Below are 57,671 nucleotides of genomic sequence, written 5' to 3' on the forward strand. Positions count from 1 at the left end.
TAGATAGATCAGTGTTCGGTTTTGAAGGTACAAGAGATATGAAAGACCATGCAGAAGCATGGTATTTTGTATATAAGGTATCTTATAATCCTCCTTAGCTCAGTCGGTAGAGCATTCGGCTGTTAACCGAAGTGTCGTTGGTTCGAGTCCGACAGGGGGAGCGATAGTACTTAGCGAGGTCTTATCGAGCTTAGTACGTAGCCTGGATGATCACTTGGTGAGGTATTTCCGAACCTAGTGAGGCAGCCGGAGTTAGAGTCTGCACCGCTACTAAGTTAGTAGAGTGGGCAGAGCGAAAAGCACAAAGCACCGTAGCACGGTTGCAAAGCATATGGCTCCGTGGTCAAGCGGTCAAGACATCGCCCTTTCACGGCGGTAACACGAGTTCGATTCTCGTCGGAGTCATTTAGGAGATTTAGCTCAGTTGGTTAGAGCAACCGGCTCATAACCGGTCGGTCCCGGGTTCAAGTCCCTGAATCTCCATTAGTTCATTAGAACTTAACCCAGTATATGGGGTCTTAGCTCAGCTGGGAGAGCATCTGCCTTACAAGCAGAGGGTCACAGGTTCGAGCCCTGTAGGCCCCATTCGCGATATGTTGTATATAGCATATCGCGTATTTTTTACCAGAACTTAATATGGTAAATGCCGGCGTGGCGGAATAGGCAGACGCCCGGGACTTAAAATCCCGTGGGTAGTGATACCCGTACCGGTTCGACCCCGGTCGCCGGCAGTAATTGTATGTGGCTTCAAACTTAGATTTTATCTGGGTTTGAAGCTTTTTTCTTTGCTTTACTAAAGTGGTCCATTTCGGTCCAAATGTGGTCCATCCATTGATATATCTACGTTTCAACGGAATGATAAGTATTATAAAATGCAGATTTTTATCCGATACTTAATGCACTGGTAGAGATTAGTGAAAAGAGGCTATAAGTTCATGCTCAAAGAGGGATATGCACATTTGATGCATATCCATAACAATAATAATGAAATGTGTTATAGGTTATAATAAGTGGCTCATAAAATGTGTAAAAATGGATTGAAGTGCCTATTATTTTGTGATAGCATTGCTTTGGAGGTGGACAAAATGTATTACAGAAGAAAGATAGATGACTATCTAAATAATTGGAAAGCAGATCCTGAGCATAAGCCTCTGATAGTAAAAGGCGCAAGACAGATTGGAAAAACCGAATCAATCTTGCATTTTGCCGAGGAAAATTATGAAAATGTTGTATATATAAACTTTGCTTTAGAGAAAAAATTTATGCAAATCCTTGCAGATGGATATGATGTGGAAAGTGTAATAAAGAATATATCATTAGCTGATCCATCTTTAAAGTTTGTGCCTGGCAAAACCATTATTATTTTTGATGAGATACAGGAAAACCCTGATGTTGCAACAACGCTCAAGTCATTTAGGATAGACGGTAAATATGATGTTATCTGTAGTGGCTCCATGTTGGGAATAAATTATAAAAAGATTCATAGTAACAGTGTTGGCTCAAAAACGGACTATGAGATGTATTCTATGGATTTTGAAGAGTTTCTTTGGGCAAAAGGTTATAGCCAGGAACAGATTGATTCCATATTATCGCATATGCTTGAGATTAAGCCATTTAATGACAATGAGCTTACTGTCTTTAAGAGTTTATTCCTGGATTACAGTGTGCTTGGAGGAATGCCGGAGGTCGTAAAGTTATATATTGAGTCTGGAACATTCTCAGGAACACTTGATGTACAGGAGCAGATCAGGCTTGATTATGAAGAGGACGTAAGAAAGTACGCGGAAGGTCTTGATCAGACAAAGATAATAAGTGTTTATAGAAGTATTCCTGCTCAGTTGGCCAAAGAAAACAAGAAGTTCCAATTTAATAAGCTTGGGAAAAATGCGAGATCAAGAGAATATACAGGATGTATAGAATGGCTTATTGATGCAGGTGTTATAACAGAGTGTAATTGCTTGCAGTATCCTGAACTGCCATTAAAGGGAAATATTGAGGAGAGTAAATATAAGCTATACTATCCGGATACCGGATTATTGGTATCCGCGCTGGATGAGGAAGCTCAGGAAGATCTTAGAGTTAATAAAAACCTTGGAGTGTATAAAGGTGCTTTATATGAAAATTTTGTGGCAGAGGCCTTTATTAAGCAGGGATTGGGACTTTTTTATTACAAAAAGGAAAATTCTACGTTGGAAGAAGATTTTTTTGTAAGAACTCAGAATGATCTTATACCTGTTGAGGTTAAGTCCAATAGCGACCAGTCAAAGTCTTTGCCTACACTCATTAAGAATGAGAATTACAGTGATATTACATATGGAATAAAACTAGGAGATTTTAATGTGGGACATGCAAATGATATATATACGTTCCCATATTTCTGTGCATTCAAGATGAAGGAATATCTGAAGAAAATAGTTAAATAATCTAAAAAGCCATTTAGCAGAATAAATTACTGTTGAATGGCTCTTTCAGAAGATTCTGAATTGCGAGCATAAAAATGTGCAATGAAGGTTGATTGGTTCCATACGATCAAAGCTATTCTAATGATTAAGAGAGTGTGAAAAATGGTTATACATCCGATAAAACCTGTTTATGATAAAAATTCAAAAATTCTTATTCTTGGGAGTTTTCCGTCTGTGAAATCCAGAGAAGAAGGGTTCTTCTACGGACATAAGCAGAATAGATTCTGGAAGGTGGTTTCGGGAATATTTGAAGAGGAAGAGCCGGAGTCAATAGAGGAAAAGGAATCTCTTTTGATAAGAAATAAGATAGCGTTGTGGGATGTGATACAATCCTGTGATATTGTTGGATCCTCGGATTCCAGTATCAGTAATGTGGTGCCAAATGATTTAAGCATTATTTTAAGTACAGCAGATATTAAGGCAATATATGTTAACGGCAAAACAGCACATAAATATTATAAAAAGTACACAGAGCCTGTAATTATGAGGTCTGCAATATGTCTTCCATCGACAAGTCCCGCTAATGCAGCCTGGAGTATGGAAAAGCTTCTGAGTGCTTGGAAAATTATAAAAAAGAATTGACCTTGCCCTTGGGGCAGCCCTTACCATTAAGTAAGCACAGGATGAAATACGTACAAATCAGGTGTATTACTTAGTTCACAAAATTGTATTTACCCAAAAGGAGGGCAGTATGAAAGAAAAAATGACATCCGGAGAAATTGCAAAGCAGGCAGGAGTATCAACAAAAGCACTTCGCGTTTATGATGAGAAGGGGCTTCTTAAGCCTGTTGGGCTTTCTGAGGGAAATTACAAACTTTATGATAAGAGTTCGCTAATTATTCTAGAAAAGATCATAGCTCTTAAGCACATTGGCTTTAGTCTGGAAGAGATTAAGAATAGTCTTGAAAATGATGATCAGAGTTCTATAAGAGAAATCCTTGAAAAACAGCTTGAAATGATGAATCAGAAAATATATGAACTTCAAAAGTCTGCAAAGTGCATAAAGTCAGCGCTTGCAAGGTTTGATGAGAATCCTGATTGGGATGACATTGCTGACATCATCAAAAAGATGGAAATGAGTCAGGGTGCTGATGAGCGCAGATGGTATGCGGAGGAGCATGCTGCAGACGGAATTGAGTGGTACGAAAAGATTTTTAATTCTTTATCCTTTAAGGAAACTGATACTGTTCTTGACCTGGGGTGTAGTTATGGCCTTCTGTGGAGAAAGAACTGGGAGCGCATTCCCAAGAATTTTATCGTAGAAGGTGTAGACATCCACGGAAACTGGGCTGATGATTTCTATAATTATCTTGAAGAGAACCGCGAGACGCTTCCTAAAGGCTCTGATATACAGGTCATTTTTAGTAACCTTGAAAAAGATGATACCTGGGAAAAGATAAGAGAGAAGAGGTATTCAAAGATTATTGCTCATTATCTTTTATCTTATCTGCATGATGATGCTTATTTTATCCAAAATGTGGCGCAGGTACTGGCAGCAGGTGGCATGTTTTCTGTAAATCACTATGGCGAAGCAGCAAAGGAATATGATTTCTGGGAGAATTGCTTAACCGAAGCCGGGTTAGATATTTCTTTTGCCCTTAAAAAGAGACAGGAAAGAAGGCAGATGGACGTAGAGTTTGAGGCGCTTTTATCAGATAATTTCGATAGAGTAGAAAAGATAGCACTTCCGGGACCGTTAGTGTTTGATAGCGCGGAAGCTCTTTTCGAAAGAGTGCTGAAAAAGTATCCAGAAGGCGGAAAATACCTTGAGGATAACAGAGAGAAAATTGAGAAATATTTTGATAGTGCCTTGCTTGGTGACGGACCTGTTACTGTGGATATGGACAGTGTGTTCTATCATTGTTTTAAGTGATATGTGAGCTAAACATGAAAGTGGGTCAGAAATTGGATAAAAAAAGTTGGAAGGTGGTTTCCGGAGTGTTCGAAGAGGATGAGCCAGGGACAATTCAGGAGGTTAAGTAAGTATGTCGGGTCAGATAACACATATGGTGATTGCGCACAGATTAATTGGAAAGCTGGGTATAGATGAGGGAAAAGAAGAATTTATATTAGGGTCTGTTGCTCCGGATTCGGTGCATTTTTCAGAAGATTATTTGCCGAAGAAGATACATTCTCATCTTTTTGAAAACTGTGGGCCATGGGGAGATACTCAGGATTATGACAATTGGATAGCGAATATAAAAGCATTTTACAATAAGTATGTTGTGAATGAAGCGAATCTAACTAAAAGATGTTTTTTGTTGGGGATAGTCATTCATTGTTTAACTGATTATTGGAATGATCTGCTTATTTGGCGTTCACTGCAGAGAAAAATGATACCGCCAATGAGCTATGAAGAGTTTAAAGAAGCATATTATCCGGAATCCTTTAGAATTGATAGATGGCTATACCAGAATATTCAGAATGCCAGTGAAATAATGAAGCTTTTGAATGATTCAAAGGAATCTGATTTTGAAGATTATTTAAGAAAAACAGAGATTTCCAAAATGAAGGATCATCTTATTAATGAGCAGTACAATCTGCCGAATCCTATTGATATTTCCGGTCATAAATACTATCCGGCTGAGATGATGCTGCATTTTGTAGAAGAAGTTCCTGATAGGATATATGGGCAGTTAAAAGAGTTCAGTGGACGTAGAATGGTACGATGATGCCTGAATGAGGGAGAGTGATCTTGGAATGATAAAAATGAAAACTGTTAATCATTGCAATAGAGGAAGGAATTGATAAATGAAGAAAAAGAAAGATTTATTGTCCTACATATTTATCATTATTGGCGCTGTAATGGGAAGTTTCAGTACTGTATCTACCATAGATGAAATATTGAGATAAATGGACCACAAACCCCGTCCCCTAGGGCCACCCGAAGGGGGTTAAGTTTAAATTGATCCATGCCGATATATTTGTTGATAAGGAAAAATAGGAAGAATTATGTCGGCTTTTTTACAAGGAGGTAGATCAGTATGGCAGGGATTAATGGTGTTTCCACTTATCAGCAGAGTAGTCAGGGTGTCTATAATGAGAGATCAGTAGCATCGAAGACTTCTAATACAGGTAAGACAGATCAGGCTGGTTCAGCCAATGCTTCTCAGGCGACAAAAACAAATACAAAATCGTGGAGTCCGATTGATACAAAGAGCTCACTGGTGCCAAAGATGACAGAATATGGCGCTACTATTGGTGATGTGCAGCTTTCGGATAAGGCAAAAGATTACCTTGGAAAGCTTCAGTCAAAGTTCCACAATATGGAGTTCATAACTGTCAGCAAGGATATGAAGGCGCAGGTTCAGCAGAATGCTGCGGCCTATGGTAATGCCAACAAGATGGTGGTCCTTATTGACGAAGAAAAACTTGAGCGGATGGCCACAGACGAGAACTTCCGCAAGAAATACGAAGGAATAATTGCTTCATCCCAGGCTAAGATGTTACAGGCCAAGATGGGGCTTACAAGCAGCGGCGCCAATGTAAAGAACTTTGGAATGAGCGTAGATTCTGACGGTAAGGAGAATTTCTTTGCCACGGTGACTAAATCCGCAGATCTTCAGAAGAAACGCATTGAAAAGAAAGCTGCTGAAAAGAAAGCACAAAAGCAGCATGATAAGAAGAAAGCAGAAAAGAAGGCCCAGGAAGAGCGAATCCAGAAAGCAAGAGATAAAAAGGCGGATAAGGCAGATCCGGACAAAGAGAATGCTGAGATTCAAAATGATGAGGAGTATGTAACATTTGAAGCAGAATCTATGGATGAACTTCTTTCTAATGTACAGGCCTACTCCTACAATAATGCGTCCGGTAAGGTCATGACAGAGTCAGAAAAAATGGTTGGAACAAAGATAGATTTCAGAGGCTGATGGAAGTAAGTGAGGTGCGGTATGAATATATCTTTTAATACCAATAACCAATATTATTCACCGTACATGAAAAATGCCCAGGGGAGTCTCTATGCTCAAAATCAGGTAGGAAAGCAGGGCGGAGCTACAAAAAACACCATTATGGGAAAAAGCCCTGTAAACCCCATGGCCTCAAGTTTTGATAAGATCACAGACAGAGCAGCGGAAGATAGAAACGGCTTATCACAGCAGATGCGGCAGATGATCCGTACACTGAAGCAGGATTCCTTGCAGAATCAGAATAATAAAAAGGTAAATGATTTTCTGGAGACGTCAGGTGCTCCTGATGCAGCAGAAACAGAGATGGAAAGTACTGAGAAGTACAACTATAAAGAAGTTGCATCAAAGATACGCAGCGCCAAGACATCAAACAGCGCAGGCCAGGCTGTGCTTGCGGCCAAAAGAGCTGTCACGCAGATAAAGAGAAAGATTTCCTCCGGGGATGGAGACCCTGAGGAACTGCAGCTGGCATTAACCCATGCAAAGCGCATGGAAATGGTAGCAAAGAAAAAGAAACATCACTTGGAGCTTGAAGAAATGGTGACTCGCACTCAGAAGAGGGATGAGCGCTTAGACCAGCAAAAGGATGCTGTTCAGGGTATTCAAAGTGCCATAACACAGGCTGAGGAAGAAAAGATCACTGAAAAAGAAGATGAGGTTTTTGATGAACGTGAAGAAATGCTGGAAGAAGCACTTGCGCAGATAGAAGAAAGCGGAGAAGCTGTTTCGGATGAGATGATGGTGGAGCTTAATAAGATGATCTCAGAATTTGGAGAGGAAGAGTTAAAAGAGCTTCAGGAAGCCATGGAAATGCTTGAAACTATGGAAGTTGTAGACCCTCACATGAGTAGAGAAGACTTAGAAGACCTTAAGAGAAAGCACAGGTCTTCAGAGGAAAAAGCCATCACAAAGGCTAATATGGAATATCTTAAAGATATGGTAAAACATGAACTTGAAAAATCAGAACATATACCCACTATGGGATGCCAAAATGCATCTCCCATAGTGAGTGGAAATGTGTCTTTTTATTCGCCTGAAGCTATGGGCTCTAATTCTTTATCATTCAGTTCTTTTTCATGTAATGCCTGAATGTCGTCAATTGCAGAGAGCATAGGCTTTACGTTCTGATGGAGGATGACTCTCTGAACGTAGTTGTGGGTAATCTGCATAACTGTGCCGCTTAGTGAAAGGACACCGATAAGGTTAGGTATTGCCATCATTCCGTTGAATGTATCTGAAAGATCCCAGGCAAGTGTAAGATCCATAGTTGCGCCAACTACGATGAATACTACGAAAATGATGTGGTAGAACTTTATATTTTTTCTTCCGAAAAGATATTCAAATGCTTTGCTTCCGTACTGGCTCCAGCCAAGAGTAGTAGAGAAGGCAAAGAGCAAAATGGCGATTGCGATAAAGGCATATCCGAACTTACCAAATACAGTTGAAAAAGCTTCAGCAACAAGAGCGGTTGATACCTGACTTGAAGTTACAACGCCGGTCTCAAGGTCCACAAGACCACTTGAAAGAACTGCAAAAGCTGTGATGGAGCATACGATTATAGTATCTGCAAATACCTCGAAAATTCCCCACATTCCCTGAACTACAGGCTCACGAACGTTTGAGCTTGAGTGAACGATTACTGATGAGCCAAGTCCGGCTTCGTTAGAGAAAACTCCTCTTTTCATTCCCCACTGAACAGCCATTGCTACGCCGCTACCTACAATACCGCCGCCTACAGCGCGAAGGCCAAAGGCACTTTTGATGATTGATGTAAATACTGCGCCAAGCTGGTCGATGTGCATGATGCAGACTATGATGGCGCCGACCATATATATGATAGCCATGAAAGGAACAAGTTTTTCTGTGACAGAGGCGATTCTCTTAAGACCACCCACGATAACAAGACTTGCAAGGATCATAAGTAAGATTCCGGTAACAATGCTTGGGATACCAAAGGCAGTGTTCATGTTGACTGCAATTGAGTTGATCTGGCCCATGTTGCCGATGCCAAATGAAGCCAGGATACAGAAGATACTAAAAAGAACTGCCAGGACAGAGCCTGCAACTTTGCAACCGGGTTTGGAACCTAGGCCATCACGAAGATAATACATAGCACCGCCGCACCACTCATTTCTTTCGTTTCTTCTGCGGTAGTAAATACCAAGTACATTTTCTGAGAAGTTAGTCATCATTCCGAAAAATGCCACGATCCACATCCAAAAAATAGCACCCGGGCCACCGGAAGCGATGGCAGCAGCAACACCGGCGATATTACCTGTTCCAATTGTAGCTGCCAGTGCTGTACACAGGCTCTGGAACTGCGATATCTGAGTGTCATTCTTTTTCGTATGCGCAGTGACATGCGAGTCTTTAAATATTCCACCGATCGTGTTCGAAACCCAATGTTTAAAATGGGATATTTGGAAAAATTTAGTGAGACATGTCATAAGAATTCCTGTTCCTACTAAAAGAACAAGCATTGGAAGTCCCCAAACAAATCCGTTTACAGCATTATTGACGTTTTCAACAGTTGATAAAAATTTCTCCATACGGCTCTCCATCCTATTAGAAAAGTTTTTTTTACTTTATCACATTAAAATCAGAAAGGGAAGCAAAATGTATAATTGTATACAAAAATATCTCATCATTACATGCTACCGATAAAAAAAAAACGTGTTTATAATAAATGTAGCAAAAAAGCATATTACTATGAGTGGGGGATTATGGACAATGGAGGAAGGCATCTTTAGGGGAAAAAAGATACAGTTTTCGCAGGAATATCTAAATCTGAGGCAGAGTAAGCAGATCCAGGCGCTTGCGTGCATCGGAATCATGATACATCACGTCACACAGCAGATAACGTCATATGGAAATAATCCTAAAGGACCCATCACTGTATTTAGTTACATAGGATTTATGTTCACAGCACTGTTCTTTTTCTTTTCTGGATATGGGCTTATCTATAGCTATCTAAGTAAAGAGGACTATCTTGGAGGTTTTCTTAAAAAACGCCTTCCGGCGGTGCTTATCCCTTTCTGGATCACCAATATCCTCATTGTCATAGCACAAAAGTTTTTGGGGACAGATAATAATGACTTTTTGTCGACAGTAAAAGACATAGTGGGTGTGACGCTTGTAAATAGTAACGGATGGTTTGTGATAGAGATTGTTATACTGTATCTGCTGTTTTATGTGATTTTTTCAGTTGTTAAGAACAAAGATGTGGCAACAGCTCTTTTGTGTATTATGACAGTGCTTCTTATGGTATACAGCCTTTTTCAGGGCCATGATCCCTACACCAATAAGGTACACTGGTTCAGAGGAGAGTGGTGGTACAACTCGACAATCTGTTTTTGCTTCGGAATTTTGTATGCAAATTATAAAGAAAAGATAGAAAGATCATTCAGGTCTTTTTATTACATATGGACTTTAATTACAGGCCTTTTAACGCTCCTTATGATATGTGCAAGTATCTATACGCTAGATCACTATGGCTATTATCGTGAACTTGTACATGATGGGATAAGATGCGCTGCAATCACACTTTCTGTGCAATCTGTTTCGTGCATCGTCTTTACTACTTTTGTGCTTCTTCTCAATATGAAGTTACCTTTAAAAAGCAGAGTTTTGGAGTACTTGGGAAGCATATTACTTACACTCTTTCTTGCTCATGGCTTTGTGGTGAATACACTTTTGCATGATATAAGGGTGAGTGACCTGTTAAGATATGTGATCATAATTGGCGTAAGTATAGCCCTTGCGGCTGTCATCGCGCCGGTTACAAATTTTGCTGTCAAGGCTGTAAAAGAACTTTTGAATAATTCTTTTGGAACAACGAAGACCCCAAAAGCAAATTTAAAAAAGGTAGCGATCATTTTAGCTGTTATGTGCGGCTTGGCAGTAATAGCAATTCCTGTAATCCATTCAGTTGTTATTTCAAAAGAATTCAGTGAAGAATGCGCTATTTTCAAGGATGCGCAGGTGGGCGACGTAGTAAAGTTTGGGCATTATAATACCAAGATTAACAATCCCGGGAAAGAGAGGCTGACCTGGGAAGTTGTAAAAAGGCAGGACGACAGGCTGTGCCTTATGTGCGAGTATGGAATCGCAGGAAGCTACTACAATCAGCATCATCAGGAGATAACCTGGGAAGACTCAGATATTAGAAAGCTTATAAATTCAAAAGAGTTCACGGGGAGCTTTAGTGGTAAGGAAGCGGATATTATCCTTCAAAATGATGGGGATATGCTGACTTTGTTAACTCCGGAGGAAGCAGAAGAGTTTTTTGAAAATGATGAGGCAAGGCAAATTGCAATAACAGATGTTGCGGCCAGAAACGGAGTGAACATAAACACTCCCAGCAAGGTCAACAACTGGGATATGAAGGGATACAGATCCTCCTGGTGGTGGCTTAGAGGTGAAAATACAACTCCATGTATAACTGCGCCTATCGTAACGGTTGACGGAACAATTGTTATGGATGAAAAAGTAGTAAATAAGCCAGGTGGAGCAATAAGACCTGTTGTTTGGATTTTATTGCGTTAAACCGGTAGCGTATTTTGAGGCGTTAGTGTATAATCTTTTTTATGCTTTTTTTAAAGAAGTTTTTATAGATTGGAGAGTAGTATTTTGAAACAGGAACACAGAGGATCTTTTTCCGGAAAAATTGGTTTTGTATTGTCTGCGGCAGGCGCGTCAGTAGGCTTGGGAAATATTTGGAGATTCCCTTATCTTTGCGCTAAATATGGCGGAGGAATCTTTCTTATCGTCTATATTCTTTTGGCGCTTACATTTGGATATACCATGATAATTGCTGAGACTGCTATTGGAAGATATACCAAGAAAAGCCCGGTTGGAGCATTTAACAGTATCAGCAACAATAAATGGATGGGACTTGGCGGATGGATCAATGCTATTATCCCGATTTTGATCGTTCCCTATTATTCAGTAATTGGCGGTTGGGTATGCAGATATCTTTTTGAATACATCACAAATGATGTTAACGTGATAGCAAGCGATACCTTTTTTACCGATTTTATAACTGATGGTATTGCGTCAGAGATTTGGTTTATAGTTTTCGCAGCTCTTGTCATGATAGTAATATTCATGGGAGTTGAGGGCGGAATAGAGCGTGTATCAAAAATGGTTATGCCTGTTCTTGTGGTACTTGCAGTTATTATCTGTGTATACTCAGTAACAAGACCGGGTGCTTTGGAGGGTGTAAAATACCTCTTTGTCCCTAATTTCCAGCACTTTTCCATCATGACTATAGTTACAGCTATGGGTCAGATGTTTTATTCCTTATCAATAGCGATGGGAATCCTTATTACTTTCGGTTCATATGTAAAAAAGGAAGTCAGCATTGAAGGTTCAACCAAGCAGGTTGAGTTCTTTGATACCATAATAGCTATTCTTGCCAGCCTTATGATAATTCCTGCAGTGTTCTCTTTTTATCACGGAGATGAGAGCATGCTCAAGGCAGGACCATCACTTATGTTCATAACTATGCCACAAATCTTTGCGAGCATGGGCTTTGGTAAGATCATCGGAATCCTTTTCTTTGCACTTGTCCTGTTTGCGGCAGTTACAAGTGCCATTGCACTTACGGAAAGCGCAGTTTCCACTTTTGCCGATGAGTTTAAATGGAGCAGGAAAAAGGGAAGCACAATAATGATCGTCATCATGCTTGTGCTTGGAAGCCTTTCATCCCTTGGAAATGGGCCTCTTAGCTCTGTGACAATAATTGGAATGCAGTTTCTTGATTTCTTTGATTTCCTTACAAACTCAGTTATGATGCCTATTGCAGCTGTTGCTACATGTATCCTTATAACAAGGTTTATGGGAATTGAGAAGCTAGAAGCGGAAGTTGAGCAGGATGGACATCCATTCAAAAGAAAAGGAATCTTCTCTTTTATGATCAGATTCCTTTGTCCTTTATTTGTTCTTATTATCCTTGTAAGTGCGATACTTAATGTTTTTGGTATTATCAGTATGTGATAAAGGATCAGTTGGTTTTTTTATCATACATACTAATGATAAACTTGCATATACTGACGGTGAATGCATTGGGGTGTCTTATGCAGGTATATAGTAATCTGTTTGATCTGGAAGTGATGTCTACCTTTGTGGACATCACTTTTTTTCTTATATCAGGTCTTAAAAATATTTCACGGACCACTTTGATCGTGCCCATGTCTGGACTTCGAAGTACATTCTTTAGCACAATAAGCAGCATGATGACATATTCCCTGTCCATTTGACTGTCATAATCAGGAATGTTTTTGGCAGCGAATATTTCCCTAAAGGTTTTATCTGTCAGCTCAAGATTAGTAAGTAGTTTTGGACTATAGGAATGTGCGATGGATGAGCCTACAAGCCTGTAGTGATAAAAATATCCTTCTTTTACTATTACAAGTCGTTTGCAGTCTAAAAGGCATGGAAGAATAATGTTCACATCCTCGCTCATAGAAATGTCAGTATTACAGTATTTAAGGTTCTCTATAAGGAGCTTCCTTGAAATAAGTTTCATACATCTGGACATGGTGACCGGGCGTACTTCGTCACCGAGAATATGCGAATGCAGTTTTTTTAGGTCTTCTCCCATGTATATTCCGGGGGCTAGTGACTGAGTTTCTTTTCGGCGTTCGCCTGCCTTCTCAACAATGTAGTTGCTGGAAATGATCTCTGAATCCGTAAAAGATGAGTCGGTAAATGCCATTAGTTCTTTTGCCAGGTCGATGTCAATCCAATCATCACTGTCTACATAAGATAAGTAATCGGATGTGGCAGCTTTTGAGCCTTCAATCCATGCGGACATAAGACCACCATTTGCCTTGTGTATTACTTTGACACGAGTATCTTTGTCTGCATACTTATCACAAAGAGCCGGACTTATACCGTCTGTCGAACCATCATCAACAAGGATGATCTCTATATCTGAAAATGTCTGCCCTAAAACAGAATCCATGCACTGATCAAGATATTTGGCTGTGTTGTAAACTGGTATGATAAAGCTTATTTTTGCCATGAAAATTCTCCTGAAATATTTCTTAGATTATAATAGCATACAGCATTTTTTAAACAAAGACTAATGATGATTGAGATGGCGTTTACATGAATTTTAGGTTAAAATTATAGGTATAAAAATCTCTCTTTGGAGGTATTAAGTATGGGCAAGGTTTTTCATGTTGATAAGCAGATAGCAAACAAAAATGTTGAAGATTCCATCACTGAATGGACTAAGGTGGTTAAGTACGATGATATTAACGCCGAGGACAGACTTTTTGGCGGAAAACTTATGAGTTGGATCGATGAGGTTGCAGGAACTGTGGCTGTCAGACATTCAGGAAATCCTATAGCTACAGCAGCGATTGACAATATGCAGTTCAAGCAGGGAGCAGTTCTGGGTGATGTTCTTGTGATGATAGGCAAGATCACATATGTTGGCAAAACTTCAATGGAAGTAAGGGTAGATACCTATGTTGAGGATGTTAAGACGGGAATGCGCCATGTGCTCAACAGAGCATATCTTACTGAGGTGTGCATCGATGACGACGGGACACCATGCCTTGTTCCTTACGGACTTAATATAAAGACTGAAAATGAAAAGGCTGAGTGGGAGGGTGCCATCAAGAGGCGTGAATTCCGCAAACAGCGCAGGATGGAAGGCTTCTAAATTCTAATAAAAAATTCATAAAGACGTTGAAATTAACAATAGGGAGTGTTAAACTTTTGTCATATGGCGAAGTTTAACACTTTCTTTACTTTATAGACAAATGGAGGTTTATTAAAATGAGTAAGAGCTTTGACGACATTCTTGCTAAACTTAAGACAGCAAGCACCAAGAAAATGTCTGTTGCAGTTGCACAGGACACACACGTTCTTGAGGCTGTCAAGATTGCAAAAGAGAGAGGAATCGTAGATTCTATCCTTGTTGGTGATAAGGAGCTGATCGAGGAGAAGGCAAAAGAGGTTGGAATGGACCTTGCTGACTTTGAGATCATCGATGTTAAGGATACTATTGAGGCAGCTCGTACAGCAGTTTCACTTGTATCATCAGGCAAGGCTGATATTTATATGAAGGGTGCTCTTGAGTCAAAAGACTTCCTTAAGAGCGTTCTTGATAAAGAAGTTGGTCTTCGTACAGGCCGTCCACTTTCTCACGTTTGCGTATTTGAAATCCCAGGCATTGACCGTCTTTTATTCCTTACAGACGTTGCTTTCATGCCATACCCAACACTTGAAGATAAGAAAGTTATTATTGAATATACAGTAGATGTTGCAAGAGCTTGCGGCGTTGAGTGCCCTAAGGTTGCTCCACTTGCAGCAGTAGAAGTTGTTAATCCTAAGATGCCTGTTACTGTTGAGGCAGCAGAGCTCACAAGACTTAACGAAGAGGGCGAGATCAAGAACTGTATCGTTGACGGACCTCTTTCAATGGACCTTGCTATTGACCCTGAGGCAGCTCAGCACAAGGCTGGAGCCCTTGACAGAAAGATCGTCGGCGACGCTGATATCCTTCTTTTCCCTGATATCCACGCAGGAAACCTTACATACAAGACTATCGTAAGACTTGCTAAGGTTAAGAACGGTAACATTCTTACAGGAACAAAGGCTCCTGTAATCCTTACATCAAGATCAGATTCTGTTGAAGTTAAGGTTAACTCAATCGCACTTGCTGCAGTAGTAGCAAATAAGTAAGCTGAGAGAACTTGACGAGGTTTTGTCGAGGCTAGTTCGAACGTGTTACGGCGAGCGGTAGCGAGGCGTAACTACAATAAAAAATAGGAGAATAATCATGATAAAAAGTTTGATCATAAATCCCGGTTCTACTTCTACAAAAGTTGGTATTTTTGAAGATGAGACTCTTGTAAAAGAGGAAACATTAAGACACAGCACAGAGGAGATCAATCAGTTCGCAAGCATAATCGATCAGAAGGATTTCCGTAAGAACATCATTCTTGATTTCCTCAAAAAAGAGAGTATTGATATTAAGTCTTTTAACGTAATAGTTGGAAGAGGCGGTCTCTTAAGACCTATCCCAGGCGGCACATATGAGTGCACAGATGCTCTTTTAGAGGATCTTAGAAAGGGCGTTCAGGGCCAGCATGCTTCTAACCTTGGCGGTATCCTTGCAAGAGAGATTGGTGATGAGATCGGTGTTCCTTCATACATCGTTGACCCTGTTGTAGTTGACGAGATGGAACCTGTAGCACGTATCTCAGGTGTTCCTGAAATTGAGCGTGTATCTATCGATCATCCTCTTAATCAGAAGGCTGTTGCCAGAAGATATGCTAAAGAGATCGGCAAAAAATATGATGAGATCAGCGTAATTGTTGTACACATGGGTGGTGGTACATCAACAGGTGTTCACAAAAACGGTAAGATGGTAGATGTTTATGCAGCACTTAACGGTGACGGCGCATTTTCACCAGAGAGAGCAAACGGCATTCCTGCAAAGGCTCTTGTAGATATGTGCTTCTCAGGCAAGTACACATACGACGAGATGAAAAAGAAGATCGTCGGTGGCGGCGGACTTAACGCATACCTTGGAACTAACGATATGAGAGAAGTTAACAAGATGTGTGAAGAGGGCAACGAGAAGGCAATTCTTGTCCGCGATGCATTTATTTACCAGATCTGCAAAAACATCGGTGCATGTGCAACAGTATTAAAGGGTAAAGTTGATCAGATCATTCTTACAGGTGGTATTGCTTACGGTCAGGTGATCACAGATGCCATTAAAGAGAGAGTTGACTGGATCTGTCCTGTAACTGTATATCCTGGTGAGGACGAGCTTCTTGCTCTTGCACAGGGTGCTATTCGCGTCATGAACGGTGAGGAACAGGCAAAAGAATATTGATAGTAGAATAGTGGTGTCGGTCATTTTGACCGGCACCTTTTTGATGTCATTAGATATTTACTCAGGTGACAAGCGTATTGAAAAGCTATCATTAATCTGCTACAATGTACAACGGACTTTTGCTAAAATATTGGGTTATTATGCCCTTTTTTATGAGGAATAAAACATGAGTATTATTGATAAGATTATTGGTACACATAGCGAAAGAGAACTTAAGAGAATTCGCAGCACTGTTGATTCAATTGAGGCTATGAGACCAAAAATGCAGGCTCTTTCTGATGAGGAACTCAGAGGCAAAACAGATGAGTTCAAGAAGAGACTGGCTAATGGGGAAACACTTGATGATATTATGCCTGAGGCATATGCTACAGTTCGTGAGGCTGGTAAGCGTGTCCTTGGAATGGAACACTTCAGAGTACAGCTCATTGGTGGAGTTATCCTTCATCAGGGTAGAATCGCTGAGATGAGAACCGGTGAAGGTAAGACACTTGTAGCTACACTTCCTTCTTACCTTGACGCTCTTGAGGGCAAAGGTGTTCATGTAGTAACAGTTAACGATTACCTTGCAAAGCGTGACGCTGAGTGGATGGGTAAGATCCATGAGTTCCTCGGCCTTACCGTTGGTGTTGTTTTGAACAGCATGACTTCTGAAGAGAGAAGAGCTGCCTATAACTGTGATATCACTTATGTTACAAACAACGAATTGGGATTTGATTACCTTCGTGATAACATGGCAATCTACAAAGAGCAGTGTGTTCTTCGTGGACTGAACTATGCCATCATCGATGAGATAGACTCTATCCTTATTGATGAAGCAAGAACACCTCTTATTATTTCCGGTCAGTCCGATAAATCAACAAAGCTTTATGAAGCATGCGACATCCTTGCTAAGCAGATGACACGTGGTGAGGATATGGAAGACCTCACTAAGATGGATGCCATCATGGGTGTTGAGAGAGAAGAGACCGGTGACTTTATCGTCAATGAGAAAGATAAGATCGTAAACCTTACAGCACAGGGTGTTGCCAAGGTTGAGAGATTCTTTAGAATAGAGAACCTTGCTGATCCTGAGAACCTTGAGATCCAGCACAATATCATCCTTGCTCTTCGTGCAAACAACCTTATGCAGAGAGATCACGACTACATCGTTAAGGATGATGAAGTTCTTATTGTTGATGAGTTCACAGGTCGTGTAATGCCGGGAAGACGTTATTCAGATGGTCTTCACCAGGCAATCGAGGCAAAAGAGCATGTTAAGGTTAAGAGAGAGTCCAAGACTCTTGCTACTATCACTTTCCAGAACTTCTTTAACAAGTTCGAGAAAAAGTGTGGTATGACAGGTACTGCTCTTACAGAGGAAAGAGAATTCCGTGATATCTACGGAATGGACGTTATCGAGATTCCTACAAACGAGCCTGTTATCCGTAAGGATCTTCAGGATGCTGTTTATAAGACTAAAAAAGAGAAGTTGAACGCTATCTGTGATGCAGTAGAGGAAGCTCATGCAAAGGGACAGCCTGTACTGGTTGGTACTATCACTATTGAGTCTTCTGAGGAAATAAGTAAGCTCCTTAGAAAACGTGGTATTCAGCATCAGGTACTTAATGCCAAATTCCATGAAATGGAAGCTGAGATTGTAGCAGAGGCTGGTAAGCACGGTGCCGTTACAATCGCTACTAACATGGCAGGCCGTGGTACAGATATTAAGCTTGACGAAGAGTCAAGGGCAGCAGGCGGACTTAAGATCATCGGTACAGAGAGACACGAGAGCAGACGTATCGACAATCAGCTCCGTGGTCGTGCCGGCCGTCAGGGTGATCCTGGTGAATCCAAGTTCTATCTTTCACTTGAGGACAACCTCATGAGACTCTTTGGTTCAGAGAGACTTATCGCAATGTTCAATGCCCTTAAGATTCCTGATGGACAGGAAATTGAGCACTCATCTCTTTCAAAGGCTATTGAATCAGCTCAGAAGAAGATCGAGTCCAACAACTATGCGATCAGAAAGAATCTTCTTGAGTATGACCAGGTTAACAACGAGCAGAGAGAGATCATCTATGCAGAGCGTAAGAAAGTTCTTGATGGAGACTCCATGAGAGATTCTATCTACAAGATGATCACTGATATTGTAGAAAATGCAGTAGAGACAGTTGTAGGTGAGGAGAATGATCCGGATAACTGGAACCTTGCTGAGCTCAATGAGCTTTTACTTCCAACTGTACCACTTAAGAAGATCACAAGAGGACGTATCGAGACTCTTACAAAAGCAGGACTTCTTCAGCAGTTAAAAGAGGAAGCAGTTAAGCTTTATGAGTCAAAAGAGGCAGAGTTCCCTGAACCAGAAACAATCCGTGAGATTGAGCGTGTAATCCTTCTGAAGGTAATTGACAGAAAGTGGATGGATCATATCGATGATATGGATCAGCTCCGTCAGGGAATCGGACTTCAGGCATATGGCCAGAGAGACCCTAAGCTTGAGTACAAGCTTGCAGGCTATGAGATGTTCGATGATATGACCAGAAATATCAAGGAAGATACAGTAAGACTTCTTTTCCATGTTCATATTGAGGAGAAGGTTGAGCGTGAGCAGGTAGCCAAAGTTACAGGAACAAATAAGGATGATTCAGTTGCAAAGACTCCTGTTAAGAGAGTTGAAGCTAAGGTTTATCCAAATGATCCATGTCCATGCGGAAGTGGTAAAAAGTTTAAGAATTGTCATGGAAGAGTTTAAGTAATTAGAAAGGTAAGTATATGGTAGTTTTAGATCAGATGAAGGTTGAGATCCAGAACCTGCAGGATACTTTAAAAGAAGTTACTGCTTCTCTTGACCTTGAGTCTAAGAAAAAGATAATTGAAGAGCTTAGTCGTGAGATGGAAGAGCCTGGTTTCTGGGATGATGCAGAAAAGGCCAATAAAAAGACAAAAGATCTTAAGAATATGCAGGATCTTGTTGAAAACATCGAAAGACTTAACAATCAGTACGGCGATATCATTGATCTTATCGATATGCAGAATGCAGAAGGTGTAGATGACGATGATATGGCTGCTGAGATCAGATCAGAGCTTGATGAGTTTGAGGAGACTTTAGAGAATATCCGTATCAGCAATCTTCTCAATCAGCCTTATGATAAATATGACGTAATCCTTCGTCTCAATGCAGGCGCAGGCGGAACAGAGGCTTGTGACTGGGCTAGCATGCTTTATCGTATGTATACAAGATGGGCAGAGAGAAAGGGTTTTACAACAGAAGTTCTCGATCTTCTCGATGGTGATGAAGCCGGAATCAAGTCAGTTACATTTCAGATTTCAGGAACAAATGCTTATGGACTTTTAAAGTCAGAGCATGGTGTTCACAGACTTGTTCGTATCAGCCCGTTCAATGCACAGGCTAAGCGTCAGACATCATTCGTTTCATGCGATGTTATGCCTGATATTGAAGAGGACGTAGATGTTGAGATCAATCCTGATGATCTTAGAATTGATACATATCGTTCAAGTGGTGCCGGTGGACAGCACATCAACAAGACATCATCAGCTGTACGTATCACACATATTCCTACAGGCGTTGTAGTTGCCTGCCAGAATGAGCGTTCACAGTTCCAGAATAAAGACAAGGCTATGCAGATGTTGAAAGCTAAACTGTTTATCATGAAACAGGAAGAGCAGGCTGCAAAGCTTGACGGAATCCGTGGCGAAGTAAAGGATAATGCATGGGGAAGCCAGATCAGATCCTATGTCCTTCAGCCATACACAATGGTAAATGATACAAGAACAGGATTTAAGGCATCTAACGCTGACGGCGTTCTTGATGGTGATCTTGATCCATTTATCAATGCATATCTTAAGTGGCTTGCAACAGGTGGAAAGCCGGTTGGAGATACTTCAGAAGAATAATTACAGGGGATGCGACTTTTGTGCGCATCCTTTTTTTGATGTTTTTTATTCAAAAAATAACTTTCGAAATTTAGCTATTCCTAGTACAATATTGTATTAGGGGAGTTAGATTTATGAAAATTATTGAAAATGCCAAGGCTTTATTGAACTTATTTAAAGATTACCGTTCTATGAATGATGATGATCTGGCTGATTTTTACCAGTCAAAGTGCGATTATTATCAGAATTATGTGGCTATCAGTTTAGTGGTTGGCGCATTTTTTTCTATTACATATATTTTCTCTGATTATTTGCTCAATGGCACATATCTTCCGACACTTATTCCCAGATTTTCAATACTTGTAGCGCTGGCACTTTTTTTGGTGCTCATTAATTTTGTGCGTGACAGCAAGCTCATTACCTTTTTGGATTTTGCCCTTGCCCATTGCATAGTGTTTGCGACTATGTGGTCCATCTATCATCTTGATATCAAGGTTCATGCCAGTGAAGGCTTTATAATCATGAACGTGGTATTTTTGACAGTTGGATTCGTTTCAAGGCCAAGATATACCTTTCTTTCCAGTGTGATCTTCATTCTTGAGATCCTTATCACCAACAATTTTAATCACTATCCCAATCTTGATATTATTCTTGCGCTGCAGATCCCGGTTGGTCTTGCAGTTATAAGTTCACATGTGCTTCTGACATTGTATTACCTTGATCATTACAGGGTTCGCCAGAAGCTTGAACTTGCGATGGTTACAGACCCGCTCACTCAGGTTTATAACAGACACCTTTTGGAAAAAATTGTAACAAAGAATGCTCTTATTGATGCTCAGGAGCCTATCGCAATAGCAATGCTTGATATCGATTACTTTAAGCAGGTCAATGATGAGCATGGTCACTATACAGGGGACCTTACACTTTTGTATATCGGTAAAAAGCTTTCAACAGAAACTCACGGTGATGACTATGTTATCAGATTTGGCGGTGAGGAATTCATTATTATCTTCAAGAACTGCGATGTGAATAATGCCTGCGCAAGAATGGAGCAGTTCAGGCGCGATATAGAGGCTGCAACAGATACACCTGTTCCGTTTACAGTATCTGTGGGAGTTTCCAAGTACACAGGCGATTTCGCAAAGAGCATACAGAACGTTGATTCAGCTTTGTATAAGGCTAAAAATACAGGAAGAAACAAGGTAGTGGTTGTTTAATATGGGGAGCATAAAAGATATTCGAGACAATATTGGTAAGGTCTTAGTTGGTAAGGACGAGACAGTTCTTTTGACAGTGGTTGCTATGGTGGCCGGTGGACATGTTCTATTAGAGGATGTCCCCGGAACCGGTAAGACTATGCTAGCTAAGGCTTTGGCCAGATCGGTAGATGGAAGTTTTAAAAGAATTCAGTTTACACCGGACCTTCTCCCATCTGATATTACAGGACTTAATGTGTATCAGATGTCTAAGGGAGAGTTTGTTTTTAACAAGGGCCCGGTTTTTTGTAACATTCTTTTAGCGGATGAGATAAACAGAGCAACTCCCAGAACTCAGGCGGGACTTCTTGAGTGTATGGAGGAGAGGCAGGTAACAATTGACGGGCAGACCAGGACTCTTGAGAGGCCGTTTTTTGTTATTGCAACTCAGAACCCTGTTGAGACCAGCGGAACCTTCCCTCTTCCGGAGGCACAGCTGGACAGATTTCTTATGAAGCTGTCTGTGGGATTTCCTGACAGAGCTGAAGAAATAAAGATCTTAGAGCGCTTTGATGGAAGCGGAAGCAGTGAAGCTCTGGAAAAGCTCAGCCCCGTAGCAGATCCAAAAGAGATAGAAGAAATGCATGACGAGGCTATGAAGGTGAAAGTTCATCCTCAGATAAAAGAGTACATTGCGGACATTATAGTTGCCACCAGGAACAGAAGAGATGTATCTTCCGGAGTCAGCACAAGAGGAAGTCTTGCACTTCTTAACTGTGCCAAGGTTTTGGCCTATGCTGAGGGCAGGGACTATGTTGTTCCTGAGGATATTAAGAGACTTGCAGTGCCTGTTTTGGCCCATAGGCTTATTCTTTCTTCAGGCTATGGTGTAAATGCGGATGCAAGTGGAATAATTCAGAGCATTCTTGATGAGATTACTGTGCCGACTGAGGATTTCTGATGCCTATTATACTTATACCGATAGTTATTTTTGCTTTATATCGTTTTGAAAAATGGCTCTTTGGTAACTTTTGGGACAAGGGGCTTATGGCCAGACTTGATTTTGTGGAAGAAGCGGTAAATGAGGGAGAAAAGGCTCATTTGCAGGAAGTTATCACAAACAGGAACTTTTTGCCTCTTCACATTTTGCAGGTCAGTTTCCAGACTGATAAGGGGCTTGAGTTTTCTAAAGAGACCAATTCCTCTGTCTCTGACAGAGTCAATGTGACGGATGTATTCAGTCTCGGACTATATGAAAAGATAACAAGAAGGCTGGAACTTGATTGCCAAAAGAGGGGGTATTACAGCATTTTGAAGACTTCTCTCAAGGCGTCAGATCTTTTTAGCCCTGATATCAGATACAACACCTTTGAACAGCACACAAATCTCTATGTTTATCCGGCGCAGCTTTCGGTCAGTAAGACAGATGTGCCATTTAGACAGCTTATGGGGGATGTGCTTTCAAAGCGTTTTTTGTATGAAGATAATTTTACTTTTCGCGGAATCAGGGATTATTCGATAACTGATCCGCAGAATATGGTGAACTGGAAGGCGACTGCCAAGACAGGGGATCTGAAGGTGAACCTGCATGATCACACATCTTCCCAGGAAGTAAAGCTTATTTTAAATGTGGATGAGCCTGGAATCTTGTTCGAAAGGGAGCTTTTGGAGGACTGCATAAGGCTTACCATGTCCCTGGCTGGGAGATTTATTTCAGAAAATGTGCCGGTATCTCTTTTGACTAATGGAAGAGACAAGGTCACAGGGGAAAATATATCCCTATTGGCGGGAGCTTCAGCCCTTCATATGGTCAGCGTCAAAAGAGCTCTTGCAAGGATCGACCTTGAGAAGACGACTCCCAATTCTATGGCGGAGCCGGTGGAAAGAGAAGTTGCAAACGTTGATATAGAAAATACAACCTTTTGCTATATTTCTACCACCAGAGGTGACGATTCTCTAAAGGCAGCAGGTCTTTTGGCCCAAAAGGCAGGGAAACTCTTGTGGCTGTGTCCACTCACCAAGGATATGAAAAAAGAGGGCCCTGCAGATTCTAAGATTGATTTCGAAGTGGTCATACATGAATAAGAGGATAGAAATATTAAGGATAATAAATAATATAGTCATAGCCCTGAGCCTGAATATTCTTGGGATAATGTCTTTAAGGCTCGGTTTAAAAAAGGAAGTGGTCATTGTGTTTTTGGGAATCACTTTACTTTTGGTGCTGATAACCACTGCCCTTGAGAGGGTGAGAGAAAATCTTGTTTTTTATCCTGATATTTCTGAGGCTTTTTTCTTTATTGCTCTGTATATCTTTTGCAGAATTGCAAAAATTCAGGAAGGCGTGATAATAGTTCTTGCAGGCGAGGCTGTATGGGGAATCTTGGCGGTTCTATATTACAACGCCAGGCAGATCCTGGATGCAATGGTTCCCTTTAAAGACGGTGCAAGTGTTCCTATGGACATGGTGAAAAAGAATAATGGCAAGATGGTCAGTTTGTCAGTGGCAGCGGTGGCTCTTTCAATGTTTATCTGTACTTTGCTTGATTACGGAAAAGAGATAGCGGCTGCGGCAAAATATCTGATTATTAGCTTTTTGAGGTGGCTTTTTGGATTCTTTAAATTTAAAGAGTCGGAAGAATATGTGCCACTACAGGAGAAGCAGGAATTTGGACAACTTCAGAGTCTTTTACCCGAAGATTATGAAGACGATTCCATTTGGCACAGTATTTGGGAAATTTTGTACTGGGTTTTGGCGGCAGTTGTTCTTATTGCAGTGGTAGTTCTTTTGATAAGGGGAATAGGCAGAATCTACAGGACATTGAAAAACTCAAGGAATGTTCTCAGGGATAAGCTTATGCGGGACAAGATTGAGTACTTGAGCCCATTTGATAAAAAAGAAAGTGGAAACTCCAGCAAAAGAGGCGAATCATTTTTGCAGATGAGACTCAGTAATGAGGGAAGAGTAAGGCTTTTATTTAAGAAGTATATAAAAAATGGAAGCGGCTATTCTGATGTCAGGGAAAGCCAGACGCCAAGTGAACTTGAAATGACTTCAAATGGAAGGGCGTCTGCGGCTTTTAGTATCTATGAAAAGGCCAGATACAGTGAACATCAGATAACCGCTGAAGATTTGAAAAATATAAAAAAAGCTGTGAAGGAGCAGGACTTTTAAAATATTGAGGTGACATTTGTGATGCTGTTGTCGGTCACCTTAAAGGACCAGATTGAGTGCCCTTTAAGTCTGTGCTCTGTAAGAAAATAGGTATCGTCTACATTCGAGATGTAGTAAGGAGTTCCGCCTCCTATGAAGTACGTTGAATAGATGTCTTCATATTTTCCCTGGCTTAAGTCAGAGAGGGAAGGTGTCTTTATTATGGTTGCATAATCCTGCGAACCTGTTGTGTCTGTTGAAACAGAAATATAATAGTAATCCTGGATCTTTGTAATTTGCACCATTCCTGCAACTAAAGCGGGGACGGTGTATTTTTCTTTTATCTCTAAGGTATCGAGGTCGCACATTATGATGTTGGAAGCCCCGGCAGAATCTGTGTCGGAAACTCCTGAAACAAAGTAGATGTAGCCATCAATTATAGAGAAGGAGCGTACGTAGATTCCGTCAAGCTCGTCAATTTTCTTTATATCTGTGAGGTACATCCTTGTTGAATCGGATGTGTGTCTGAAACAGTAAAGCTCTCCGGTTGTAGAACTCCATACGTAAAAGGTGTCAGTGATCTCGTTGTAAACAGTATAATGTGGCCTGTTTCCGATATCATAAAAGGTCTGGGTATGTGCAAATTTATCATTAACTTTTTCGTAGATCAGAACCCTGTTATTCTCTGTATCATCAATCATGTAAACGGAGCCGTCGCTAGCAATTGTGTGAGGTTGTGTGGCATCTCCTGACATGATGTACCACTCATCGAGTGGAGCATTCAGATCGTCTGAGTAAATGACTCTGTTGTGGTAGCAGTCTACTATGAACCAGGTATCATCCTGTTTGGTGATGTAAGTTGGTACGCTGAGCTCGGTGTCGTAGTTTTGTACAACGTCTACGCCTGCAATGGCATCTTCTATGTCACCGTCGTCCTCTGCCTCTGCAAGCTCCTGGCCTACAGAAGTAAGGTTTGACTCCGAAATGTATGTAGTTCCATCAAAAGGTGATGAAGGAGTCAGAGTAGTTGAAGTAAAAGAGGCCTGACTGGTAGTATCTTCAGGTGCTGTAACAGTGCCAGAGCCGGCAATCTGGCATCCTGTGAGCATTGAAATGGCCAAAATAAGGCCTGCTGTTTTATATAAAAATGTCTTTTTCATTGAAATATGTCCCTTTTCAAAACTCCTTTTAGTTTACATTATGTTTGTTTCAAGGTAAAGGATATTGAAAAATATACTATAAAACGTTACGATTATTATAATAATATCGCATATCCAGGGGGTATAGTATGGTTACGATCAGTCTCTGTATGATAGTTAAAAATGAAGAAAATTGCCTTGAGAAGTGCCTTGGCAGCCTAAAAGGCCTTGTTGACGAGATGATTGTGGTTGATACCGGGTCTACAGACAAGACAAAAGAAATTGCGAATGCCTTCGGTGCTAAAGTTTACGACTTTAAGTGGACCGGAGATTTTAGTGAGGCCAGAAATTTCTCTTTTTCCAAGGCAACCTGTGACTACATATATTCGGCAGATGCAGATGAGGAGCTGGATGAGACAAACAGGGAAAGGTTTTTGCAGATGAAAAGAGATCTGGAAGAACTTGATATTGACATCGTACAGATGTACTATTGTAACCAGTTGTCTTTTAGGACGGTTTATAACTTTGATAGAGAATTAAGACCAAAGCTCTTTAAGAGAGTCAGGTATTTTACATGGGAAGACCCTATTCATGAACAGGTGGTTTTGGATCCTGTTATCGTTAATTCTGAGATTGAGATCATACACAATCCCGGTGAGAATCACTCTGCCAGAGATTTAAATGCATTCAGAAAGGCCATTGCAGATGGGAAATTCCTGTCAAGGCGCCTTTATGGGATGTATGCAAGAGAGCTGATGATGGCCGGAACTGATGATGACTTTTTGAAAGCAAAAAGTTTTTTTGAAGAATCACTAAAGGATACCCACAGAAGTCTTGATGAGATAAAAGAGGGAAGCTGCATTCTGTCGCATATCGCTGTGATAGAAGGAGATGTGTCAGCTCTTTTGAAGTATGCCTTAAAAGACGCAATAACTGAAATGTCCAGTGAGGTTTGCTACGAACTTGGTGATTTTTACTATAGCCAAAAGGACTATGATGAGGCTATAGTGTGGTATTATAATGCAGCATACGAGTGCGAGAGCATTCTGGATGTTAAAAAATCAAAAGAGCTTCCAAGGCTTGCGATTGCCAAATGCTACAGAGCCCTTGGCAACAGTGAGCTTGCAGAAGATTATGAAAAGGAAGCTTTAGAAGTACAAAAGGAAGAGTAATGTTAGAGTTTTACAAAGGAAAAAGGGTGCTTGTCACCGGGCATACAGGCTTTAAGGGAAGCTGGCTGACCAAGATCCTGGTCATGGCCGGAGCTAAAGTCTATGGCTATGCATTATCTCCTGAGGGAGATGAGAATTTATTTGAGATTTCCAAAGTGGGTGATGATATTTGCTCATGTATTGGAGATATCAGAGATTTTGACAAATTAAAAAGTTTCTTTGACGAGGCAAAACCGGAGATAGTTTTTCATCTGGCGGCCCAGCCCATTGTCAGAGATTCTTATGAAAGACCGCGCTATACCTATGAAACAAATGTCATGGGCACGGTAAATATCTGTGAGTGCGTAAGAGAGTCGGGCACTGTCAGATCTTTTTTGAATGTTACAACTGATAAGGTTTATCAGAACAATGAGTGGGAATGGGGATACAGAGAGGATGAGAAACTCGATGGTTTTGACCCTTATTCCAACAGTAAGTCATGCTCAGAGCTTGTCACTCATTCATATATCAATTCTTTTTTTGAGGAACTGGGAATTGCTACATCTACAGCCAGAGCCGGAAATGTTATAGGCGGCGGTGATTTTGCGAAAGACAGGATCGTTCCTGATTGCGTAAGAGCTGCCAGAAGCGGACAAAAGATAACACTTCGAAATCCTGATTCTACAAGACCATATCAGCATGTACTTGAGGCTTTGTCAGCATATCTTTTGATCGCTCAGAAGCAGTATGAAGATGGCAACTACGCAGGCTTTTATAATGTAGGGCCCAATGAGTCTGATGCTGTTACCACCCTTAAGATTGCCGGATTATTCAAGGAAAAATATGGCCAGCCTGATATAGAGATTAAATCTGATAATGGACCTCACGAGGCCAATTATCTTAAGCTCGACTGCTCAAAAATAAAGAGCAGACTGGGCTGGGCGCCAAAGTGGGATATTGAAATGGCTGTTGAAAAGACGGCTGAGTGGACCAGTGGGTACCTTGAGGGACACGCAATAGAAGTTATGGAAAAAGAAATAAAGGAGTATTTTAATTAATGATAGACAATGAAGCACAAAAGGCTGCAAGAAAGCAGATTCTTGATCTTGTGGCAGATTATTATGATAAATTTCTGAAGGTAGATAATACAGGTTTTGAAGAGGGCGACAGAATCCCTTACTCAGGAAGAGTCTTCGATGAGAAGGAAGTTAAAAACCTTGTGGATTCATCCCTTGATTTTTGGCTTACAGCAGGAAGATATACAGATGAATTTGAAGAGAGATTTGGGAAGCTCCTTGGAGTAAAGGGCGTAAGCCTTGTAAACAGCGGATCTTCTGCTAACCTCATCGCATTTATGGCTCTTACAGCTCCTGAACTTGGGGACAGAAGAGTGAAAAAAGGTGACGAAGTAATAACAGTTGCCTGCGGATTCCCTACAACTATCGCACCTATTATTCAGTACGGCGCGGTTCCTGTATTTGTTGACGTTGCAATTCCTCAGTACAACATTGATGTGAACAGACTTGAAGAGGCCTTGAGTGAAAAGACAAAGGCAGTTATGATCGCGCATACTTTGGGAAATCCTTTCGACTTAAAGCATGTAAGAGAGTTCTGCGACAAGCATAATTTATGGCTTATCGAGGATAACTGTGATGCTCTCGGCTCAGAATATGAGATTGGCGGTGAAAAGAGATTTACAGGAACCTGGGGCGATATCGGTACATCAAGCTTTTACCCGCCACACCATATCACTATGGGAGAAGGCGGATGCGTTTATACCAATAACGGACTCTTGCACAGAATGGTAAGAAGCTTTAGAGACTGGGGAAGAGACTGTGTATGTCCTCCCGGAAAAGACAACTTCTGCGGCCACAGATTTGACGGCAAGTTTGGAGACCTTCCTGTTGGATACGACCACAAATACGTATACAGCCATCTTGGATACAATCTCAAAGCAACAGATATGCAGGCAGCAGTTGGATGTGCTCAGCTTGATAAGCTTATTCCTTTTGCAAATGCCCGCAGAAACAACTGGGAAATGCTTAAAAAAGAGCTTGAGAGCGTAAGTGATGTTCTTATTCTTCCTGAGGCAGCAGAGAATTCCAATCCTTCATGGTTTGGTTTTATCATGTGCGTAAAAGAGGAGAGCGGTGTATCAAGAAATGATATAACAAAGGCTCTTGAAGCAAACAATATTCAGACAAGACTTCTTTTCTCAGGAAATATCTTAAGACATCCTTGCTTTGCTGAGTACAAAGAGGGCGTAGACTACAGAGTGGTAGGTTCTCTTGAAGTTACAGATAGAGTTATGAACAATGCATTCTGGGTAGGTGTTTATCCAGGAATGAATGAAAAGAAGATTAAGTTTATGGCTAGTGTTATCAGAAAGGCCCTTGGAAGGGAATGATGAAGACAGCAATTGTAACCGGCGCATTTGGATTTGCAGGTGCCAATCTTGTAGAGCAGCTTTTGAAAAATGACTATGTTGTCTATGCCATTGGAAGAGATGGCTCTACGCACAATGACAGATTTAAAAGTACTGATAATCTGAAAAGTCGCTTCATCAATATGGAGGACTACGATAAGATCGGGGCTCTTGTTGATAAAGAGGATGTTGAAGATAAAGAAGTTATCTTTTTCCACTTGTCCTGGGGCGGTGGAAGGGATGACTTTGAAGCACAGCTAAAAAACATAGACGGTAGCCTTAAAGCTATGGACAGCGCTATTTCTTTTGCCCAAAAAGGGGCTAAAGTGGCCTTTGTTGGCATTGGATCTCAGGCGGAGTATGGCGTTAAACCTGATACAAAAGAGCTTGATGAAAATGCACTTTTAGAGCCGTTTTCCGCCTATGGAACTGCAAAGGCAGCAGCTTACCATCTTCTAAAGAATAAAGCGAAAAAAGCCGAAATACACTTTGTGTGGGGCAGAATTTTCAGCCTCATAGGAAAGTATGAGCCATCTGGCAGAATGCTGCCGGATCTGGTGATGAAGCTAAAAAGAGGCGAGGATGTATTTTTAAGTTCCTGCAGGCAGTATTGGGACTATCTGGATGCAAAAGATGCAGCCATAGCCATAAGGCTTCTTGGCGAAAAGGGAAGAGATGGCGAAGTTTACAATATTGCAAGCGGCGATTATAAGGAACTGAAGGCCTTTGTAAAAGAGGCAGCGGATCACCTTGGGGCAGACGAAAAACTTTTGCACTTTGGAAATGATCCAAAGCCCTATGTTTCTTTTAAACCATCAGTGAAAAAGCTCATTGAAGATACCGGATTTAGAGCTGAGACTTCATTTTTGGATTCTATCGATAACTATGATCAAACTGTAAGGTGAGACATGTACGAAAGACTGCAGGAGCTGATTTCAAGCGGAGATTACAAGGAGGCCCTCTATGAGTTTCAGGAGGAGTTTCTTCATATTGACCGGCAGACTGATAAGGATGCGGCCAGACTTTGTCTTCTTGAGGCCTCTCTCTGGGAGGTGCTTGAGGACAGCTTTGCGGAATTTGATGCCATAGCGAGGGGGATAAAGTACGATCCCCAAAACTATGAGCTCTTCTACATGTTGGGACTTTTTTATAAGGACATAAATATTAATAAAGCATATCTTTGTGTGCAGCAGGCGCTTCTTTATTGCGAGGTGCCTGAGGATGCTGCGGCTATCAGAGATATGCTTTTTGAATTGGAAAAAGATGGTTCTCTCAGGGTAAAAAAGCTAAGTATAATGGTTCTTTCTTACAATGACCCTGAGCTGTTAAAAAAGTGCATCGAGAGCATTGAAGATACCTGTTTTCTTGAGACTACAGAGCTTGTTGTGGTGGATAATAACTCCTCGGATGAAGCGGTAAAAGAGTATTTGAGGAAAAAAAGAGATTCCGTTTCATATGACTTTAAACTTATTGAGAATGACGAGAATATAGGGTTTCCATTGGGCTGTAACTTGGGTGCCAAAAACTGTGATAAAGACAGGGATATTTTCTTTTTAAACAATGATGCTGTACTTATGCCAAATGCTGTGTTCTTTCTTCGAATGGGACTATACGAGGATAGAAATGTCGGCGCGGTGTCGGCGCTGTCAAACAGCGCATCGCTTCAGGAGATAGAACCAGAGCACTTCGAAAAGTATGCGGGCAGAGACCTTGGACAGCTGTGGTACAAGGAGATTCCTCTTGAAGAGAGTCTTAGGATCTTTAAAAGCTATTCAAAGGAGATGGGTATACCAAGGCATGCTCCTTATATCAGGCGTTTCAGGCTAACGGGCTTTGCACTTATGGTTTCGAAAGAGGCACTTGACGTGGTGGCACCTGAAAGGGATGTGTTTGATGGACTGTTTTCACCTGGGTATTTTGAGGATGACGATCTTGGGATAAGGCTTGCAAGAGCTGGATTTTTGCAGCTTGTCTGTGATAACAGTTTTATTTATCACCATGGAGGAGGCGGCTTTGAAGGCCATAGCGACGCCATGGAAAAGGGAAGACAGAAGTTTATAGACAAGTGGGGATTTGATGTCTGGGGCTACAGCCTTCATTGGGATGAAGCCTGCAAGGCAATATCGGAGTTGTATAGTGAGCGGAAAGAGCCGCTGAGGGTCATAGATTTCACCTGCGGATTTGGGGCTACAGCATCGTTTTTAAAGCATGAAATTCCTGACATATATGTGGCTGGCGTCTGTAGGGCGCCATTTGCGGCAAGTATTGCAAGTAATATGGCAGATTCGGTTGCCTGGGGTGATTTAAATCTCTGTAGATTGCCCTGGAAGAATCATTCTTTTGATGTGGCTTTAATAGACCGGACTGATGTGTGCAAGGTGAGGGCTTCACAATTTATAAAACAAAATGGTATCATTATAGATGAGGAATTTTTCAAAGGAGACGAAGAGTAGTCAATGCGTTGTCATAATTGCAAGCAGATCTTAGATGATAAAATAAGTTCAAAACTAAATTTTTGTCCCCTTTGCGGGACTCGCCTTTTTGACGAGAGCAAAACATTTTTTATCACTATTTACAGTGTGGGTCAAAGAGAAAATGTTGCCGGTGATATGCTCATCTTTGTGGATGAGAGAATTCTCTATGAGGCCACGCCCGGAAATGGTGTCTTTTTTAACATCAATGGAGGCTTCCACACTATAAAGTTCAGGACCGGTGTGAGAACGAAGGTTATACAGATTCTTATAGATTCTGACTTTGAAATCAGGGCTTATTTCAATTCTCTCACAAGCCTTATTGAGACAAATGTGAATCCTTTGGAAGGAAGCGGGGCAGGACATACTCCTGACGAGATTGCGGCTGAACATTTTACCGAACCTAAAATGATTTCAGATATTGGAGAGAAGGGATTCCAGATGCTCCTGGGTGAGGAAGAGCCTGACTATGATGTAGAAGCTACAAGTGGACTTATGGTTGGTAAGCTTAAAATCTACGGCGACAGGATGGAGTTTTCTCCTGACAGGATCAATAAAACTGATGTGACTGACTTCATAAAAATCGTCGCAGTCAGGCGTAAAATGGGCGCTATAGACGTACAATGTGAGGGAAATGTTCATAAAATTTATAGTATTCCGAAAGATACCTACAATGAGATTATGGTATATTTAACCAATAGGATTCAGGAAATAAGGGAATAATTCGGAATTCAGGTATAGACACAAAACAAAATAACATACACAATATGATGATAAACAGCACTCCGGTGCTGTTTGTTTTTTCGTCAATTGTTCTGATAATTCCTTCGGTTAACGAATGGGCGTCAATATGCTATTAACGTAAAAAAGTCATCATTGTAACAATGAATTGTGAAAAAAGTGTGAACACTTTCGTAAATTCTTGTTATCATATGCATTTTCGTTAAAATGCCAAAAAACCCTTGTCAAACTTGATGAAAATTTATTAGAAAATTCCCCTAAAAAGTGAATGACGAAAAAACGTTAATGTGGTAGACTTTACTTTGCCAAAAGAATGATTATTCACAAGATAAAAAATAAATAGGAGGTATGACATGACAAAGGCAGAAATTTTAAAAAGAGAAATCTTACAGCAGTATAAGAGTGTCAGACAGTTCGCAATAGATATGTCTATTCCATATAGTACACTTGTTACAGCACTTGATAGGGGGATCGAGGGTATGGCTTACGGTACAGTTATAAAGATGTGCGATCGTCTTAACCTGAATCCAGTTGATTTTTCAACACTGGAGCAGGGCACTGATCTTGGCAAGAAGATTGTTGAGAACCGCGTTATGCAGCAGTATGTTAAGCTTAACAAGGCTGGACGCAAGAAGATCCTTGATATGATGGGTGACTTCTCACAGCTTGATAAGTACCAGGCTGACTGATTTCAAAAGTGGCGCATGACCATATACAGGTAAGTGCTTTATAATGAAAATTTAAGTAGCTATGTGACATAAGTCGCATAGCTATTTTTTTTCTGTTATAATGTAGCAGATATAATCATAAATTGAGATAGGAGAAGTATCATGAAATACGATTATCTGGTGGTTGGAGCAGGTCTTTTTGGAGCTGTGTTTGCGCATGAAATGGCTGTTAAGGGCAAGAGTGTCCTTGTTATAGACAAAAGGTCACATGTGGCTGGAAATATATATACAGAGAATAAGATGGGAATAAATGTGCATAAGTACGGTGCGCATATTTTTCACACTTCAGATAAAGAGGTATGGGACTATGTTAACAGGTTTGCTGAGTTCAATAACTATATAAATTGTCCTGTAGCTTCTTATAAGGATGAGCTTTACAATCTTCCTTTTAATATGAATACCTTCAGCAAGATGTGGGGCATCAAGACTCCTGCTGAGGCTAAGGCTATCATCGACAAGCAGGCCGGTGAAGAAATAGAGAGAATGAACAGGGAAAAGGGCACAACTGAGTTTGTTGCTGACAATCTTGAGGAACAGGCCCTTTCTCTTGCGGGAAGAGATATCTATGAGAAACTTGTTAAGGGCTACACTGAGAAGCAGTGGGGAAGAGACTGCAAGGACCTTCCTGCCTTTATTATCAAGAGACTTCCTATGAGATATATCTATGACAATAACTACTTCAATGACAGATATCAGGGCATACCTATGGGCGGTTATACTGCACTTGTTGAGAAGCTTCTTTTGACAGGAAAAGAGAATGAGGCAGTATCAGGCTCTATAACTGTTAAGACAGATACTGATTATTATGACTTTGTAAAGATGGAGGGCAATCTTCCTGCTGAGCCTTTTGAATCAGTAAACGGCGACAGTTTCGAGAAGATTCTTTTCACAGGTATGATTGACGAATTCTTTGGTTACAAGCTTGGAACCCTTGAGTACAGATCACTTAGATTCGAGACTGAGGAACTTCCTGATGTTGATAACTACCAGGGCAATGCGGTTGTCAACTATACAGAAAGAGATATCCCTTATACAAGAATAATCGAGCACAAGCACTTCGAGTACGGCACAGGCAAAGGAACTATCATAACAAGAGAGTATCCTGCAAACTGGAAGCATGGCGATGAGCCATATTATCCAATGAATGATGAAAAGAATAATAAGCTCTTTTCACAGTACACAGAACTTGCCGGCGAGTACAGGAACATCCTCTTTGGCGGAAGACTTGGCCAGTACAAGTATTACAACATGGATCAGGTTATAAGGGCAGCTCTTGATATGGTTTCAGAACAGTAATCTGTTTACAATAATTTATACTTTTTTAATTTTTATTTTGAATATGTTTATTGACTTATTTGCGCTTTTAGGTAAATATATAAGTAACTAAAGGTGGCTAGATGTGCCCTCGTGCGATAGATGCCAATGGAATGGCAGAGGTAAGGACTCGTACGTTATCAAGGAAGAAAGGAGGGGCTACATATGGCAGGCGTTTCTTTAAATGGCGTTTACAACCATTTCATACAAGATTACGTATCTAAAGATGTTACACAGGCTGATGCGCATCGCAAGGATGAGCTTCGGGATGTGTATAAATCTATTGCAAAAATCAATAAACAGTCCCCTCTGTATTTGTTAACGGACGATGATCTAACCCGCAACGATGCGATTGAGATAAAAGAGAAAGCAAGACTTTTACAGGGCAGTATTTTTGGCCTTAGTAATCAGGAAGATAAGTCTTCACTTAATCATACTTCTGCGTTTACGTCAGATGACGAAAAGGTGGATGCTTCTTATATTGGCAAAACTCCTGATGACGATGTTGGCAGCGCAGGTTTTGATATTGAAGTTTCGCAGCTTGCTACAGGACAGACCAATACCGGTAAATTTGTAGTAAAGGATTCTTCGTCAGTTCTTTTACCTGATAATTACGCATTTGATGTCAGGATTGATAAGCAGGAATATGAGTTCCAGTTCAGCGTTTATCAGTCTGATAAGAATATAGATGTTCTTCAGAAACTTGAAAAGCTCATTAACCGTGCGGGAATAGGACTTGAAGCTGAGGTTGTAGAAGGCAGTGATAACAGGGCGGCGCTTCAGATAGGAGGCACCCACACCGGTATTAGGACCGGCGAGACTAGTCAGTTTGAAGTTTATGAGTCCTCCGGCGAACTTGCCACAGGTTCTGTTGCAGCTCTTGGACTTGACCAGATATCTTCGCCTGCAGCAAATGCGCATTTTACCTTGAATGGTGAAGACAGGATGGCTATATCCAATCACTTTACGGTTGGCGGTAAGTTTGATATTCAGATAAGAGATGTTACTACATCGCCGGTAAGTGTAGGGGTTAAAAGAGATAATGAGGCATTGGTAAAGCACATTTCGTCTCTTGTAGATAATTACAATAAGTTTGTACTTGAAGCATCAGGTAAGCAGGATGCGAAGTTTAAGAGCGACAAGCTAAAGAGTGAGGCGGTAAGCATTGCAAGGCAGTACATGTCAGGCATAGAGGACATGGGAATTAAGCTTGAGGGTGAAGGAATCATCTCTATAGATGACGAGATGCTGCATCAGGCAGTAGCAGGACTTCAGAATGACGAAATGCTTAAGCCGATCAGAAACTTTACAGATGCACTTATAAATAAGGCAAAAGATATAGCGGTTGACCCTATGAAATATGTTGACAGGCCGGTTGTAAATTATAAGAATCCTGACAGCAGGGACAACACAGCATCACCGTATATTACAAGCGAGTACTCAGGAATGATGTTCAATAATTATTGCTGAGATCGCGCTTAAGTTACCTTTTCTGCAGGAAGGTGACTTGAAATAATATATAGAAGCGGCGTACATCATGTGTATGCCGCTTCTTTGTGATTTGTGGGCGGGCCTTGTATCGTGTATAATGGCGTAAGTGAGGTAAAAAACTGATGATATTTGTGATGACGATTGTGGCTATGCTGCTTTTAAGTGCCTGCATAGCTGATAGATATAAAGTTAGTGTTGGCGATGGAATAGCCCTTTCCGGCTCGGTGACAATTCTGCTTCTTTACGTTCTTGCTTTTTTCAGGGGCATGAAGCTGATTGGGGTAATCGGACTTGTATTTGTTGTGGTGATATTTAGGTTAAAGAAATATGTACTTGACCCGCTTTTGGTTATGTTTGTGGTGGGGGTGGCTGCGGTTACCCTTCTTACGGGGCAGCAGGTATTTTCCTGGTGGGATGATATTAATTTCTGGTCATCTGATGCCAAACAGCTTTTTTATATGAATGGATTTCCGGGAAAATATGGAAATGTCTCTCCTGAATTTGGGGATTATCCACCTGTTACGTCCATATTTAAATGGCTCTTTTTACAGATGAGTTCTGATAGCTATAATGAAAGCCTCCAATTTGCAGGATATTTTGCACTGAACCTGACTTTTCTTATGCCGCTGGCAGGCAGGCTGAAAAAGTGGACAGAGGATGGATGTGCTTGCAGGGGGGCAAAAAAGGCTGCTTTTCTGCTGGTCTGTTTTGCTGCGGTGGTTCTTTTGCCCGGGGTATTTAATGGGATAATATATTACGGAACACCTGCTGATATAACCATGGGAATTGTGTACGGGGCCCTTCTTCTTGCTATTTACGAACAGGAAATGGTTGATGAAAACTTTTACTATATCAGGATTGCACTATATTCGGCAGTTCTTTTTCTGACTAAGTCTGTTGGCGTAGAGTGGGCGATATTTGCATTTCTCTTTTACCTGATAACCAGGAAAAAAAGCTGGAAAATACTGATAACCGGTGCTGTTTCAGGTGGATTTTATGTAAGCTGGCTGCTGTTCTGTCTTATCAACAGAAGAGTTGCAAAGCTTACCGGAGCGGGGCTTCGTATGGCAACATCCGGAACCTACACTGCGCCACAGAACACAATGGAAAAGGCAAGGTACTTTATTGAGGGATTTTGGACTATGCCTATGCATGCGGATTCAAATCTTACATTTGATATCTCTACAGGCGTTGCAGTCCTGACTCTTTCGGCATTTCTTTTTGCTTTAATGAAATGTGGAATCTTTGAGAAGAAAGAGGCAAAGAAAATTGCGATCTTCCTTGGAATATCCGGACTTTTATGCTACGGGATCATATTCCTTGCTCATATTTCTATATTTCAGACAGAAGATCAGTACCTGGATGCTTATGCCATGGCAGTTTCTATCGCAAGGTACGCATGCCCCTTTGCTCTTGGAGGTTTCTATCTTTTAATAGGGGCTTTTTGTGACAGGAGTGGTAAGATACCGCAAAAGAGTGGAATGAGGATTGGAATCGCATTTCTTTTGTTTGTTCTTTTGACTGCTGATTATACGGGCGTTTACAAGCATTTGCTTGGTTATAGAAAAAGTGTAGAGGAAAACATAAATTATTGTTATGATATGGTTGGTGATGAAGGCAGGATTTTGGTGGATAAAGTTGCCCAAAATAAGAGCCTTTGGGGAAAACGAGTTCTCGTCATGCGAGATGGCCATACATACACATGGGTTCATGACACTTATATAAGTAAAGAGGCTTCGCCTGTGGCCCTAGTCTATGACGGCTATCTGGCTGAACAGGAGAGCTCTGCGGACATGGCGGGCAAGATAGTAACAAACCATGCTTCATATTTATATGTGGAAGATGCGGATGGAAGGGCAGCAGATCTTTTTTCTCCTCTGATGAAGGATGGAGAAGAGTTTGCTCCATGCACCGTTTATAAAATTGAAATAAGTGAAGAGGGAGTTGTTCTTACTTCAATATGAATATACCGATAATTATTCCGGCTTACGAACCGGATGAGAAGCTGATAAAGCTGGTGGATGAATTAAATAGTGCTTCAGTAGGCCCTATTGTTGTTGTAAATGATGGCTCGGATAAAGAAAGATTTGGCCACATTTTTGACAGTGTTAAAAAGAGTGGGGCCATTGTCCTTGAGCATGCGGTCAATATGGGAAAGGGCAGAGCGCTTAAGACTGCCTTTAATTATTGCCTGAATAAATACGAGAATCTGGCAGGGGTAATCACGGCTGATTCCGATGGACAGCACACGGTTTTGGATATTAAAAAGTGTATGGAAGCTCTTTTGGCTGATCCTAAGGCTCTTGTACTGGGCGTGAGAAATTTTGATGAAAGCGGAATACCTGCAAGGTCCGTATTTGGAAACAAGGTTACACGCAGGATAATGAAGTTGCTTGTGGGATTGTCCATAAGTGATACTCAGACCGGGCTCAGGGGAATCGGACCTTCCTTTATGAAATATCTTTTGACTGAGGATGGAGAGCGCTTTGAGTTTGAGACTAATATGCTGATAGCTACAAAAGATCAGGGAGTACCTATTATTGAGGTGCCCATCAGCACTATATATTTAGAAGAAAATAAATCCAGCCACTTTAATCCCATAGTGGATTCGATCAGGATTTATGCCATATTCCTGAAGTTTTTGTTTTCTTCTTTGTCATCAAGCGTTGTTGACATGGTGATGTTCAGTATATTCTGTGCCATATTCAGAAACGTTCCGATGGCAATCGGATATATCATGCTCTCAACGATCCTGGCCAGAGTTATTTCTGCGATCTACAATTTTGCTATTAACTATGGCATTGTGTTCAAGGGAAAGGGAAACAAATTTAAAGCTGCGGTCAAATATTTTGTGCTGGCAGTTTGCATTATGCTCTTTAGTGGCTTCTTTGTAACGATAGGACATGGATTGTTTGGCGGCGTGCCGGAAATAGTTGTGAAGGTGCCTGTTGACTGCGTCTTGTTTTTGCTTAGCTTCATCGTTCAGAGAGAAATTGTTTATAAATAAAAAAGTCATTGACTAAGATTAGTTACTATGATATATTAGACAAGCGACTAAAGATTTACGTCTTTTTTTTATGCAAAAAAATGATGATAAAAGGCGCAAAGTTAAGATAATTAGAACACACCGGAGGTGAGATTATGCGTACAAGAATTACATTAGCATGTACAGATTGCAAGAATCGTAACTATGACACAACAAAGGATAAGAAGACACATCCTGATCGTGTTGAGATGAAGAAGTACTGCCCATTCTGCAAGAAGCATACATTACACAAGGAAACAAAGTAATTTCATTCCTTATTAGGAGGGAGACTACGGGTATGGAAGAGACCAAGGTAGTAGATAACAAGTCTGAGCAGACTAAGAGCTCTTCTGCCAAGAAAAACAAGAAATCAAAAAACGGACTTCTTGGAAAGATCGGTGCAGTGATCACTAAGATTGGTGATTTCTTTACTGGGGTTAAGGCGGAGTTTGGTAAGATCATTTGGCCAACTAAGGATGATGTGATCAAACAGACAACAGCAGTTGTTGTTGTATCAATCATTTGTTGTGCTCTTATCGCTGTATTGGACTATGCGTTTGAATATGGTATGAATTTCATAACATCTATATTCTAATTTAAAGGAGATAATATGTCAGAAGAAATGGAAAAGTCTTTTGAATCTGATGAGCAGTTAGAAAATGCAGAAGCTCCTGTTAATGAGGAGGCTGAAGCACCTGTTGCAGAGTCTGTCAACGAGAATGCTCATTGGTATGTTGTTCATACATATTCAGGATATGAGAACAAAGTAAAGGCCAATCTTGAGAGCGCTATTGTTAATAGACATCTTGAGAATCAGATTTTTGAGGTTAGAGTTCCTCTGCAGGATGTTGTTGAAGTTAAGAACGGTGTGCGCAAGAATGTGCAGAGAAAAATGTTCCCTGGCTATGTTCTTGTCAACATGGATATGAATGACGAAACTTGGTACGTAGTTCGTAATACACGTGGAGTTACAGGTTTCGTTGGACCGGGAAGCAAACCAGTTCCGCTTACAGATGCAGAGATTAAACCTCTCGGAATCAAGACTGATACAATTTCTGTTGATTTCTCAGTTGGTGATGAAATCGCTGTTGTTGCCGGTGTTTGGAAAGACACTGCCGGTGTTGTTCAGAGAATGGACTTTGGTAAACAGACAGCTACAATCAATGTTGATCTGTTTGGCCGTGAGACTCCGGTTGAGATCAGCTTCGCAGAAGTTAGAAAGATTGATTCATAATAGTTTAGGTATTCGATGCGTGAGCATTTGAATATATAGCAATCACAGATTGCACGTAACCGCTGAGTGGGAGCAAAACCCATCGAGCGTATTCCGCTCGATGTTGGTTTTGCCCCTGCGATAGGTTCCAGCCGAGGTTTTCTCGAGGCTGTTGAACCGAACCGCTGGGAGCAAGACCATTGTGGGGATTGCGTCCGACCACATATTTTCAGGAGGTGCCATTATGGCAAAGAAAGTCGAAGGATACATTAAGTTACAGATCCAGGCTGGTAAAGCAACACCAGCACCACCAGTTGGACCAGCACTTGGTCAGCATGGTGTAAACATCGTTGAATTCACAAAGCAGTTCAACGCACAGACAGCAGATAAGGGTGACGTTATCATCCCTGTTGTTATCACAGTTTATGCAGACAGAAGTTTCACATTCATCACAAAGACTCCACCTGCTGCAGTTCTTCTTAAGAAGGCAGCTAAGATCCAGAAGGGTTCAGGAGTTCCTAACAAGACTAAGGTTGCAAAGATTTCTAAGGAAGAAATTAGAAAGATTGCAGAGACAAAGATGCCTGACCTCAATGCTGTTGACATCGATGGTGCTATGAGCATGATCGCTGGTACAGCACGTAGTATGGGAATCGTAGTAGAAGACTGATGGAGGATGAGAGATGAAACACGGAAAGAAATACGTTGAAGCTGCTAAGCTTATTGATAAGACACAGCAGTATGAAGCCGCTGATGCAATAGCTCTTGTTAAGAAGTCAGCTACTGCAAAATTTGATGAGACTGTAGAAGTTCACATCAGAACAGGTTGTGACAGCCGTCATGCTGATCAGCAGATCAGAGGCGCAGTTGTTCTTCCTAACGGAACAGGTAAGACTGTTAAAGTTCTTGTATTCGCTAAGGGCACAAAGCTTGACGAGGCTCAGGCTGCAGGTGCAGATTTCGTTGGCGGTGAGGAACTTATTCCAAAGATCCAGAACGAAGGATGGCTTGACTTTGATGTTGTAGTTGCAACACCTGACATGATGGGCGTTGTAGGACGTCTTGGTAAAGTTCTCGGACCTAAGGGTCTTATGCCAAACCCTAAGGCTGGTACAGTTACTATGGATGTTACAAAGGCTGTTAACGATATCAAGGCTGGTAAGATTGAGTACAGACTTGACAAGGCTAACATCATCCACGTTCCAGTTGGAAAAGCTTCTTTCTCAGAGGAGCAGCTTGAACAGAACTTTAACGCACTTATGGATGCTATCTCAAAGGCTAAGCCTTCATCTGTAAAGGGTCAGTACCTCAAGAGCATTACTCTTGCTACAACAATGGGACCTGGCGTAAAGGTTGTATCAAACAAGTATTAATTTGCATAAATGCAAATATGAAGCGAATCGCATTGCGATTCGCTTCTTTTTATATTCAGAATTGAGCAGGGTAGTCTGCTTGATTATGGAATATTAGAAAACCACAATATATTGTGGTATTATAAAATAATGAGACATGAATATGATTACGATAAAAACGCAAATGGAACTTCTGCTATAAGGATTTTTTTATTAACCCTGTCGATCATACTTATAGTTGGAATTCCTTCTTTGTTTGTCATAAAGAGACTTAGTGAACATGATGAGGTCGGAGAAGTAAAGCTTGCAAGCGGATGGGAAAAAATACCTGAAGCAGGAGTTGTTGAAAACGTTGTGGTATCCGAAGGTGAGCAGGCGGAAGAAGAATTGATTATTCCTGAGGAAGATAAAGCATACACTCATGTAATTGAGACTTCATCTGACGATTCTGTTACTATTGGCTTTGCCGGGGATATTCTGTTTGATGACAATTATGCGGTAGGCAATGCTTTTAAGAATGCGGGCATTTCTGCTGATGGAGTTGTGGGTCAGAGCCTTCTTGAAAAAATGAGAGCTGCTGATATCATGATGGTCAACAATGAATTTCCATATTCCAATGGGGGAACTCCTACTGAAGGAAAAATGTATACCTTTAGAGCCAGACCAGAAACAGCTTCAATTCTTAATGAGATGGGAGTTGATATTGTTGGCCTTGCAAACAATCATGCCTATGATTATGGAGAACAGGCTCTTCTTGATACAATGGATACGCTTGACAGTGTAGGCGTTACTTATGCAGGAGCGGGTAACAACATAGAAGAAGCATCTCACCCTGTGTATTACATTACAAGTAGTGGAATGAGGATCGCTATCATATGCGCAACTCAGATAGAAAGACTTGATAATCCTGATACAAAAGGGGCTACGGAGTCTAGTCCTGGTGTTTTCAGATGCCTTAATGATTCTCTTTTACTTGAAAAAGTCAGAGAGGCAAGAGAAAAGAATGCTTATGTTATTGTTTTTATTCATTGGGGAACAGAGAGTACTTCTGAAATAGATTATCTTCAGGTGGATCAGGCAAAAGAGATCGTTGATGCCGGAGCCAATCTTATAGTTGGGGCTCATCCACATGTTCTTCAGAAAATTGATTATGTGAATGGTGTTCCTGTTATATACAGCCTTGGTAACTACATATTTAATTCCAAGACACAGGATACTGGAATGATCCTGACAACTCTTCATAATGATGGTGTTGTAAATATCCGGTTTGTGCCGGCTGTTCAGAGCGGCTGTTCGGTATATGAGCCGTCTGATGAAGAGAAACTTAGGATACTTAATGAAATGGCCGGAATGTCTCCGGGGATAACTCTTGATACAAATGGATATATATCTATGAGGTGAGCGTTTATGATATAAATAGATATGTACATGTGATGATCAATCCTGACATAACTTAGAATGTTCATAAGATAGTTGCAATTGAAATAATAAACAAAAAATAGTAGAAAAGTGTTGACAGGAATATTTGAGTATGTTATTTTATTAAGGTCGTCGAAAAAGACGATAATATATGCCGAAGACAGTAGGTGTTCTTTTGAACATAATGAGCAATCGCCTACCGAGGAAAAGTTAAAACATGACTTTTTACCTCTCGATGTCTTCGAGAGGTTTTTTTCGGCGGTTAATTCTATAAGGAGGTAAAAAGATGGCAAAGGTTGAATTAAAAAAGCCTGTAGTTGAAGAAATTTCAGAGAAGATTAAAGACGCTCAGGCTGTCGTACTTGTAGATCACCGCGGACTTACTGTTGCACAGGATACTGAGCTTCGTAAGAAACTTCGTGCAGAAGGCGTAACATATAAGGTTTACAAGAACACGATGATGAACTTCGCATTCCAGGGAACAGATTTCGAGCAGCTTAAGGATCTCCTTAATGGTCCTAGCGCTATGGCTGTATCTGCAACAGATCCAGCAGCTCCAGCTCGTGTTCTTTATGAGTTTGCTAAGACTGCTAAGGCTCTCGAGATTAAAGGTGGTGTTATAGAAGGTAAGTTCTATGATGCAGCAGCAATGACAGAAATTGCTACTATCCCTTCAAGAGATGTCCTTCTTTCAAGATTGCTTGGCTCTATGCAGTCACCTATTACAAACTTCGCTCGCGTTATCAAACAGATCGCAGAGAAGGATGGCGAAGGCGCTACAGAGGAAGCTCCAGCTGAGGAAGCTGCAGCACCTGCAGAGGCAGAAGCTCCTGCAGCAGAGGCACCAGCAGCAGAGTAATTTGCTTGCACCATGTGCTTAGAAAATGAAAACAAATAATTTTTAATTATACTATACGGAGGTATATAAAATGGCAAAGTTATCTACAGCAGAAATTATTGATGCTATCAAAGAGTTAACAGTTCTTGAGTTAAATGATCTCGTAAAGGCTTGCGAGGAAGAGTTCGGCGTATCTGCAGCAGCAGGCGTTGTAGTTGCAGCAGCTCCTGGAGCAGCAGCAGCTGGTGAAGAGAAGACAGAGTTCAACGTAGAGCTTACAGAAGTTGGTCCTAACAAGGTTAAGGTTATCAAGGTTGTTCGTGAGCTTACAGGTCTTGGTCTTAAGGAAGCAAAGGAACTCGTTGATGGAGCTCCTAAGATGATCAAAGAGAACGCTTCTAAGGCAGAAGCTGATGACATCAAGGCTAAGGTTGAGGCTGAAGGCGCTAAGGTTACTCTTAAGTAATCCTTCGATCTTCGAATTTTATCAGAAAAACATAATGGGCGGTTTACACAAGGCAACTTGTGTAAGCCGTTTTTTCTTTCGCTTGATTTAATTTATATGATGAGTTTTTTCTGGCATTTTTCTCACATATATGTTTTAAAGAAAATGCTTGACACAAATTTTCATTCGATGTATTATGGATAATGCACTATTGTGGTGTGGTGGGCTTTTTTGCGCGCTTTTTTAAAGTGCTCTAAAATGCCTCTTTTCCACTACTAAAAAATAAGAACGGGGTGAATGTCAATGGAAAAAAACAGATTACATCCTACCGGCTCTGGTAAAAATATTCGTATGAGTTTCCAGCGCCAGAAGGAAGTCCTGGAGATGCCAAACCTTATTGAAGTTCAGAAGAACTCCTACCAATGGTTTCTTGACGAAGGCTTAAAAGAAGTCTTTGACGATATCTCTCCAATTGAAGATTACAGTGGTAAGCTTAGTCTTGAATTTGTTGATTTCAAACTTTGTGAAGATGAAATTGATAAGAATAAGAATACTATTGAGAAATGTAAAGAGAGAGACGCTACTTTTGCAGCGCCATTAAAGGTTAAGGTTCGTCTTCATAATAAGGAAAAAGATGAGATTACCGAACATGAGATTTTCATGGGCGATCTTCCTCTTATGACTGCAACTGGTACCTTTGTTATCAATGGAGCTGAGAGAGTTATTGTCAGCCAGTTGGTTCGTTCACCCGGTATCTATTACGATATTACATACGATAAGATTGGTAAAGAGCTTATTGCATGTACAGTCATCCCTAACAGAGGAGCATGGCTTGAGTATGAGACAGACTCTAATGATGTGTTCTATGCAAGAGTAGACAGAACAAGAAAAGTTCCTGTTACTGTTCTTATCAGAGCACTTGGTATTGGATCTAATGAAGAGATTCTTGAACTCTTTGGTGATGAGCCTAAGATTCAGGGAAGTTTCTCAAAGGATTCTTCTACTGATTATCAGAGTGGTCTTCTTGAATTGTATAGAAAGATTCGTCCTGGTGAGCCTCTTTCTGTTGAAAGCGCAGAGAGTCTTATTAATGCTATGTTCTTCGATCCTAGAAGATATGATCTTGCTAAGGTTGGTAGATACAAGTTTAATAAGAAACTTCACTTTAAGAATCGTATCAGTGGACATGTTCTTGCAGAGGATGTTGTTGATGAGACAACAGGTGAGATGATTGCATCAGCCGGAACAAAGGTTGATCGCGCTCTTGCTACAGAGATCCAGAACAGCGCTATTCCTTATGTGCTCATTCAGTCAGAAGAGCGCAATGTTAAGGTGCTTTCAAATATGATGGTTGACATCACTCACTTTATCGAGTGCGATCCTGAACAGCTCGGTATTAACGAGGATGTTTATTATCCTGTTCTTAAGGAAATTCTTGACGAGTACACAGCTAAGAATGATCCTGAAGGACTTGCTGAGACTATTAAGAAGCGTGTTCATGAGCTTATTCCTAAGCACATTACAAGAGAAGATATCATCGCTTCTATTAACTATAATATTCATCTTGAGTATGGAATCGGTAACGATGACGATATCGACCACCTTGGTAACAGACGTATCCGTTGCGTAGGTGAACTTTTACAGAATCAGTATCGTATCGGATTATCAAGACTTGAGAGAGTAGTTCGTGAGAGAATGACTACTCATGACACAGAGGAAGTTTCTCCTCAGTCACTGATCAACATTAAACCTGTACAGGCTGCTGTTAAAGAGTTCTTTGGTTCTTCACAGCTTTCACAGTTTATGGATCAGAACAACCCATTGGGTGAACTTACACATAAGAGACGTCTTTCAGCCCTTGGTCCTGGTGGACTTTCAAGAGACAGAGCCGGATTCGAGGTTCGAGACGTACACTATACACACTATGGCCGTATGTGTCCTATCGAGACACCTGAAGGACCTAACATCGGTCTTATTAACTCACTTGCTAGTTATGCAAGAGTAAATGATTATGGATTTGTAGAGGCTCCATACCGTAAGGTTGATCAGTCTGATCCTGCTAACCCAAGGGTTACAGATGAGGTTGAGTACCTTACAGCTGATGAAGAGGATAATTACCATGTAGCTCAGGCTAATACTCCTCTTGATGAGAATGGATACTTCAAGAAGAACACAGTTTCTGGTCGTTACAGAGAAGAGACTTCTTCATATCCTAAGACATCATTTGAGTACATGGACGTATCTCCTAGAATGGTATTTTCAGTTGCTACAGCACTTATCCCATTCCTTGAGAACGACGATGCTAACCGTGCGCTGATGGGATCAAACATGCAGCGTCAGGCGGTGCCACTTTTAACAACAGAAGCTCCTGCTGTAGGTACAGGTATGGAACGTAAGGCAGCTGTAGACTCTGGTGTCTGCGTAGTTGCAAGAAAAGCCGGAACTGTAGATTTTGTAGACAGCAAGCTTATTCAGATGACATATGATGATGGTGAGAAGGAAGAATTCCATCTTATTAAGTTCCAGAGATCTAACCAGAGTAACTGCTACAACCAGAGACCTATAGTCTTCAAGGGTGATCATGTAGAAGCTGGTCAGGTTATCGCAGATGGTCCTTCAACATACCAGGGAGAACTTGGCCTTGGTAAGAACCCTCTTATCGGTTTCATGACATGGGAAGGTTACAACTACGAGGACGCTGTTCTTCTTTCAGAGAGACTTGTTCGTGACGATGTTTATACATCTGTTCATATTGAAGAATATGAGGCGGAAGCTCGTGAGACAAAGCTTGGACCAGAAGAGATCACACGTGATGTACCTGGTGTAGGTGATGATGCACTTAAGGATCTTGATGATCGCGGAATTATCCGTATCGGTGCTGAGGTTCGTGCCGGTGATATCCTTGTTGGTAAGGTTACACCTAAGGGAGAAACAGAGCTTACAGCTGAAGAGAGACTCCTTAGAGCTATCTTCGGTGAGAAGGCTAGAGAGGTTCGTGATACTTCTCTTAAGGTTCCTCACGGCGAGTATGGTATCGTTGTTGATGCTAAGGTATTCACAAGAGACAATGGCGATGAACTTTCACCTGGAGTAAATCAGGCAGTTCGTATCTATATCGCTCAGAAGAGAAAAATCTCTGTTGGTGATAAGATGGCTGGTCGTCATGGTAACAAGGGTGTCGTTTCTCGTGTACTTCCTATAGAAGATATGCCATATCTTCCAAATGGTAGACCACTTGATATCGTGCTTAACCCTCTGGGCGTGCCTTCTCGTATGAACATTGGACAGGTCCTTGAGATTCACCTTTCTCTTGCAGCTAAGGCTCTTGGATTTAACATTGCTACACCTATCTTTGATGGTGCTAACGAGATTGATATCCAGGATACCCTTGAAATGGCTAACGATTACGTTAACAATTCATGGGAAGATTTTGAAAAGAAATATAAAGATCTTGTTCATCCGGAGATTATGGATTATCTCTATGAGAACAGAGATCACAGAGAACTTTGGAAGGGCGTTCCGATCAGATCAGATGGAAAGGTACAGCTCCGCGATGGTAGAACAGGTCAGAAGTTCGACTCACCTACAACTATCGGACACATGCATTACCTCAAACTCCATCACCTGGTTGATGATAAGATCCACGCTCGTTCAACTGGTCCTTACTCACTTGTTACACAGCAGCCTCTGGGTGGTAAAGCTCAGTTCGGTGGACAGCGTTTCGGTGAGATGGAGGTTTGGGCACTTGAGGCTTATGGTGCTGCTTACACTCTTCAGGAAATCCTTACAGTTAAGTCTGATGACGTTGTAGGACGTGTTAAGACTTATGAGGCAATCATCAAGGGTGATAACATACCTGAACCTGGTGTTCCAGAAAGTTTCAAGGTTCTTCTCAAAGAGCTTCAGTCACTTGGTCTTGATATTAAAGTGCTTCGTGAAGACAATACAGAAGTTGAAATTATGGAAAGCGTTGATTATACAGATTCTGATTATCGTTATGAGATTGAAGGCGATAATGCAGGTCGTGATTATGGTCAGGAATCATTTGAAGCGAATGGATTCTCACAGGGTCAGCTCAATGAAGATGGCGATATTGTAGCTGAAGAGAGTTCAAATGATGATTTTGAAGCAGAGGAAAACTTCGACGATTTCGAAGAGTAATCTGATTAAAAGTAATTGTGACTGTTAATTAGCGTTTAACATAAAGAAAAGAGGTTACGAATGTCTGATTCAACCATGAATAAAGCAATAAATGAAGCTTCTAGCGGAAGAAGCAGTTTGCAGCAGCAGACTTATCAGCCTATGACATTTGATTCTATTAAGATTGGACTTGCTTCTCCTGAAAAGATCAGAAGCTGGGCTCACAGAATTGATAACGATCCACATAGTGGTGAAGTTACAAAGCCTGAGACAATCAACTATAGAACACTCAAGCCTGAAAGAGATGGTCTTTTCTGCGAAAGAATATTTGGACCTACAAAGGATTGGGAATGTCACTGCGGAAAATATAAAAAGATCAGATATAAGGGTGTTGTCTGCGACCGTTGCGGTGTTGAAATAACAAAGAGCAGCGTACGTCGTGAGAGAATGGGATACATCGAGCTTGCAGCTCCTGTATCACATATCTGGTATTTCAAGGGAATACCCAGCAGAATGGGACTCATTCTTGATTTATCTCCTCGTGTACTTGAGAAAGTACTTTACTTTGCATCATATATAGTTCTTGATCCAGGTGAGACAACACTTGAATACAAGCAGGTTCTTTCAGAGAAAGAATATCAGGATGCCAGAGAAGAGTGGGGCGGCAAATTCCGTGCAGGAATGGGTGCTGAATCAATCAAAGAGCTCCTTCAGGCTATTGACCTTGAAGCAGAGTATCAGGAATTAAAAGAAGGTCTTGATACTTCCAGCGGACAGAAGAGAGCAAGAATCATCAAGCGTCTTGAAGTTGTTGAAGCTTTCAGAGAGTCTGGCAATGATCCAGCTTGGATGATCATGGATTGCATCCCTGTAATCCCACCAGATCTCAGACCTATGGTTCAGCTTGATGGTGGACGTTTTGCTACATCAGATCTTAATGATCTTTATAGAAGAATTATCAACAGAAATAACAGATTGAAGAGACTTCTTGATCTCGGTGCACCTGATATCATCGTACGTAACGAGAAGAGAATGCTTCAGGAAGCTGTTGATGCACTTATCGATAACGGTAGAAGAGGAAGACCTGTAACAGGGCCTGGTAACAGAGCTCTTAAGTCTCTTTCAGATATGCTTAAGGGTAAGTCAGGACGTTTCCGTCAGAACCTTCTTGGTAAGCGTGTAGACTATTCTGGACGTTCAGTTATCGTAGTAGGACCTGAACTTAAGATTTATCAGTGTGGACTTCCTAAGGAAATGGCTATCGAGCTGTTCAAGCCTTTTGTTATGAAAGAGCTTGTTTCCAGAGGAATATCACAGAATATTAAAAATGCTAAAAAGCTTGTAGAAAGACTTGATGAGCAGGTTTGGGATGTTCTTGAAGATGTAATCAAAGAGCATCCGGTTATGCTTAACCGTGCCCCCACACTTCACAGACTTGGTATTCAGGCATTTGAGCCAATTCTTGTAGAAGGTAAGGCTATTAAGCTTCACCCACTTGTATGTACACCTTTCAACGCCGACTTCGATGGTGACCAGATGGCTGTACACCTTCCTCTTTCAGTAGAGGCACAGGCTGAGTGTAGATTCCTTATGCTTGCTCCTAACAACCTTCTTAAGCCTTCAGATGGTGGCCCAGTTAACGTTCCTACACAGGATATGGTACTTGGTATCTACTATTTGACACAGGAGAGACCTGGAGCACTTGGAGAAGGTAAGTTCTTCAAGAGCGTTGATGAAGCTATTCTTGCATATGAGAATGGATACTGCACACTGCAGACAAGAGTTAAGATCAGAATGGACAGAACAAATGCTGATGGCGAAGTTCAGACAGGTATTGTTGAGTCCACACTTGGAAGATTCCTCTTCAATGAGATCATTCCTCAGGATCTTGGTTTTGTAGATAGATCAGTTCCTGAAAATACATTTAAGCTCGAAGTTGACTTCATGGTAGGTAAGAAGCAGCTTAAACAGATCGTAACTGCTATGATCAATACACATGGAACATTTGCTACAGCAGAAGTTCTTGATAAGATCAAAGCTACAGGTTACCACTATTCAACACGTGCAGCTATGACTGTTTCTATCGCTGATATGACAGTGCCTAAACAGAAACAGGAAATGCTTGATGAAGCACAGGCTACAGTTGATAAGATAGCAATTAACTATCGTCGTGGTCTTATTACTGACGAAGAGCGTTACCGTGCAGTAGTTGATACTTGGATGGAAACAGATAAAAAGCTTACTGATGAGCTTCTTGCTGGTCTTGATAAGTACAACAACATTTACATGATGGCTGACTCTGGTGCCCGTGGTAGTAACCAGCAGATCAAACAGCTGGCTGGTATGCGTGGACTTATGGCTGATACAACAGGTCGTACAATCGAACTTCCTATCAAGTCAAACTTCCGTGAAGGTCTTGACGTTTTGGAATACTTCATGTCAGCGCATGGTGCTCGTAAAGGTCTGTCAGATACAGCCCTTCGTACAGCCGATTCAGGATACCTTACACGTCGAATGGTCGATGTATCACAGGAACTTATTATCCGTGATATTGACTGCTGTGCAGACAAGGAAGTTATTCCTGGAATGACAGTTAAAGCATTTATGGATGGCAAGGAAACAATCGAGCCATTAAAGGATAGAATCACAGGAAGATATTCATGTGAGACTATTAAAGATAAAGATGGAAATGTGATCGTTAAGAAGAATCACATGATCACTCCATCACGTGCAGCAAAGATCCTTTCAGTAGGTGTTAATGCTAAGGGACAGCCTGTAGAGGCAGTTAAGATCCGTACAATACTTACATGCCGTTCACACAACGGTATCTGTGCTAAATGTTACGGTGCTAACATGGCAACAGGTGAGGCAGTTCAGGTCGGTGAAGCAGTTGGTATCATCGCTGCTCAGTCAATCGGTGAGCCTGGTACACAGCTTACTATGAGAACATTCCATACTGGTGGTGTTGCCGGTGGTGATATCACACAGGGTCTTCCTAGAGTAGAAGAGTTGTTCGAAGCTAGAAAACCTAAGGGACTTGCTATTATTTCTGAGCTTGATGGTAAGGTAGAGATCAGAGACACCAAGAAGAAACGTGAAGTTATCGTAACTAACGATGAAACTGGTGAATCAAAGGCTTACCTCATTCCTTATGGATCACGTATCAAGGTTCAGGATGGAATGACAATTGAAGCTGGTGATGAGCTTACTGAAGGTTCAGTTAACCCACATGATCTTCTTAAGATTAAGGGTATCCGTGCAGTACAGGATTATCTCTTAAGAGAAGTTCAGAGAGTATACCGTCTGCAGGGTGTTGATATCTGTGATAAGCATATTGAGGTTATTGTACGTCAGATGCTTAAGAAAGTAAGAATCGATGAGAGTGGAGATACAGATTTCCTTCCAGGAACTCTTGTAGATGTACTTGATTTTGAAGATACTAACGAAGCACTTACTAATGAAGGAAAGAGACCTGCAGAAGGTAAGCAGGTAATCCTTGGTATCACCAAGGCAGCTCTTGCTACAAACTCATTCCTTTCAGCAGCATCATTCCAGGAGACAACAAAGGTTCTCACAGATGCAGCTATCAAGGGTAAGGTTGATCCACTTATTGGACTTAAGGAAAACGTTATTATCGGTAAGCTGATTCCTGCCGGAACAGGTATGAAGAGATATAGAAATACAGCTCTTAATACAGATGCTAATTTCAAAGATCCTGAGAAGCTCATTCTCAAGAAAAAGAGAAGAGATTTTGATGATGATTTAGCAGATGGTGCTGATTTCGATATCGATGACGATGAAGTATCAGTTTCAGACGAGGACTGATAAGTTTTTGCAAAAGAGTTGTCATAAAAAATTTAGTTGACAACTAAAATAATAGTATTTATAATTCATAATTGCGTGTGTAAGCAAAGGGGATACTATGCCCCTTTGCTATATGCATATATTTAGGGTGTATTCGCCCAAGTGTTTTTATCAAAATAGGAGGTAAAAAGAATGCCAACATTTAACCAGTTAGTTAGAAAGGGTCGTCAGACATCTGTTAAGAAGTCTACAGCACCTGCTTTGCAGAAAGGCTTCAATTCTTTACACAAGAAAGCTACTGCAACAGCTTCTCCACAGAAGCGTGGTGTTTGTACAGCTGTTAAGACTGCAACCCCTAAAAAGCCTAACTCTGCTCTGAGAAAAATCGCCAGAGTACGTCTTTCAAACGGCATCGAGGTAACAAGCTATATTCCTGGTGAGGGACACAACCTTCAGGAGCACAGCGTTGTTCTTATCCGTGGTGGAAGAGTTAAGGATTTACCTGGTACAAGATACCACATCATCAGAGGTACTCTTGATACAGCAGGTGTAGCCGACAGAAAACAGGCTCGTTCAAAGTACGGCGCTAAGAGACCAAAGGCGTCAAAGTAATCTATTAACAAATCTAATTTTTTAAAAGTGTTGGTGTTCTATTCTATATATACAGATATATAAAGTAGTAAATATACCGCACGTACACTAAATTAGTGAGTACCGATGATTTATAGTAAGCAGTGAGCTTTACTGATCATTGCAATTCTAAAGGAGGGAAGAACCGTGCCGCGTAAAGGACATATTGTAAAACGTGACGTATTAGCGGATCCTTTATACGATAACAAGGTTGTTACTAAGCTTGTTAACCAGGTAATGCTTGATGGTAAGAAGGGCGTTGCTCAGAAGATCGTATATGGTGCATTCGCACAGGTAGAGGAGAAGGCTGGTAAGCCTGCTCTTGAAATTTTCGAGGGAGCTATGAACAACATCATGCCTGCTCTCGAGGTTAAGGCTAGACGTATTGGTGGTGCTACATATCAGGTACCTATCGAGGTTAGACCAGACAGACGTCAGGCTCTCGCACTTCGTTGGCTTGTAACTTTCTCACGTGCTAGAGGCGAGAAGACTATGGTAGATAGACTTGCTTCAGAGATTATGGATGCATACAACAATACTGGTGCAGCTGTAAAGAGAAAAGAAGACATGCACAAGATGGCAGAGGCAAACAAGGCATTCTCACACTACAGATTCTAATCTATTGGTGAGAGTTTCGTTTATATTTATTTAGGAGGAAGAACCTTTGGCTGATAGACAATACCCATTGGAGAGAACCAGAAACATCGGTATTATGGCTCATATCGACGCTGGTAAGACAACTCTTACAGAGCGTATCCTTTATTATACCGGTGTAAACTATAAGATTGGTGAGACTTACGAAGGTACTGCTACCATGGACTGGATGGAACAGGAGCAGGAAAGAGGTATCACAATCACATCTGCAGCTACAACTTGCCACTGGACACTTCAGCAGAATGGTAAAGTTAAACCAGGCGCTCTTGAGCACCGTATCAACATCATTGATACTCCTGGTCACGTTGACTTTACTGTTGAGGTTGAGAGATCACTTCGTGTACTTGATGGCGCTGTAGGTGTATTCAGCGCAAAAGAAGGCGTTGAGCCACAGTCTGAGAACGTTTGGCGTCAGGCTGATGGATTTAATGTTCCTCGTATGGCATTCATCAACAAGATGGATATCATCGGAGCAAACTATTTCGGAGCTGTTGAGCAGATCCGTAACAGACTTAAAAAGAACGCTATCATGATCGAGATTCCTATCGGAGCTGAGGATCAGTTCCAGGGTATCATTGACCTGTTCGAGATGCAGGCTTACATCTACAATGATGATAAGGGTGAGGATGTTACTATTGGTGAGATCCCTGCTGATCTTAAGGATGATGCTGAGCTTTATCACTCAGAGCTCGTTGAGAAGATCTGCGATCTTGATGAAGATCTTATGATGGAGTACCTTGAAGGTAATGAGCCTTCTGTAGATGCTCTTAAGGCTGCACTTCGTAAGGCAACTTGCGAATGTAAGGCATTCCCTGTTTGCTGTGGTTCTGCCCACAAGAACAGAGGTATCCAGAAACTTATCGATGCTGTTATCGAGTTCATGCCTTCACCACTTGATATCCCTGCTTGTAAGGGTACAGACATGGATGGCAATGAAGTTGAGGTTGAGTCAACAGATGATGGCCCATTCGCAGCTCTTGCATTCAAGATTGTCAGCGATCCATTCGTTGGAAAGCTTGCATTCTTCCGTGTATATCGTGGTACAGCTAATTCTGGATCATATGTACTTAACAGCACAAAGGACAACAAGGAACGTCTTGGACGTATTCTTCAGATGCATGCTAATAAGCGTTCTGACCTTGATAAAGTATATTCAGGTGATATCGCTGCAGCAGTAGGTCTTAAGAATACAGTAACTGGTGATACACTCTGCGATGAGAAAAACCCAGTTATCCTTGAGTCTATGGAATTCCCTGATCCTGTTATTGAGCTTGCTATCGAGCCTAAGACTAAGGCTGGTCAGCAGAAACTTGATGAGGCTCTTATGAAGCTTGCTGAAGAAGATCCTACATTCAGAGCTCATACAAACCCTGAAACAGGTCAGACAATCATCGCTGGTATGGGTGAGCTTCACCTTGATATCATCGTTGATAGACTTCTTAGAGAGTATAAGGTTGAGGCTAACGTAGGTGCTCCTCAGGTTGCTTATAGAGAAGCTCTTACAAAGGCTGTAGACGTTGAGTCTAAGTATGCTAAGCAGTCCGGTGGACGTGGTCAGTACGGACACTGTAAGGTTCGTTTCGAGCCTATGGATGCTAACGGCGACAACCTTTACCAGTTTGATAGCGAAGTTGTTGGTGGTGCTATTCCTAAGGAATTCATCCAGCCAATCAGCGAAGGTATCGAAGAGGCTATGAAGGCTGGTACACTTGGCGGATATCCAGTAGTTGGTGTTCATGCTACAGTTTATGATGGATCTTACCATGAAGTAGACTCATCAGAAATGGCATTCCACATCGCTGGATCTATGGCATTCAAGGATGCTATGGCTAAGGGTGCTCCTGTACTTCTTGAGCCTATCATGAAGGTTGAGGTTACTATGCCTGAAGAGTACATGGGAGATGTTATCGGTGACGTTAACTCTCGTCGTGGACAGGTTGAAGGTATGGATGATCTCGGCGGCGGAAAGATCGTAAGAGCACATGTGCCTCTTGCTGAGATGTTCGGATACGCTACAGACCTTCGTTCTAGAACACAGGGACGTGGTAACTACTCAATGTTCTTTGAGAAGTACGCTCCAGTTCCTAAGAATGTTCAGGAGAAAGTCCTTTCTAACAAGGGCAATTGATGAAAAAAAGTAAATGTATGCTGACTAAATCAAGTTTTTTGCTTGATTTAGCGGCAAACATTTAATATAATCGATATAGTCGGTTAAATTATGTATGTAAATGTTTATTAACATTTCACTAAGGAGGATATTTAGAAATGGCAAAAGCTAAGTTTGACAGAACCAAACCACACGTTAACATTGGTACAATCGGTCACGTTGACCATGGTAAGACAACTCTTACAGCTGCTATCACAGCAGTACTTGCTGATAGAGGATTCAGCCCTGCAGTAGCATTCGATCAGATCGATAAGGCTCCTGAAGAGAAGGAAAGAGGAATCACAATCAACTCTGCTCACATCGAGTACGAGACAGCGAAGAGACACTATGCTCACGTTGACTGCCCAGGCCACGCTGACTACGTTAAGAACATGATCACAGGTGCAGCTCAGATGGATGGATCAATCCTTGTTGTTGCTGCTACTGATGGTGTTATGGCTCAGACAAAGGAGCACGTTCTTCTTTCACGTCAGGTTGGTGTACCTTACATCATCGTATTCATGAACAAGTGCGATATGGTTGACGATCCTGAGCTTCTTGACCTCGTTGAGATGGAGATCAGAGACCTTCTTACAGAGTATGAGTTCCCTGGAGATGATACACCTATCATCCGTGGTTCAGCTCTTAAGGCTCTTGAAGATCCTAAGTCTGAGTGGGGCGATAAGATCATGGAACTTATGGATACAGTTGATTCATACATTCCTGAACCTACTCGTGAGAACGACAAGCCTTTCCTTATGCCTGTTGAGGACGTATTCACAATCACAGGACGTGGAACAGTTGCTACTGGTAGAGTAGAGAGAGGTTCACTTAACCTTAACGAAGAAATCGAAATCGTTGGTATTAAGGAAGAGACATCTAAGTCTGTTGTTACAGGTATCGAGATGTTCCGTAAGACTATGGATTTCTGCGAAGCTGGTGACAACGTTGGTCTTCTTCTTCGTGGTGTTGACCGTGATGGTATCCAGAGAGGACAGGTTATCACAAAGCCTGGTACAGTAACTTGCCATACAAAGTTCACTGCTGAGGTTTACGTTCTTACAAAGGACGAGGGTGGCCGTCATACTCCTTTCTTCACAAACTACAGACCACAGTTCTACTTCAGAACAACTGACGTTACAGGTGTCTGCAACCTTCCAGAAGGTGTTGAGATGTGCATGCCTGGTGACCACGTAACAATGAGCATCGAGCTTATTCACCCTATCGCTATGGAGCAGGGTCTTAAGTTCGCTATCCGTGAGGGTGGACGTACAGTTGGATCAGGTAAGGTTGCTACAATCGTAGAGTAAAGCTTACGGCTTTGAGCCGCGCGTACGTAAATATAAGAGACTTGGAATGCTTGCATTTCCAAGTCTCTTTTTTTACGTACATGGGGCGAATGCCCCGCGCTAGTAAGCGAAATCGAAGATTTCGGTTACGGAGCGGCTCAAAGCCGACTTATCGGATTGCATAAACACTAAACTTATAAAGGGTTTCAAGCTTCGGCTTGGAACCCCTTTTTGTGTATAAAATTATCGAAATGATGATTACTGGTACCAAAACGGTGCCATAAAAATCAATGCCTGTAAAGATACAAAAAAAGCTTATAAACAGAAGTGTGACAGTTGTGATATTTGATAAGATACAAAAATGAGTATTTGTATTTTCAAATTGGCGGAGCTGAAGCTTGAAAAACATATACTTTCTAAATCTGATAAATTCTTTTTTGAAGATGTCAGGACATTAAAAAAGAATTATCATTGGATACCTTTGTCAAGTGTTTTTTAAGGATTTTTAATGTTTTTTTTGCAAAATAAAAAGGCTTGAAAGTCAGTATTTATCTGCCTTTCAGCCTTAAGTTGACCACATAGGTGCCTGTCAACGTGAAGATTGAAATGGGGCTCATTTTGCGTCGTAGCCTAATGAAGTTAACAGTTCTGCAGCCTTAATATCAAATCCATTTTCATATATCAGGCATTTAGATGGATCGTAGTGCGCATATTGTCCGCTGTATAATAGACCAAGAGCGGGACAGCCGCCGGCACATTTTTCATAATGAGAGCAGGAGCGGCATTTTTCATTTTTTGAAAGGC

Annotated in this window: 46 protein-coding genes, 5 tRNA genes and 1 other annotated feature (1 of these 52 running past the window's edge); of the genes, 47 read left to right on the forward strand and 4 right to left on the reverse strand. The window is 41.2% G+C overall.

Annotation, left to right across the window (positions count from 1 at the left end; translation table 11 throughout):
- The first annotated feature begins 88 nt into the window (after positions 1–88).
- The 11 genes from G585_RS0109535 (at position 89) to G585_RS0109595 (ending at position 7,459) form a co-directional block, all read left to right on the forward strand.
- Positions 89–161: transfer RNA gene (locus tag G585_RS0109535), tRNA-Asn, on the forward strand.
- A gap of 172 nt (positions 162–333) precedes the next feature.
- A tRNA-Glu gene (locus G585_RS0109540) sits at positions 334–405 on the forward strand.
- A 4-nt stretch (positions 406–409) separates the two neighbouring features.
- Positions 410–483 (forward strand) — tRNA-Ile (locus G585_RS0109545).
- Between the two features lie 29 nt (positions 484–512).
- Positions 513–585 (forward strand) — tRNA-Val (locus tag G585_RS0109550).
- 60 nt (positions 586–645) lie between these two features.
- A tRNA-Leu gene (locus G585_RS0109555) sits at positions 646–731 on the forward strand.
- Between the two features lie 354 nt (positions 732–1,085).
- Complete coding sequence (locus G585_RS0109560) at positions 1,086–2,423, forward strand: ATP-binding protein (RefSeq protein WP_022774620.1); 1,338 nt, start codon at positions 1,086–1,088, stop codon at positions 2,421–2,423.
- A 141-nt stretch (positions 2,424–2,564) separates the two neighbouring features.
- Positions 2,565–3,044 carry a DNA-deoxyinosine glycosylase gene (locus G585_RS0109565; protein WP_022774621.1) on the forward strand — a complete coding sequence of 160 codons (480 nt, stop codon included), beginning with the start codon at positions 2,565–2,567 and terminating at the stop codon, positions 3,042–3,044.
- Between the two features lie 109 nt (positions 3,045–3,153).
- Entirely contained in the window at positions 3,154–4,335 is a 1,182-nt protein-coding gene (locus G585_RS0109570; protein WP_022774622.1) for a MerR family transcriptional regulator, read from the forward strand.
- Between the two features lie 112 nt (positions 4,336–4,447).
- Positions 4,448–5,134, forward strand: a complete 687-nt coding sequence (locus G585_RS0109580) for a zinc dependent phospholipase C family protein (RefSeq protein ID WP_022774625.1) — start codon at positions 4,448–4,450, stop codon at positions 5,132–5,134.
- Between the two features lie 312 nt (positions 5,135–5,446).
- A complete protein-coding gene (locus G585_RS17720; RefSeq protein ID WP_022774626.1) occupies positions 5,447–6,331 on the forward strand; it encodes a DUF6033 family protein in 885 nt (294 codons plus the stop codon).
- Positions 6,332–6,352: 21 nt separating this feature from the next.
- A complete protein-coding gene (locus G585_RS0109595; RefSeq protein WP_022774628.1) occupies positions 6,353–7,459 on the forward strand; it encodes a hypothetical protein in 1,107 nt (368 codons plus the stop codon).
- On the opposite strand, the gene G585_RS17725 is transcribed toward G585_RS0109595, so the two are convergent.
- Positions 7,396–8,919: an alanine/glycine:cation symporter family protein gene (locus tag G585_RS17725; protein WP_022774629.1), complete on the reverse strand. Its 1,524-nt coding sequence runs from the start codon at positions 8,917–8,919 to the stop codon at positions 7,396–7,398. The two genes, G585_RS0109595 and G585_RS17725, sit on opposite strands and share 64 nt — an antisense overlap.
- A 160-nt stretch (positions 8,920–9,079) precedes the next feature.
- Here G585_RS17725 and G585_RS0109605 point away from each other — a divergent pair, with 160 nt between their 5' ends.
- Both G585_RS0109605 and G585_RS0109610 read left to right on the forward strand, forming a co-directional pair.
- The gene (locus G585_RS0109605; RefSeq protein ID WP_081644811.1) at positions 9,080–10,915 is read left to right on the forward strand and encodes an acyltransferase family protein; all 1,836 of its coding nucleotides are present in this window, start codon (positions 9,080–9,082) and stop codon (positions 10,913–10,915) included.
- An 81-nt stretch (positions 10,916–10,996) separates the two neighbouring features.
- Positions 10,997–12,367, forward strand: coding sequence for a sodium-dependent transporter (locus G585_RS0109610; protein WP_034481893.1), 1,371 nt, complete (start codon positions 10,997–10,999; stop codon positions 12,365–12,367).
- Positions 12,368–12,374: 7 nt separating this feature from the next.
- Here the strand turns inward: G585_RS0109610 and G585_RS18940 are convergent, their stop codons facing one another.
- Positions 12,375–13,397: a glycosyltransferase family 2 protein gene (locus tag G585_RS18940; RefSeq protein ID WP_022774633.1), complete on the reverse strand. Its 1,023-nt coding sequence runs from the start codon at positions 13,395–13,397 to the stop codon at positions 12,375–12,377.
- Positions 13,398–13,538: 141 nt separating this feature from the next.
- On the opposite strand from G585_RS18940, the gene G585_RS0109620 reads away from it, so the two are divergent.
- From G585_RS0109620 to G585_RS0109660, 9 genes are all read left to right on the forward strand, one after another.
- Positions 13,539–14,045 (forward strand): acyl-CoA thioesterase, encoded by a 507-nt coding sequence (locus tag G585_RS0109620; protein WP_022774634.1) that lies wholly within the window; start codon positions 13,539–13,541, stop codon positions 14,043–14,045.
- A 116-nt stretch (positions 14,046–14,161) separates the two neighbouring features.
- Positions 14,162–15,070 (forward strand): phosphate butyryltransferase, encoded by a 909-nt coding sequence (gene ptb, locus G585_RS0109625; RefSeq protein ID WP_022774636.1) that lies wholly within the window; start codon positions 14,162–14,164, stop codon positions 15,068–15,070.
- Between the two features lie 97 nt (positions 15,071–15,167).
- Complete coding sequence (gene buk / locus G585_RS0109630) at positions 15,168–16,232, forward strand: butyrate kinase (RefSeq protein WP_022774637.1); 1,065 nt, start codon at positions 15,168–15,170, stop codon at positions 16,230–16,232.
- Positions 16,233–16,398: 166 nt separating this feature from the next.
- Complete coding sequence (secA, locus tag G585_RS0109635; RefSeq protein WP_022774640.1) at positions 16,399–18,963, forward strand: preprotein translocase subunit SecA; 2,565 nt, start codon at positions 16,399–16,401, stop codon at positions 18,961–18,963.
- Between the two features lie 20 nt (positions 18,964–18,983).
- Positions 18,984–20,126: a peptide chain release factor 2 gene (gene prfB / locus G585_RS0109640; protein WP_022774642.1), complete on the forward strand. Its 1,143-nt coding sequence runs from the start codon at positions 18,984–18,986 to the stop codon at positions 20,124–20,126.
- A 113-nt stretch (positions 20,127–20,239) separates the two neighbouring features.
- Positions 20,240–21,322 (forward strand): GGDEF domain-containing protein, encoded by a 1,083-nt coding sequence (locus tag G585_RS0109645; protein WP_022774643.1) that lies wholly within the window; start codon positions 20,240–20,242, stop codon positions 21,320–21,322.
- 1 nt (position 21,323) lies between these two features.
- Complete coding sequence (locus tag G585_RS0109650; RefSeq protein WP_022774644.1) at positions 21,324–22,262, forward strand: AAA family ATPase; 939 nt, start codon at positions 21,324–21,326, stop codon at positions 22,260–22,262.
- Positions 22,262–23,386: a DUF58 domain-containing protein gene (locus G585_RS0109655; protein WP_022774646.1), complete on the forward strand. Its 1,125-nt coding sequence runs from the start codon at positions 22,262–22,264 to the stop codon at positions 23,384–23,386. Before G585_RS0109650 ends, G585_RS0109655 begins: the two co-directional genes overlap by 1 nt.
- Positions 23,379–24,473, forward strand: a complete 1,095-nt coding sequence (locus G585_RS0109660) for a hypothetical protein (RefSeq protein WP_022774647.1) — start codon at positions 23,379–23,381, stop codon at positions 24,471–24,473. The genes G585_RS0109655 and G585_RS0109660 overlap by 8 nt, the downstream gene beginning before the upstream one ends.
- Here the strand turns inward: G585_RS0109660 and G585_RS17735 are convergent.
- Positions 24,470–25,612, reverse strand: a complete 1,143-nt coding sequence (locus tag G585_RS17735; protein ID WP_022774648.1) for a hypothetical protein — start codon at positions 25,610–25,612, stop codon at positions 24,470–24,472. The two genes, G585_RS0109660 and G585_RS17735, sit on opposite strands and share 4 nt — an antisense overlap.
- 128 nt (positions 25,613–25,740) lie before the next feature.
- Between G585_RS17735 and G585_RS17740 the strand changes: the two genes are divergently transcribed.
- From G585_RS17740 to tuf, 25 genes are all read left to right on the forward strand, one after another.
- Complete coding sequence (locus G585_RS17740; protein WP_022774650.1) at positions 25,741–26,763, forward strand: glycosyltransferase; 1,023 nt, start codon at positions 25,741–25,743, stop codon at positions 26,761–26,763.
- On the forward strand, positions 26,763–27,800 hold the full coding sequence (gene rfbG, locus G585_RS0109675) for a CDP-glucose 4,6-dehydratase (protein ID WP_022774651.1): 1,038 nt from the start codon (positions 26,763–26,765) through the stop codon (positions 27,798–27,800). The genes G585_RS17740 and rfbG overlap by 1 nt, the downstream gene beginning before the upstream one ends.
- The gene (gene rfbH, locus G585_RS0109680; RefSeq protein WP_022774652.1) at positions 27,800–29,149 is read left to right on the forward strand and encodes a lipopolysaccharide biosynthesis protein RfbH; all 1,350 of its coding nucleotides are present in this window, start codon (positions 27,800–27,802) and stop codon (positions 29,147–29,149) included. The genes rfbG and rfbH overlap by 1 nt, the downstream gene beginning before the upstream one ends.
- Positions 29,149–30,072, forward strand: coding sequence for an NAD-dependent epimerase/dehydratase family protein (locus G585_RS0109685; protein ID WP_022774654.1), 924 nt, complete (start codon positions 29,149–29,151; stop codon positions 30,070–30,072). The genes rfbH and G585_RS0109685 overlap by 1 nt, the downstream gene beginning before the upstream one ends.
- 3 nt (positions 30,073–30,075) lie before the next feature.
- Entirely contained in the window at positions 30,076–31,620 is a 1,545-nt protein-coding gene (locus G585_RS0109690) for a glycosyltransferase (protein ID WP_022774655.1), read from the forward strand.
- Positions 31,621–31,623: 3 nt separating this feature from the next.
- Positions 31,624–32,361, forward strand: coding sequence for a hypothetical protein (locus G585_RS0109695; protein WP_022774657.1), 738 nt, complete (start codon positions 31,624–31,626; stop codon positions 32,359–32,361).
- Positions 32,362–32,732: 371 nt separating this feature from the next.
- The gene (locus tag G585_RS0109700; protein WP_022774658.1) at positions 32,733–33,068 is read left to right on the forward strand and encodes a hypothetical protein; all 336 of its coding nucleotides are present in this window, start codon (positions 32,733–32,735) and stop codon (positions 33,066–33,068) included.
- Positions 33,069–33,209: 141 nt separating this feature from the next.
- Complete coding sequence (gene glf / locus G585_RS0109705) at positions 33,210–34,403, forward strand: UDP-galactopyranose mutase (protein ID WP_022774659.1); 1,194 nt, start codon at positions 33,210–33,212, stop codon at positions 34,401–34,403.
- A 183-nt stretch (positions 34,404–34,586) separates the two neighbouring features.
- A complete protein-coding gene (fliD, locus tag G585_RS0109710) occupies positions 34,587–35,891 on the forward strand; it encodes a flagellar filament capping protein FliD (RefSeq protein ID WP_022774661.1) in 1,305 nt (434 codons plus the stop codon).
- A gap of 143 nt (positions 35,892–36,034) precedes the next feature.
- Positions 36,035–37,876, forward strand: coding sequence for a hypothetical protein (locus tag G585_RS0109715; RefSeq protein WP_022774662.1), 1,842 nt, complete (start codon positions 36,035–36,037; stop codon positions 37,874–37,876).
- A complete protein-coding gene (locus G585_RS0109720) occupies positions 37,873–38,919 on the forward strand; it encodes a glycosyltransferase (protein ID WP_022774664.1) in 1,047 nt (348 codons plus the stop codon). The genes G585_RS0109715 and G585_RS0109720 overlap by 4 nt, the downstream gene beginning before the upstream one ends.
- 134 nt (positions 38,920–39,053) lie before the next feature.
- Complete coding sequence (gene rpmG / locus G585_RS0109725; RefSeq protein ID WP_013281689.1) at positions 39,054–39,203, forward strand: 50S ribosomal protein L33; 150 nt, start codon at positions 39,054–39,056, stop codon at positions 39,201–39,203.
- Positions 39,204–39,235: 32 nt separating this feature from the next.
- Positions 39,236–39,532: a preprotein translocase subunit SecE gene (gene secE / locus G585_RS0109730; RefSeq protein WP_022774665.1), complete on the forward strand. Its 297-nt coding sequence runs from the start codon at positions 39,236–39,238 to the stop codon at positions 39,530–39,532.
- Positions 39,533–39,547: 15 nt separating this feature from the next.
- Positions 39,548–40,171 (forward strand): transcription termination/antitermination protein NusG, encoded by a 624-nt coding sequence (gene nusG / locus G585_RS0109735; protein WP_022774667.1) that lies wholly within the window; start codon positions 39,548–39,550, stop codon positions 40,169–40,171.
- Between the two features lie 223 nt (positions 40,172–40,394).
- Complete coding sequence (gene rplK, locus G585_RS0109740) at positions 40,395–40,820, forward strand: 50S ribosomal protein L11 (RefSeq protein WP_022774668.1); 426 nt, start codon at positions 40,395–40,397, stop codon at positions 40,818–40,820.
- A 13-nt stretch (positions 40,821–40,833) separates the two neighbouring features.
- Positions 40,834–41,523, forward strand: a complete 690-nt coding sequence (rplA, locus tag G585_RS0109745; protein WP_022774670.1) for a 50S ribosomal protein L1 — start codon at positions 40,834–40,836, stop codon at positions 41,521–41,523.
- A 129-nt stretch (positions 41,524–41,652) separates the two neighbouring features.
- The gene (locus tag G585_RS17745) at positions 41,653–42,903 is read left to right on the forward strand and encodes a CapA family protein (protein WP_022774671.1); all 1,251 of its coding nucleotides are present in this window, start codon (positions 41,653–41,655) and stop codon (positions 42,901–42,903) included.
- A 154-nt stretch (positions 42,904–43,057) separates the two neighbouring features.
- Positions 43,058–43,187, forward strand: a sequence feature (ribosomal protein L10 leader region).
- A 20-nt stretch (positions 43,188–43,207) separates the two neighbouring features.
- The gene (gene rplJ / locus G585_RS17750) at positions 43,208–43,780 is read left to right on the forward strand and encodes a 50S ribosomal protein L10 (protein ID WP_022774673.1); all 573 of its coding nucleotides are present in this window, start codon (positions 43,208–43,210) and stop codon (positions 43,778–43,780) included.
- A 70-nt stretch (positions 43,781–43,850) separates the two neighbouring features.
- Entirely contained in the window at positions 43,851–44,225 is a 375-nt protein-coding gene (rplL, locus tag G585_RS0109760) for a 50S ribosomal protein L7/L12 (RefSeq protein WP_022774674.1), read from the forward strand.
- 282 nt (positions 44,226–44,507) lie between these two features.
- Positions 44,508–48,365 (forward strand): DNA-directed RNA polymerase subunit beta, encoded by a 3,858-nt coding sequence (rpoB, locus tag G585_RS0109765; RefSeq protein ID WP_022774676.1) that lies wholly within the window; start codon positions 44,508–44,510, stop codon positions 48,363–48,365.
- 75 nt (positions 48,366–48,440) lie between these two features.
- On the forward strand, positions 48,441–52,169 hold the full coding sequence (rpoC, locus tag G585_RS0109770) for a DNA-directed RNA polymerase subunit beta' (protein ID WP_051142984.1): 3,729 nt from the start codon (positions 48,441–48,443) through the stop codon (positions 52,167–52,169).
- Positions 52,170–52,340: 171 nt separating this feature from the next.
- Complete coding sequence (gene rpsL, locus G585_RS0109775; protein WP_013281753.1) at positions 52,341–52,760, forward strand: 30S ribosomal protein S12; 420 nt, start codon at positions 52,341–52,343, stop codon at positions 52,758–52,760.
- A gap of 165 nt (positions 52,761–52,925) precedes the next feature.
- Positions 52,926–53,396, forward strand: coding sequence for a 30S ribosomal protein S7 (gene rpsG / locus G585_RS0109780; RefSeq protein ID WP_022774679.1), 471 nt, complete (start codon positions 52,926–52,928; stop codon positions 53,394–53,396).
- A 46-nt stretch (positions 53,397–53,442) separates the two neighbouring features.
- Positions 53,443–55,560 carry an elongation factor G gene (gene fusA, locus G585_RS0109785; RefSeq protein WP_022774680.1) on the forward strand — a complete coding sequence of 706 codons (2,118 nt, stop codon included), beginning with the start codon at positions 53,443–53,445 and terminating at the stop codon, positions 55,558–55,560.
- Positions 55,561–55,697: 137 nt separating this feature from the next.
- Positions 55,698–56,888 carry an elongation factor Tu gene (gene tuf, locus G585_RS0109790; protein ID WP_022774682.1) on the forward strand — a complete coding sequence of 397 codons (1,191 nt, stop codon included), beginning with the start codon at positions 55,698–55,700 and terminating at the stop codon, positions 56,886–56,888.
- 592 nt (positions 56,889–57,480) lie between these two features.
- Here the strand turns inward: tuf and G585_RS0109795 are convergent.
- On the reverse strand, positions 57,481–57,671 hold the end of the coding sequence (locus G585_RS0109795; protein ID WP_022774683.1) for a radical SAM/SPASM domain-containing protein. The gene runs 1,195 nt beyond the window's last position; 191 of the gene's 1,386 nt are visible here — the last part of the coding sequence; the start codon falls outside the window, past its right edge; it ends in the stop codon at positions 57,481–57,483.

This window comes from Butyrivibrio sp. AE2015 (assembly GCF_000420825.1).
GTDB lineage: Bacteria > Bacillota > Clostridia > Lachnospirales > Lachnospiraceae > Butyrivibrio.

Excerpts from the sequence above, each read along its gene's own strand:
- G585_RS17740 (WP_022774650.1), top strand. The coding sequence starts at position 25,741 with ATGGTTACGATCAGTCTCTGTATGATAGTTAAAAATGAAGAAAATTGC.
- fliD (WP_022774661.1), top strand. The coding sequence starts at position 34,587 with ATGGCAGGCGTTTCTTTAAATGGCGTTTACAACCATTTCATACAAGAT.
- rplA (WP_022774670.1), top strand. The coding sequence starts at position 40,834 with ATGAAACACGGAAAGAAATACGTTGAAGCTGCTAAGCTTATTGATAAG.
- G585_RS0109700 (WP_022774658.1), top strand. The coding sequence starts at position 32,733 with ATGACAAAGGCAGAAATTTTAAAAAGAGAAATCTTACAGCAGTATAAG.
- G585_RS0109645 (WP_022774643.1), top strand. The coding sequence starts at position 20,240 with ATGAAAATTATTGAAAATGCCAAGGCTTTATTGAACTTATTTAAAGAT.
- G585_RS17725 (WP_022774629.1), bottom strand. The coding sequence starts at position 8,919 with ATGGAGAAATTTTTATCAACTGTTGAAAACGTCAATAATGCTGTAAAC.
- G585_RS0109570 (WP_022774622.1), top strand. The coding sequence starts at position 3,154 with ATGAAAGAAAAAATGACATCCGGAGAAATTGCAAAGCAGGCAGGAGTA.
- G585_RS0109560 (WP_022774620.1), top strand. The coding sequence starts at position 1,086 with ATGTATTACAGAAGAAAGATAGATGACTATCTAAATAATTGGAAAGCA.
- prfB (WP_022774642.1), top strand. The coding sequence starts at position 18,984 with ATGGTAGTTTTAGATCAGATGAAGGTTGAGATCCAGAACCTGCAGGAT.
- G585_RS0109595 (WP_022774628.1), top strand. The coding sequence starts at position 6,353 with ATGAATATATCTTTTAATACCAATAACCAATATTATTCACCGTACATG.
- G585_RS0109605 (WP_081644811.1), top strand. The coding sequence starts at position 9,080 with ATGAGTGGGGGATTATGGACAATGGAGGAAGGCATCTTTAGGGGAAAA.
- G585_RS17720 (WP_022774626.1), top strand. The coding sequence starts at position 5,447 with ATGGCAGGGATTAATGGTGTTTCCACTTATCAGCAGAGTAGTCAGGGT.
- nusG (WP_022774667.1), top strand. The coding sequence starts at position 39,548 with ATGTCAGAAGAAATGGAAAAGTCTTTTGAATCTGATGAGCAGTTAGAA.
- G585_RS0109620 (WP_022774634.1), top strand. The coding sequence starts at position 13,539 with ATGGGCAAGGTTTTTCATGTTGATAAGCAGATAGCAAACAAAAATGTT.
- rplK (WP_022774668.1), top strand. The coding sequence starts at position 40,395 with ATGGCAAAGAAAGTCGAAGGATACATTAAGTTACAGATCCAGGCTGGT.
- rplJ (WP_022774673.1), top strand. The coding sequence starts at position 43,208 with ATGGCAAAGGTTGAATTAAAAAAGCCTGTAGTTGAAGAAATTTCAGAG.
- rplL (WP_022774674.1), top strand. The coding sequence starts at position 43,851 with ATGGCAAAGTTATCTACAGCAGAAATTATTGATGCTATCAAAGAGTTA.
- tuf (WP_022774682.1), top strand. The coding sequence starts at position 55,698 with ATGGCAAAAGCTAAGTTTGACAGAACCAAACCACACGTTAACATTGGT.
- rpmG (WP_013281689.1), top strand. The coding sequence starts at position 39,054 with ATGCGTACAAGAATTACATTAGCATGTACAGATTGCAAGAATCGTAAC.
- secA (WP_022774640.1), top strand. The coding sequence starts at position 16,399 with ATGAGTATTATTGATAAGATTATTGGTACACATAGCGAAAGAGAACTT.
- rfbH (WP_022774652.1), top strand. The coding sequence starts at position 27,800 with ATGATAGACAATGAAGCACAAAAGGCTGCAAGAAAGCAGATTCTTGAT.
- G585_RS0109650 (WP_022774644.1), top strand. The coding sequence starts at position 21,324 with ATGGGGAGCATAAAAGATATTCGAGACAATATTGGTAAGGTCTTAGTT.
- G585_RS0109660 (WP_022774647.1), top strand. The coding sequence starts at position 23,379 with ATGAATAAGAGGATAGAAATATTAAGGATAATAAATAATATAGTCATA.
- G585_RS0109690 (WP_022774655.1), top strand. The coding sequence starts at position 30,076 with ATGTACGAAAGACTGCAGGAGCTGATTTCAAGCGGAGATTACAAGGAG.
- G585_RS0109565 (WP_022774621.1), top strand. The coding sequence starts at position 2,565 with ATGGTTATACATCCGATAAAACCTGTTTATGATAAAAATTCAAAAATT.
- rpsL (WP_013281753.1), top strand. The coding sequence starts at position 52,341 with ATGCCAACATTTAACCAGTTAGTTAGAAAGGGTCGTCAGACATCTGTT.
- G585_RS0109580 (WP_022774625.1), top strand. The coding sequence starts at position 4,448 with ATGTCGGGTCAGATAACACATATGGTGATTGCGCACAGATTAATTGGA.
- G585_RS17745 (WP_022774671.1), top strand. The coding sequence starts at position 41,653 with ATGAGACATGAATATGATTACGATAAAAACGCAAATGGAACTTCTGCT.
- G585_RS17735 (WP_022774648.1), bottom strand. The coding sequence starts at position 25,612 with ATGAAAAAGACATTTTTATATAAAACAGCAGGCCTTATTTTGGCCATT.
- G585_RS0109655 (WP_022774646.1), top strand. The coding sequence starts at position 22,262 with ATGCCTATTATACTTATACCGATAGTTATTTTTGCTTTATATCGTTTT.
- G585_RS0109720 (WP_022774664.1), top strand. The coding sequence starts at position 37,873 with ATGAATATACCGATAATTATTCCGGCTTACGAACCGGATGAGAAGCTG.
- secE (WP_022774665.1), top strand. The coding sequence starts at position 39,236 with ATGGAAGAGACCAAGGTAGTAGATAACAAGTCTGAGCAGACTAAGAGC.
- G585_RS0109695 (WP_022774657.1), top strand. The coding sequence starts at position 31,624 with ATGCGTTGTCATAATTGCAAGCAGATCTTAGATGATAAAATAAGTTCA.
- G585_RS0109685 (WP_022774654.1), top strand. The coding sequence starts at position 29,149 with ATGAAGACAGCAATTGTAACCGGCGCATTTGGATTTGCAGGTGCCAAT.
- G585_RS18940 (WP_022774633.1), bottom strand. The coding sequence starts at position 13,397 with ATGGCAAAAATAAGCTTTATCATACCAGTTTACAACACAGCCAAATAT.
- rpoB (WP_022774676.1), top strand. The coding sequence starts at position 44,508 with ATGGAAAAAAACAGATTACATCCTACCGGCTCTGGTAAAAATATTCGT.
- glf (WP_022774659.1), top strand. The coding sequence starts at position 33,210 with ATGAAATACGATTATCTGGTGGTTGGAGCAGGTCTTTTTGGAGCTGTG.
- buk (WP_022774637.1), top strand. The coding sequence starts at position 15,168 with ATGATAAAAAGTTTGATCATAAATCCCGGTTCTACTTCTACAAAAGTT.
- ptb (WP_022774636.1), top strand. The coding sequence starts at position 14,162 with ATGAGTAAGAGCTTTGACGACATTCTTGCTAAACTTAAGACAGCAAGC.
- rpoC (WP_051142984.1), top strand. The coding sequence starts at position 48,441 with ATGAATAAAGCAATAAATGAAGCTTCTAGCGGAAGAAGCAGTTTGCAG.
- rfbG (WP_022774651.1), top strand. The coding sequence starts at position 26,763 with ATGTTAGAGTTTTACAAAGGAAAAAGGGTGCTTGTCACCGGGCATACA.
- G585_RS0109715 (WP_022774662.1), top strand. The coding sequence starts at position 36,035 with ATGATATTTGTGATGACGATTGTGGCTATGCTGCTTTTAAGTGCCTGC.